The organism is Pseudonocardia sp. ICBG601, assembly GCF_020496245.1.
On record NZ_JAHLJA010000023.1, the window covers coordinates 1 to 56,990 of the forward strand.

The window sequence follows — 56,990 nt, forward strand, 5'->3', positions numbered from 1 at the left end:
GTCCGCTGGGGGCGTCGGTCGCCGGGGGCCCCGTCGCGGCGGGGGCCGCCGGAGGTGTCACCGGAGCCGCTGTCGCGGGCGCCGCTGCCCCGAGTGCCGCCGGCCGGACTGCTGCCGGCCGGACTGCTGCCGGCCAGACTGCTGCCGGTCAGGGTGCAGCCGCACAGGGTGGTGTCGCCGGCCAGGGCGCCGGGGAGTCGGCGGGGGCTCCGGCCGGGCCGGGCGCGATCGCCACCACCACCCGACCCACCGAGGACCGCCGCGAGCCCATCCGCGGCGTCCGCAAGGCCACCGCCGCGGCGATGGTCGCGAGCGCGTTCACGGCGCCGCACGTCACCGAGTTCCTCGACGTCGACGTCACCGAGACGATGGCCCTGCGCGACCGGCTGCGGGCCTCGCGCGAGTTCGCCGGGGTCAAGCTGACCCCGCTGGCGTTCGTCGCGAAGGCCGCCTGCCTGGCCGCCGCGCGGACCCCGGCGATCAACGCCAGCTGGGACGAGCGCGCCGGCGAGATCGTCTACTACGCCCGCGTCCAGCTCGGCATCGCCGCCGCGACGCCGCGCGGGCTCGTCGTCCCCAAGATCCGCGACGCGGGCACCCTCACCCTGCGCGGCATGGCCGACGCGCTCACGACGCTCACCGACACCGCACGGGCGGGCCGGACCGCCCCGGCCGACCTGGTCGGAGGCACGTTCACCATCACCAACGTCGGCGTGCTCGGCGTCGACATCGGGACGCCGATCATCAACCCCGGCGAGGCCGCGATCCTCGCCGTCGGGTCGATCAAGCCCGCCCCGTGGGTCGTCGACGGCGAGCTGGTCGTGCGGACCGTGTGCCGGCTGGCGTTGTCGTTCGACCACCGCCTCGTCGACGGGGCCGAGGGCTCGCGGTTCCTCGCCGACGTCGGCGCGCTGCTGCACGACCCCGGGGTCGCCCTCACCTGGTGACCTGGGGAGATCATCCGAGTGCCCCCGGAGATCGATCCGGGGAATTCGGGCGATCCGGGAGCAGAACGGCGTGCCCGTGCGTTGTACGGGCATGCCGTTCGTGCTGCTCTACGTCGTGCTCGAGATCGTCGCGCTCGCCGGGCTGATCGCGTGGATCGGGCTGGGCTGGACCCTGCTGGTCCTGCTCGCCGGGTCCGTGCTCGGGCTCCTGCTCGCCCGTCGGGAGGGCGTCCGCGCCGCCCGCGCGCTCGCCACCGCGGTGCAGCGCGGGAAGCTGGCGCACGAGGAGGCGACCGACGGGCTGCTCGTCGCCGTCGGCGGCATCCTCATCTTCCTGCCGGGCCTGATCACCGACGTGCTCGGCTTCGCCCTGGTGTTCCCCCCGACCCGGGCCCTGGTCCGGCGTCGCATGGTGAGCGCCGCCGAGCGGGCCGCACCGGGTCTGCGCACCGCGCGGATCCGCTACGGCGCCACCGTGGTGGAGGGGGAGACCGTCACCGAGCCGCGCACGGCGACCGTGTACCCGCGCATCGCCGGTCCCGCCGCGGGCACCGGCCCGGTCGTCGAGGGCGAGGTCGTGGACGGTCCCGACCGCGCCTGACCCGTCACCGGGCCCGTGGTCGTCCGGCGCACCCCGCACGTGGTCTCCGCACCCCGTGCGGCGGGTGCGACGGCGGCACCAGGGGGTGCGACGGCCGGGCGCAGCACGCCTCGGGCCGGGGTGGTGGACGGCGGGGACGTTCGGGGGCGTCCCCGCCGTCCCTCTCACCAGCCGGGGCGCGCTCCTGCGAGCAGAGTGCGCAGGCTCTCCAGCCTCCGGCGACGCAGCGTGATCGGCTTCATCCGCAGCGTGGAGTGATGCATCCGGTCGGCGCGGTGCCGTCCTCGGTGTCGACCCACGGCGCTCTCCTCCCGGGCGTAGTCACGTGCGACAGGGTGGTGCACACAGCAGAGTGTTGCTGGTCAGCAGCGGTCGCGGAAGGTCGCGGGGTATGGGCCACCGGATCGTGACGACGACGCGGGCATTCACCGGCCGCACTCGCACGGTGCGTTCGCGTCGGACCCCACGGGCGATGCCGGAACCGGCCCGGACGGGCAGTGTGACCACGCTGAGTGATTATCGGCGTCGCTGGGCCGCCCGGGTGGCGGGGAGGCGACACGCCGCCGTCGTCTACGGAATTCCGAAGATCGGCGGATACCGTCGTCGCATGGATCCGGTGCGCAACCCGTTCGCCCCCGGCGCGGGTCAGCGCCCGCCCGAGCTGGCCGGCCGGGACCGCGAGGTGGACGCCTTCGAGATCGTCCTGGAGCGGGTCGCCCGCGGCCGCCCGGAGCGGAGCCTGGTGCTCACCGGGCTGCGCGGCGTCGGCAAGACGGTCCTGCTCGGCGAGCTGCGCTCGATGGCGATGCACGCCGGCTGGGGCGCCGGGAAGATCGAGGCCCGGCCCGACGCCGACCTGCGCCGTCCGCTGTCCGCGGCGCTGCACCGCGCGATCCGCGACCTCGCCGTCCGGCACCGTGCCCCCGAGCGCATCGACGAGGTGCTGGGGGTGCTCAAGGCGTTCGCGCTCCGGTCGTCGCCGGAGGGTACGAAGCTGCGGGAGCGCTGGCAGCCCGGCATCGACGTCCCGGTGAAGAACGGGCGCGCGGACTCGGGCGACATCGAGATCGACCTGGTCGAGCTGTTCACCGAGGTCGCCGAGCTCGCCCAGGACGTCGGCTCCGGCATCGCCCTGCTGATCGACGAGATGCAGGACCTGCGGCCCGAGGACGTCTCCGCGCTCTGCGCCGCCTGCCACGAGCTGTCCCAGGCCCGGGTGCCCCTCGTCGTCGTCGGGGCGGGGCTGCCGCACCTGCCCGCGGTGCTGTCGGCGTCGAAGTCCTACTCGGAACGGCTGTTCAAGTACTCGCGGATCGACCGGCTGGACCGTAAGGACGCCGACTTCGCGCTGATCGCCCCCGCCGAGCGGGAGGACGCGACCTTCGACCAGGAGGCCCTCGACGACCTCTACGTCCGCTCGGGCGGCTACCCGTACTTCGTGCAGGCCTACGGCAAGGCCGCCTGGGACGCCGCGCCGACCAGCCCGATCGGTGCGAAGGACGTCGAGATGGCCGCCCCCGAGGCCGATGCCGAGCTCGCGGTCGGCTTCTTCGGCTCCCGCTTCGAGCGGGCGACGCCCGCCGAGCGGGAGTACCTACGGGCGATGGCCGAGCTGACCGACGGGGAGGACCACCCGTCGAGACGTCGCTGGTCGCCAAGCACCTGGACCGGCGGGCGTCGTCGCTGTCCCCCGCGCGCGACAGCCTGCTCAAGAAGGGCCTCGTGTTCTCGGCCCAGCGCGGGCAGATCGCCTTCACCGTGCCGCACTTCGGGCGGTACCTGCTCGCCAACACCTGAGCCCCGCTGCTCCGGACGAGTTGAAAACTGTTTGCGGTGTAACGGGTCGTCGTGGCAGTGCGAAACCCCTGCTGAGCCCCGCGGCGCCACCCGACCCCCGACTCGGTAGCGCCGCGGGGCGTTCCACGTTCGGGGCAGGCTGTCGCCCGCCCCGGGCGCTGCCGGGGGCGTCAGGGGTCACCCGTAGCATCGGCCCGGTGGCCGAGCCCAAACTCGAGATCCAGATGCTCCATGACCGAGTCATGATCAAGAGGGTCGAGGGTTCCGGCGAGCGACGGAGCTCGGCCGGAATCGTGATCCCGGCAACCGCACAGGTCGCCAAGCGTCTGGTCTGGGGAGAGGTGGTCGGGGTGGGACAGCACGTGCGCACGGTGAAGGCCGGCGACCGCGTCCTGCTCGCCCCGGAGGACCAGTACGAGGTCGAGATCGCCGGCGTCGGGCACCTGGTCATGCGCGAGCGGGATCTGCACGCGGTGGCCTCCGAGGCCACCCAGCACGGGACCGGTCTCTACCTCTGATCCCCCCGGGTCGCGCCGGTCCGCACGGACCCGCGGCCCACCCGGTTCGACGGCGGTGTCGACGCAGGCGGCGACGTCGGCCTCGATGACAGAGTCGATGGCAGTGCGGAAAGGAAGTCCCACGTCATGCCCGAGCGCCCTCCCTCGTCCGACGACGCGGACGAGCAGCCGGCGACGGCCGCGCCGGAGCCGGGAGACCAGCCGAACGGCGACGCCGCCGGTGCCGGTCGCCCCGTGATGCCCGCCCGCCGTCCCTCGCCCGGTCCCGCGGCAGCCGCTCCCACCACAGCCGCCCCCGCCGCCGCGCAGGGGACCAACGCGCCGCAGGGCGCGGCAGAGGCCCCGGCCGCCGACACCCGGGCCACCGAGACCCGGAGCGCCGAGACCCGGCCGCCGAGACTCCGGCCGCCGACGCGTCCGGGCCCGCCGATCCGGCCGAGGCCGCCGAGCAGGCGCCGCCGGAGTCCCCCGCGGCCCGCACCGTCGTCGGACAGGCCACCACCGCGGACGACCCGGCCGCGCCGTCGCCCGCCGGGCACCAACCGTCCCCGCAGCGCCCGGGCACCGGTGCCCCGCAGCCCGGCCGGGCGCCGCGGCAGGATCCCGGCACGACCGCACCGCAGGCCGGTGGTGCCCCGGCGCCCGCCGCGTCGGAGCCCGGCCCCCGGACCTCCGGCGGACAGGACCCGACCCGCCCGGTCCCCGCCGCCCCCGAGGGCCGGGACCAGGACACCGTCCGTGTCCCCCCGCTCAGCGAGCAGCGCACTCAGGTCCTGCCCCGGGTCACCCCCGCCGCGTCCGCGACGCCGCCCACGGGCGGCGCTGGCGAGCAGACCGCCCGCATCCACACCGGCGGCCCTGGCGCGGGCACCGCGGTCCTCGGCGCCGGCGCGTTCGGTGCCGCGGGCCCCGCGGCCGCGACCGGTCCGGGTGGGCCGGGCGGCCCCGGTGGTCCCGGCGGCGGCGACGGGGGTGGCGGCGACGAGGGTGGCGACGGCGAGAGCGGTGACGGCCCGCAGCGCAAGCGCCCGGTCGGCCTGATCGTCGCGGCCGCCGCGCTCGGTGTGCTCGCTCTCGGTTACGTCGGCGACCTCGTGCTCAGCTCCGGCAGCGTGCCGCGCGGCGTCGTCGTCGCCGGTCAGCACATCGGTGGCATGTCGCGGGCCCAGGCCACCGAGACGCTGCAGGCGGCGATCGAGCCGCGCGCCGGCGCGCCGGTGCCGGTCCAGGCCGGTGAGGTCCGCTCCGAGATCGACCCGAAGGCCGCGGGCCTGCAGGTCGACTACGCGCGCACCCTCGACGAGGCGGGCGAGCAGCGGCTGAACCCGATCACCCGGATCTCCTCGTTCTTCACCACCCGCGAGGTCGGGGTGGTCAACTCCGCCGACGACCGCGCCGTGCGCACCGCGCTCGAACAGATGGCCCCGCTGGTCATGAAGGAGCCCAAGGAGGGCTCGGTCCAGTGGCAGGGCGTCACCCCGATGCCGGTCGCGCCGGAGCCGGGCCAGCAGCTCGACGTCGACGCGGCCGTCGGCGTCGTCGAGGAGCAGTGGGCCTCCGGCGAGCCGGTGCAGCTGCCGCTGATCGTCGAGCAGGCGGTCACCACCCCGGCCGACGTGCAGAAGGCCATCGACGAGGTCGCCAAGCCCGCCGTCGCCGGTCCACTGACGATCACCGGCGAGGGCGCGAACGCGACCATCACCCCCGAGGACATCACCACCGCGCTCAGCTTCACCGCGGACCCGCAGGGCCCGGTGAAGCTGAAGCCGGTGATCGCGAACAAGACCCTCGAGGACATCGCGGCGCCGCAGCTGGCGAGCACCGAGAAGCCCGGCGTCGACGCCCAGCTCGACTTCGCCGCGACCCCGCCGCGGGTCGTCCCGTCGCAGGACGGGCGCGGCATCGACTACGACGCGACCTTCGCGAACGTGCTGCCGATCCTCACCGGCCAGGGCGAGCGCACCGTCGCCGCGGTCTACGCGAACAAGCCGGCCGAGATCACCACGGCCGACCTGCAGTCGCTGGGCAACGCGACCGAGATCTCGACGTTCACCACCGGCGGGTTCGCCGCCGACTCGGGGCAGAACATCAAGCGCGCCGCCGAGGCCATCAACGGCCAGATCGTGCAGCCCGGCGAGACGTTCAGCCTCAACGCCGTCAGCAACCCCCGCAACGCCGCCAACGGCTACGTCGAGGCCGGCATCATCGAGGACGGCCACCCGGCGCGCGGCGTCGGCGGCGGTGTCTCCCAGCTCGCGACGACGCTGTACAACGCCTCGTACTTCGCCGGCATGACCGACATCGAGCACAAGGAACACAGCTACTACATCAGCCGCTACCCGGTGGCCCGTGAGGCGACGGTCTTCGACGACCTCATCGACGTCAAGTTCCGCAACGACGGCCCCACTCCGGTGCTGATCCGCACGGCGTGGACGCCCAGCAACGTCACCGTCTCGTTCGTCGGCCAGAAGATGTACGACGTCACCTCGACGACCGGACCGCGGACCAACCCGACCCAGCCGCAGGTCGTCAACATCCCGGCCGGTCAGCCGTGCAGCCCCAGCAAGGGCTCGCCCGGCTTCACCGCGACCGACACCCGGACCATGCGCAACGTCCAGACCGGGGAGACGACGAGCAAGACCCGCACGGTCAAGTACAACCCGCAGCCGATCGTGCAGTGCGGCGGCTGATCCGGTGATCGTCGCGTCCAGGGGGTGACGTAACCCACGTCACATTCGTACCCTGATCCCTCCAGCCGTCGGACAGCGAGGGATCGGGGTACCCCCAATGCGCATCGCGGACGTTCTGAGGAGCAAGGGCAGCGCGGTGAGCACCGTGGCGCCGGACGACCCGGTGGTCGAGGTGCTCCGGGCGATCGCCGAGCGGAACCTCGGCGCACTGCCGGTCGTCGACGGCGACCGGCTGGTCGGCATCGTCTCGGAGCGGGACGTGGTGCGCCGGTTGCACAGCCACGGCGCCGCGCTGCTCGACGCGCGGGTGGCCGAGGTGATGACCACCGAGGTGGTCACCTGCTCGCCCGGCGACGGCGTCGGTGACCTCGCCCGGGTCATGACCGACCGCCGGGTGCGGCACCTGCCGGTCGTCGTCGACGGGGCGCTGGCCGGGATCGTGTCCATCGGCGACCTGGTCAAGGCCCGGATGGACATGCTCGAGCAGGAGCGTGAGCAGCTGGAGAGCTACATCGCGCAGTAGCGGCGCGACGAGGAAGGGCCCCGGGCGGGGAGTCCGCACCCGGGGCCCTTCGTCATGGGAACCAGATCAGAACGAGGCCTCGTCGAGCTCCATGAGCGCGTTGTCGGCGTTCGCGATGATCGCCTTCTCCGAGGTCAGACGGGGCAGCACGGACTTCGCGAAGAACGTCGCGACGCCGACCTTGCCCTCGTAGAAGGCCCGGTCCTTCGCCGGGACGCCGTCGGTGCCCAGTGCGGCGAGCGCGACGGTCGCCTGACGCAGCAGCAGCCAGCCGACGAGCAGGTCGCCGACCGCCATGAGCAGCCGCACGGTGTGCTGGCCGACCTTGTACAGCTCGGTGGCGTCCTTGGTGGAGGCGTAGAGGTAGCCGGTCAGCGTGCCGAGCATCCCCTGCACGTCGGTGAGCGCGGTGCGCAGGAGCTCACGCTCCTCCTTGAGCCGGCCGTTGCCCGCCTCGGAGTCGATGAACGCCTGGATCTCGCCCGCGACGTGCGCGAGCGCCTGACCGTTGTCCCGGACGATCTTGCGGAACAGGAAGTCCTGGGACTGGATCGCGGTGGTGCCCTCGTAGAGGGAGTCGATCTTGGCGTCCCGGATGTACTGCTCGATCGGGTAGTCCTGGAGGAAGCCGGACCCGCCGAGGGTCTGCAGCGACTGCACGAGCTGCTCGGTGGCGCGCTCGGAGCCGACACCCTTGACGATCGGCAGCAGCAGGTCGTTGACCTTCTCCGCCAGCTCGGTGCTGATCCCGCTGCCCTCGTCGCCGAGGCGCACCCTGTCCTGGAAGGTCGAGGTGTAGATGTACACCGCGCGTAGGCCCTCGGCGTACGCCTTCTGCAGCATCAGGCTGCGGCGGACGTCCGGGTGGTGGGTGATCGTGACGCGCGGCGCCGTCTTGTCCGTCATCTTCGTCAGGTCGGCGCCCTGCACGCGCTCCTTGGCGAACTCGAGCGCGTTGAGGTAGCCGGTCGACAGGGTGCCGATGGCCTTGGTGCCGACCATCATCCGGGCGTACTCGATGACCTGGAACATCTGGGCGATGCCGTCGTGCACGTCACCGAGCAGCCAGCCGACGGCCGGGGTGCCGTGCGCCCCGAAGGTCAGCTCACAGGTCGTGGAGGCCTTGAGGCCCATCTTGTGCTCGACGTTGGTCACGAAGGCGCCGTTGCGCTCGCCCGGCTCACCGGTCTCGGTGTCGAAGTGGAACTTCGGCACGAGGAACAGCGACAGGCCCTTGGTGCCCGGCCTCGCGCCCTCGGGGCGGGCCAGCACCAGGTGCATGATGTTCTCGGTGAAGTCCTGCTCGGCCGAGGTGATGAAGCGCTTCACACCCTCGATGTGCCAGGCGCCGTCGTCCTGCTGGATCGCCTTGGTCCGGCCGGCCCCGACGTCCGAGCCCGCGTCCGGCTCGGTCAGCACCATCGTGGCGCCCCAGCCCCGGTCGATCATCAGCTGGGCCCAGCGCTTCTGCTCCTCGTTCCCGTTCTTGTGGAGGATCGAGGCGAAGTTCGGGCCGGCCATGTACATGAAGATGGCCGGGTTGGAGCCGCACATCAGCTCGGCGGCGGCCCACTGCACCGACGGCGGGATGCCCATGCCACCCAGCTCGTTCGGCAGGCCGAGGCGCCACCACTCGCCGTCCCAGAGGACCTTGTAGGCGTCCTTGAGCTCCTGCGGGGTGGTGACCGTGTGGTCCTCGGGGTGGAAGACCGGCGGGTTGCGGTCGATCGTGGCGTAGTGCTCCGCGAGCGGTCCGGTGCAGACGGTCGACAGCTCCGACAGCACGCCCTTGGCGGTGTCGACGTCGACGTCGGCGAACGGCCCCGTCCCGAGGTGGTTCTGTACCTCGAACACCTCGAAGAGGTTGAACTCGAGGTCGCGCACGTTGCTCTTGTAGTGGCCCATCCGTCCTTCACCGCCGTTCGTGCCAGGGCCGATCGACTTACCGGCCGGTAACTGACTCCAGAGTATTACCGACGGGTAACCCAGGCAAGGGCGCAGGTGCGGGTCGGGACCGCTCACCTGTGTGACGCGCTCGACCGGCGCGCCCGCGCCGTACTTCTCCCGTGAACCGAGAGAATGCGGAGTCGCACGGGACGGATGTGGCGTGTGTGACGAAGGCGGTACCGGCTCGGTGCGGCCGATGGGGGGCAGCAGCGATGGGCGAGCCGGGGCAGAGCTGGAGTCGCCGCGGGCTGCTGGTCGGTGGCGCGGTCGTCGGCGCGGGCCTGGTCCTGCCCGGCCGGGCGTTCGCCGGGCCGCCGCCGGCCACCGACCCCGCCCCGCCCCGCCCGCCACCGACCCGGTGCCCGGTCCGTCGGCGGTCCCGGGGCCGGACGGCATGCCCGGACCGGCCGGTGCCGGCCCCCTCGCGGAGGGCGTGCCGATCCCGTTCATCGCGCGCTGCTTCGAGTGGGGTGCGCGCAAGCCGAAGTCCGCGCCGAAGATCTGGGACCGGCGTCCGATCCGGATCCTGGTCCACCACACGGCCGGGGCGAACACGACCGACTACAGCGTCGGCGCCGCGCACCGGATGGCGAGGGCGATCCAGAACTACCACATGGACCGCAACGGCTGGCTCGACTCCGGGCAGCACTTCACCATCTCGCGCGGCGGGCACGTGCTGGAGGGCAGGCTCTGGAGCCTCGGTGAGCTCAACGGGGGCCGCCGCGTCGTCGAGGGGGCGCACTCGCCGGGCCAGAACGTCATCGCGATCGGCATCGAGAACGAGGGCACCTACATGGGCGTCGACCCGACGCCGGCACTGTGGAACTCGCTGCGCATCACCTGCGCCTACATCTGCCTGCGCTACGGCATCGCCCCGACCGAGCTCTACGGCCACCGCGACTACCGCAACACCCTCTGCCTCGGCGACCGTCTCTACGCCGCGCTGCCCCGACTGCGTCGTGAGGTGGCGGGGCTGCTGGGCAGGCGGCTCTCCCGCACCGAGGCGACCAAGGCGAGCTGGCCGCTGCTGCGCACCGGCGACCGCGGACCGATCGTCGAGGCAGCCCAGTACCTGCTGCGCGACGCCGGGTCGCTGACCGGGAAGCCCGACGGCCGGTTCGACGACCGCACCGCGGCCGCGGTGAGCGAGTTCCAGCGCGCGCACCGCGCCGACGACGTCAACGGCCTGCTCGGCGGGGAGACCTGGCCGGAGCTGGCCCGCACGGTGCGCGCGGGCGCCGAGGGCGACGCCGCCCGTGCGGTCGAGGTGCTCGCGGCGGCGCGACGGGTGGAGAGCGTGCCCGACGTCGTCGACCACCCGCAGTGGCAGAAGCTGCTCGGGACCTCCGGCAGTCCCGTCCCGGACGCGCACGACCCGCAGGGCGTGCTGAACCGCTGAAGGCCACGCGCGGGCCCCGTGCGGGCGGAGAGCGCCCGCACGGACGGGTGACGGACTGCCGCTAGTCTCGCCCGGTGCTGAACCGCTGCCCCGCGTGCGACGCGCCCGCGAGCGATCCGTTCTTCTCGGTGACCGGGCTGCCGGTGCACGGCACCGCGGTGCTGCCCGACCCGGTCTCGGCGCGGTCGGTGGCCACCGGTGACCAGGTGCTCGTGCTCTGCGAGCGCTGCGGGCTGGTGTTCAACCGCGACTTCGACCCGGGGCTGCTCGACTACACCGGCGACCACGAGGAGTCCCAGCACCACTCCCCCCGCTTCGCCGCCTACGCCGCGGAGATCACCGCGGACTGGGTGGCGCGGTTCGGCCTGGCCGGACGGCACGTCGTCGAGGTGGGCTGCGGGTCCGGTGACTTCGCCGCCGAGCTGCTCGGCGCCGGCGTCGGCCGGGTCACCGGGATCGACCCGCACTTCGTGCCGCAGCGGGTCCGGCCCGAGCTCGCGGACCGGCTCACCGCCGTCCCCGCGGAGTTCGCCCGTGACCAGGTCGAGCCGGACACCGCGGCCCTGGTCTGCCGGCACACCCTGGAGCACATCCCCGACCTCGCCGTCTTCGGCGCGGAGCTGTACGCCGGGCTGCGTCGCGGCGGTGGCCGGGCGCTGCTCGCCGAGGTGCCCGACCTGGGCCGGATCCTCGACGAGGGCGCCTTCTGGGACCTGCAGTACGAGCACTGCTCCTACTTCACGCCGGCGACCATGCGGACCTTCCTGGCCGGGGTCGGCTTCTCCGACCCGCAGGTGCGGCTGACCTACGCCGACCAGTACGTCGTCGCCGAGGCGGGGCCGGACGGGACCCCGAGTGCGCCCGTGCTGGAGCCGCACCTGCGCGACGCGCTGCGCGGCGCCTGCCTGGACTTCGCGACCCGGGTGTCGGACCAGGTCGGACGCTGGCGGGAGTGGCTGGGCGGGCGGGCCGCGACCGGCGACGAGGTGGTCGTCTGGGGCGGCGGGGCGAAGGGGCTGACCTTCCTCAACGTCGTCGAGGGCGGGGCGGAGGGGACCGGCGCGGTCGGCGCGGTCGTCGACATCAACCCCGGCCTGCAGGGCCGCTTCATGGGCGGGCTCGGGCTGCCGATCCGCGCGCCGAAGGACCTGCTGGACTCCCCGCCGCGGTCGGTGCTGCTGATGAACCCGGTCTACACCGGCGAGGTGCGGGCCACGCTCGACGAGCTGGGGCTCGGGTCGACGGAGCTGCTCGCGGTCTGAGTCCCGCTCACCGGTCCGCGTCGCGCAGCTCGCGCACCGCGCGGGCGAGTTCGGCGCGGGCGTCGGCGGGGTCGTCGAGGCCGATCCCGGTGAGCACCAACGCCCCGGCGAGCAGCAGCCGCGCGGTGCGCCGGGCCGGGCCGGAGAGGTCGTCACCGCAGACGCGGTCGAACCGGTCCTGGAAGTCGTCGATCACCGAGTCCCGGATCCGGCGGGCTGCCGGGTCGTGCCCGAAGAACACCACGCGCAGTGCGCTGTCCAGTGCGCTGTTCCCGGCCAGGGCGGCGACTAGACCGTCGACGTAGCCGGCGACGCGCTCCTCCACCGGCAGCCGGTCGTCCGGCTCCTCACCGGGCGCGGCGCGCAGGTGGGTCACGAACACCGCGGCGAGCAGGTGCTCCTTCGAACCGAACACCTTGTACGCGGTCGCCGGGGAGACCCCGGCCCGGCGGGCCACCCGGCGCACGGTGAGCACGTCGGCGCCGTGTTCGGCGAGCTCCGCGCCACCCGCGTCGAGCAGCCGGGTGCGCGTCGCCGGTGCGACCTCGCTGGGCCGGAGGATCGCCTCGTCCACCGGGTCCAGGGTAGTGCGCGACCCGACGTACCGAACCCGGTACCGAGGGTCGCGGGAACTGCGCTACGGTCACCGCACCCGATGGACAGGTGTCCATCCGGCCCACGGGAGGCTCACGTGCGCACGATCAGCCGCAGGACCGTCCTCGCCGGCGCGGCAGGCGCCGCCGGACTCGGGCTGCTGGGCAGCGGGGTCGCCGCCGCGGCGCCCGGCCGGATCGCGGTCACCCGCGAGGAGCACCGGGTGGTCGTCGTCGGGTCCGGCTTCGGCGGCGGGGTCACCGCGCTGCGCCTGGCGCAGGCCGGGGCGCCGGTGCTCGTGCTGGAGCGCGGTCGGCGCTGGGTCACCGGCCCGAACGCGGAGACCTTCCCGCGGGTCCTGACCAATCCCGACCGCAGGCTGTTCTGGCTCGACACCGTCGCCGACCCGCTGGACGGGCCGCCGAACCCGCTGTCGGTGCTGCTCGGGCGGCCGACCCGGAGCACCCGGGCGCGGTCCCGCTGTCCCCCGGCCGCTACACCGGTCTGCTGGAGCGGGTCGGCGGCAACGGCATGGACGTGTTCTGCGCGGCGGGCGTCGGCGGCGGGTCACTGATCTACCAGGGCATGACGCTGCAGCCGTCCGCGGAGCTCTTCGCGGCCACGATGCCCCGCGAGCTCGACTACGACGTGCTCGCCCGCGAGCACTACCCGCGGGTCGCGCGGATGCTGCGCCTGGAAACCGCACCCGACGAGCTGATCAACTCCCCCACCTACCGCTCGTCGCGGGTGTTCCGGGACCGCGCCGAGGCCGCCGGCTACGAGGTCGAGAAGATCCCGATGCCGATCGACTGGGACTACGCGCTGGCCGAGCTGCGCGGGGAGATGAAGGCCACCTACACCAACGGCGACGGCGCGCTCGGTGTGAACAACGGCGGCAAGCACAGCGTCGACGTCACCTACCTCGCCGAGGCCGAGGCGACCGGCCGGGTCACCGTCGCGACGCTGCACCAGGTCACCGACGTCATCCGGGCCGCCGACGGGCGCTGGGAGGTGCACGTCGACCGGATCGACGAGACCGGCACCATCCAGGAGAAGAAGATCATCACGACTCCGGCGCTGGTGCTCGCCGCGGGGACGCAGAACACCAACCGGCTGCTGCTGCGCGCCCGCGCGCACGACACGATCCCGGACCTGCCCGACGCCCTCGGCGAGAACTGGGGCACCAACGGCGACCGGATCTGCACCTGGGTCTCCCCCGTCGAGGACTTCGGCCCGGTGCAGGGCGGGCCGGTGGTGTTCGGGACGAAGGACTGGGCGGACCCGGCATCGGCGAACACGATCATCCAGGCGTCGCTGCCGCCGCTGCCGCTCGGGCTCGGCCGCACCGTCACGATGATCGTCGGCTACGGCGTCAGCGCCGGCCGCGGCCGCGTCACCTGGGACCCGGTGCGCCAGGAGGGCGTCGTGCAGTGGCCGCTCGACGGCGACGCGCCGCTCACCTCGCGCATCCACGAGCGGATGGCCCGCATCACCGGCGTGCGCGGCACCTTCGTCGACACCACCTACGTCGTGCCGACGACCTGGCACCCGCTCGGCGGTGCGTGCATCGGCACGGTCTGCGACGTCGCGGGCCGGGTGCAGGGCCAGCGCGGGCTCTACGTGCTCGACGGGTCGCTGATGCCGGGCACCACGGCGGCCTGCAACCCGTCGATGACGATCGCGGCCGTCGTCGAGCGCGCCACCGACGACCTGATCGCCCAGGACGTCGGCACGCTCATCTGACCAGCCGCCGGACGACGGCCAGGTCCTCCGGGCTCGCCACGTGCAGGTTCGCCGGGTCCCCCGGCACCGTCACCACGCGGTGGCCCAGCGCGGCGAGCATCCCGGAGTTCTCCACCGGCCGGGGTGCGTCGGCGTGCGCGGCCCGCAGCACGTCCGCCCGGAACGCCTGCGGTGACTGGGTGATGACCGCGTCCTGCTTGGGAAGGGTCTCGACGACGACGCCGTCGACCACCCGCTGCACCACCTCCAGCAGCGGGACGACCGGCACCGCCCCGTCCGCTCCGGCACGCACGGCGTCGACGACGTCGGTGAAGATCCGGTCCGCGGCGAGCGGGTGTGCGGGGTCGGCGAGCACCAGGATCCCGGCGTCGCCGGGCACCACGGCGAGCCCGGCACGCAGTGACTCGGACTGGTGGTCGCCGCCGACGGCGAGCGCGTCGACCGGCTCGCCGTCCCAGTCCACACCGGACGGCAGCACCAGCGCGACCCGGTCGCAGGTGCGTCGGGCGGCGGCGACGGTGTGGTCGACCAGCCGGAGCCCCGCCAGCTCGTCGAGCTGTTTCAACCGGCCGTAGCGCAGCCCCCGGCCGCCCGCCAGCACGATCGCCCACACGTGGTCCCGCACTCCGGTGATCCTGCCGGGACCGCCGGAAGAACCGGACACCGCACCCGATAGCCTCGGTCGTCCCCGCTCGGGCGACCCGATCGGGTGACCCGGAGGGCGGACGAGGATGGCGGCACCGACGACGTCTCCCACCCCTGCCGCGCCGTCGACCGGCCCGCTCGCCGGGTCCCCCGCGTCGATCGCGCTGGTCCGGGAGGTCGCCGAGGACCCGGCCGCGCCGCGCCTGGTGGCCGTCACCGGCCCGGCCGGTGCGGGCAAGTCGACCCTGCTGCGCGAGCTCGTCCGGGTGTGGACCGAGGCCGGCGCCGAGCAGGACGTGACGGTCGTCGACGACGCCCACGAGCTCGGCGACGACGCGCTCGCCGACCTGCGCGGGTACGCGGGCCGCCTGGACGCCCGCCTGGTCGTCGCGTTCCGACCGTGGCCGCGCAGCCGTGCGCTGGCCCGGCTCGGCGCGACGCTGGCCGCCGCCGCGCCGCCGCTGGTCCTGGGCTCCCTGGCCGCGGCCGGGATCGCCGCGCGGGCCGCCCGCGTCGCCGGGGTCCGCATCTCCGACGAGGCCGTCCGGGTCGTCGCCGAGCGCACCGCCGGGGCCCCGATGCTGGTCGACCGGCTGCTCGCCCACGGGCGGGTCGGCGGGCCGGTGCCGCCGCAGCTCGCCGAGCAGATCGGCTACGCCGTCGACGCCGAGGACCCACGGGTGGTCGAGCTGGTCACCGCGCTCGCGCTCGGTGCCCCCGTCGACGGCGAGGTGCTCGTCCCGCTGCTCGGGATCTCCGACGCGGCCGGCATCGGCGTCGGCGCCGAGATCGCCGAGCTCGACGAGCTGTCCGGACGGGCCGTCGCCGCGGGGCTCTGCACCCCCGACGGGCGGGTCGTCCCGCTGGTCGCCGAGTCGATCCGAGCCAGGGTCGCGCCCGCCCGGCGGGCCGAGCTGCGCCGCCACCTCGCCGAGATCGAGCTCGACCGCGGCGGGAGCGTGCTCGCCGTCGCCCGCACCCTGCGCGGGTCCGGGGCCTCCGGGGAGCGTGCCGCCGCGGTGTTCCGGGCCGCCGCGGCCGAGGCGGCCCGCGCGGAGAGCCCGGACGCGGTCCGGTTCTACGCCGAGGCCGTCGCCGCGGGGACACCCCCGCTGACCGTCGCCGCGCACCGCGCGCAGGCCCACCTCGTCGCGGGGGACCTCGACGGTGCGCTCGGGCACGCCGACTCGGTGCTGTCGGCGACCGACGCCGTCGAGGCCACCGACGCCGTCCGGGCCGGGTCGGTCGCGGCCGCCGTCCTCGCCCGGCGGGGTCTGCTGGCGCGCAGTGCCGAGCTGTACCGGTGGACCGCCGCGGTGTCCGGGGAGCGCCCGCCCGCGGCGGCCGTGCCCGTCCTGATCGGGACCGGGGCGCTGGAGGAGGCCCGCGCCGTCGTCGGGGGCGACGGCGGTGGTTCCGGGTTCGTCGCCGGCCGTGCGCCCACCCTGGTCGACGGCGCCGACGACCTGACCGCCCGCGGCATGCTCGACTCGGTCGAGGGCTCCCCGACGGCAGCACTGTCCGGCCTGGCCCGCGCCGCCGGGCTCCTGGAGGCCGCGCACGGCGCCGCGCTGCTGCCCGACACCCCGGCCGCGCTGGCCGCGCTGGTGGCCGTGCACACCGGGGAGTTCGACGTCGCCGCGTCCGTACTGGACCGTGCCCTGCGGACCGGGCTCGGCGGGGCACCCGCCCGGGCCCGGCACCGGCTGCTGCTCGGCTGGATCGCGCTGCTGCGCGGCGCGACCGGCCCGGCGTCGGAGCGGCTCGCCGCCGTCGACGAGGGCGACGACCCCCTCGAACCGCGCGACGAGTTCCTCGCCGCGGCACTACAGGTGGCGATCGCCCGCCGCCAGTCCGACCTCGGCGCCCTGATGCGGTCCTGGACGCGGGCCCGGCAGGCGATCGTCCGCCACCCGGTCGACCTCTACGTGCTGCAGCCGCTCGGGGAGCTGGTGACCGCGGCGTCGCGGCTGCGGGAGGAGAGCTGGGTGGCCCCGCACCTCGCCGAGGCCGACGCGCTGCTCGACCGGCTCGGCCGGCCCGCGCTGTGGGCCGCCCCGCTGCACTGGGCACGGCTGCAGGCCGCGGTCCTCACCGACGACGTCGAGGCCGCCCGCGCCCGCTCCGACGAGCTCCAGCGCGCGGCCTGCGGCAGCCGCTTCGCCCACGCCATGGCGACGGCGGCCCCGCACTGGGTGGGTGTGCTGGAGGACCGGGTCGACGCGGCCGAGGTCGAGGCCGCCGCCCGTGGGCTGCACGCCGTCGGCCTGTCCTTCGACGGCGGCCGCCTCGCCGGGCAGGCGGCGTTGCGGACCGGGGACCGGCGCGCGGTGTCGGCGTTGCTGGCCTGCGCGCGGGCCCTGCAGGCCGCGGGCACGGACCTGCGTCAGGGGACCGTCCAAACGCCGGCGGAGGAGCCCCGCCCGGTGGCGGAGGAGCCCACCGTCGCGGCTCCGGCGCCCGTCGAGGCCGCCCCGGAGCCGGCCGCGTCGGGACTGCTGTCCGAGCGTGAGCTGGAGGTCGCCGAGCTCGTCGTGCAGGGGCGCACCCAGCGTGAGATCGGTGAGGCGCTGTTCATCTCGGCGAAGACCGTCGAGCACCACGTGGCCCGGATGCGCCAGCGCCTCGGGGTGGGCAGCCGCAGCGAGCTGCTCGACGAGCTCCGCCGGATCCTGGGCGACCGCGGCTGACCCCGCCCGGTCAGGGCAGGATCGAGTCGACGTAACCGCCGTCCACCCGGACCGCGGCCCCGGTCGTGGCCGAGGCCTGCGGGGAGGCCAGGTAGGTCACCATGTGGGCGATCTCCTCGGGCTCGATCAGCCGCTGGATCAGCGACTGCGGCCGGTGGGTGCGCATGAACTCGCGCTGGGCCTCGTCCCAGGGCAGGGCCGGATCGACCAGCTGGTACACGAAGTCCTCGACGCCCGCGGTGTGCGTCGGCCCGGCGATCACCGAGTTGACGGTGACCCCACTGCCGGCCGCCTCCTTGGCGAACCCCCGGGACAGCGCCAGCAGCGCCGTCTTGGACACGCCGTAGTGGATCATCTCGGCCGGGATGACGATCGCGGAGTCGCTGGCGATGTTCTGGACGCGGCCCCAGCCGCGATCCCGCATGCCGGGCAGGTAGGTCCGGATCAGCCGGGCGGCGGTCAGGACGTTGACCTCGAAGTAGCGACGCCAGTCGTCATCGGTGATGGTGAGGGCCTCCTGGGCGCCGAAGACGCCCAGGTTGTTGACCAGGACGTCGACGTCGGGCAGCGCCGCCACCAGGGGCGCGGTGCCCTCCTCGGTGGTGACGTCGGCCGCCACACCGACGACCTCTCCGTCGGACTCGTCCCGGACCCGGGCGACGGCCGCGTCGACCCGGTCCGCGGTACGGCCGTTGACCGCGACCCGGGCGCCCGCGCGGGCCAGGCCGACGGCGATGGCGAGTCCGATGCCCTGGGTGGAGCCCGTCACGAGGGCGGTCCGGCCGGTCAGGTCGAGGTGCATGGCTGTCTCTCCAGGAGTCGGGGCGGCCGTCTCGTATCGTGGTGACGGCACGTGCAACAGTCGGCGTACGCCGATAGTTGCACACGCTGGTTATTGCTGACGCCGCCAACGTAGCACCGACGCCCGAAGGGGAGGCACGCCATGTCGCTCGACGACGACGCGGTCGAGACGCGGGCGCGGGGGTGGCGCACCCTGGCCGCCCTGCACGCCCGGCTGGAGGACGACCTGGAGCGGGCGTTGCAGCGCTCGTACGGGCTGTCGGTGGTGGAGTACACCGTGCTCGACGCGCTGGCCCGCCAGGACGGGTACCACCTGCGTATGGCCCAGCTGTCGTCGGTGGTGGCGCTGAGCCAGTCGGCGACGACCCGGCTGGTCGGCAGGCTGGAGGACCGGGGGCTGCTGCAGCGGTACCTGTGCCCCACCGACCGGCGCGGCATCTACACCGAGCTCACCGAACAGGGGCGTCTGCTCCTGGAGAGCGCCCGCCCGGGCCACGACCGGGCGCTGGAACGGGCACTGGCCGACGCGGCGACGCGACCCGAGCTGGCCCCGCTGGTCGCGGCGTTGCACGCCCTGGACGCGACGCCCTGACCCCCGCCTAGTGGTGCGCGTGCGGGCGGGACGCCTCGGCGAGCAGCCCCTCGCAGGAGCGCACCACGATCCGCGCGGCCTCCGCAGAGGCCCGCCCGGTCAGCGGGCTCTCCGCGCGTCGCCGCCAGCGGCGCAGCGCCTCGGAGGCGGCGTCGTGGACCTCGCGCGGGCCCGCGGCGCCGTCGAGCCCCAGCCGGGCCGACGCCGAGCCGCCCTCGCCGCCGAGCAGCCGTTCGGCGTCGGCGAGCGCCTCCGGCGGGAACACGATCTTCCCGGCGCGCAGGTCGGCCAGGGCCCGCAGCTCCACGAACTCGTGCGCCCCGGCCAGGATCCGCTCCACCTCGGCACGCAGCGCGGCCGTCGCCGGGCGGGGCTCGCGGGTCAGCACGAGGTCGACGGCGAGCAGCGCGGAGCGGGCCTTGAGCAGGTCGCGGCGCTCGGAGAACTGGGTGTCGAGCACCGAGCGCAGCTCGTCGAGTCCGGAGCGGCGCACCAGGTCGTCGGCCAGCGCGGTCGGGTCCTTCACGCCCTGGCGGATCAGCGTGGTCCCGAGCCGGACGCCGAACAGGCCGAACCGCTCCAGCAGCGCGATCCGGGTGGCGGCGTCGGGCCGGTCGAGGTCGGTGCGTCCGAACCGGTCGGCCGACAGCAGCAGCGCCTCCACGTCGCCACGCGGGAGCGCGGCGAGCTCGGTGAGCGCGACGTACTCGTCCTGCCGCATGGTGCGGGCGGTCTCGGCGAGCAGCCCGGCGACGGCGACGACGGTCTGGCACAGCCCCCGCAGCTTGTCGTCGCCGCGGTAGCGCCGCGCGATCCGGCGCGCCGAGATCAGCGCGTCGAGCCGGCCGACGCCGATCTCGTCGGCGCGCGAGAGCACCGCGATGGTGTTCACCGGGGTCGCGCGGGCGACGCCGCGGTCGTGGAAGGCCTCCAGGAACCGCACGTCACCGGCGTGCAGGTGACGCATCAGGTAGACGACGGCGGCGGCGGGCGACGGGGTGTCCTCCGGCGTGAGGAACTCCCCGGCCCGGCCGGCCGCGTCGGCGGTCAGCGACCCGATGCCGGGGGTGTCGATCAGGTTGGTGCGGCGCAGGTGCTGCGACGGCCAGTCGACGTGCAGCCGGTCGACGTCCTCCACCCGGGCACCCTGAAGGTCGATCTGCAGCGCGCCGTCGCGGCGGGCCAGGGTGAGCGGACGGTCCGCGCCGGAGCGCAGGTGCATCCGCACACCCGGGGCGGGGGCGTCGGCGTACCAGGTGACGATACGGGTGCACTCGCCCGCGTCGGTGGGCGCGATCCGCTCGCCGACCAGGGCGTTGAGCAGGGTGGACTTGCCGGCCTTGACCTTCCCGGCGATCGCGACGCGCAGCGGCTCGTCGAACCGGTCGAGGTGGTGGCGCAGCCAGCCCGCGGCCTGCGGGGAGTCGCCGTAGGCGTCCAGGGTCCGGCGCAGCAGCGCGCGGGTCTGCTCGGTCAGCGCGCTCACGCCGGACCACCGGAGCCCACGGCCGCGGCCAGCGCCCTGGCCCGCTCGGCGAGGCCGGTCACCCGCTCCAGCTCGGCCTCCAGGTCCGCGACGCGCTGCTGACGCTCGGCGTCGTCCTTCAGGGCGGTCTGCGCGGCCGCGACGGACTCCTTCAGCGCCTCGGACAGCTCGTCGGCGACGGTGGTGAAGTGGTCGCGCAGGTCGCGCTGGATCCGGCGCAGGTTGTCCCGGGAGTCCTTGCCGACCTGGAAGGTGACCTCGTCGATGTGCCGGCGCACGGCGTTCTTCGACTCGGCCTGGCGGCGCTGCTTCAAGCGCTTCTTCTCGTCGCGCACGGTCTTGGCGCCGAACAGCAGACCCGCACCGACCGAGAGCGGGTTGAGCAGGGCGATCCCGGCGAAGGTGGAGGCGAGACCGAACATCAGCATGCCGCCGTAACCGCCGCGGGCGCCGACGAACAGCTTCTGCCCGATTCCGAACTTCTCGTCCGCGGGCATCTCCAGCGGGTCGACGAGCCCGGCCACCGAGCCGCCCGCGACCCGCAGCTCGGGCAGGGTCACGTCGACGGCCTCGGCGAAGTGCTCGGCCACCTGCTCGGCCAGCCAGCGTGCCCGCTCGGTCGTCCACACGAAGTTCTGTGCGACGGCGTGGGCCACCTGCTTGTGGAACCACTCGGCGAACTGGTCCCAGATGTCGGCCGGGTCGGCGTCCTCCAGGAGCTGCTCGGCGTCGCGGGAGACCGCGCGCAGCCGGTCGCGCAGGTCGTACTCGATGTCGGCGATGAGGTCGGCGACGCCGTCGGTCAACGTGGTCTGCCAGCGCGCGGAGCGCTGGCGCAGCCCGTCGACGCGCGACCGCGCGGCCTCCAGCTCGCGGGCGAGCTGACCGGCCTTCTCCGGGTCGTTCTGCGACATCAGCTCGGCCCGCATCGTGGCTTCCAGGGCCTGGCAGGTGACGAGGACGTCCTGGCTGGTGGAGCGGCGGTCCAGGTCGTCCGCGGCACCGACGACCTTGCGCAGCAGGAAGCTGGTGAGCGCCTGGAAGCCGGACTCGGCGATGAGGTCGAGGTCCTGGGTGCGGGCCGCGTGCAGCCGCAGTGCGGAGGACACCGGCAGCAGCTCGGCGTCGATCCGGGCGGTGCGCAGGTGACGCTCGTCGAGCTCGACGATCCGCCGCCAGTGCGGGTACAGGTCGGTCTTGGTGACGATGCAGGCGACGTTCGGGCACAGCTTGCGCGCGGCCTGCAGGAACTCCAGCTCGGGGGCGGTGTACTCCTGGCTGGCGTCGGAGACCAGCAGCACCGCGTCCGCGGTGGGCAGCGCCGACATCGTCGCGGCGCCGTGCGCGGACCCGAGCCCGCCGACGCCGGGGGTGTCGACCAGGGCCAGCCCGCTCTGCAGGAGCTTGCGGGGCAGCGTGACCTCGGCGCGGGTGAGGCGGGCCCGGTTGCCGGGGTTGCCGGCCTCGGAGACGTGCTCGGCGAGCTGGTCGAGCCCGACGACGGTCCGCTCGGCCTTCTCGGTCGTCACGCCGTCGGGCCCGGGGGCCTCGCGGACGAGGGTCACCGACGTCTCCTCGCCGAAGCGCACGAGCGTCGGCACGGCGGTGGCGATGTCGTCGTCGACGGGGCACACGGTGGCGTTGACCAGCGCGTTCACCAGCTGACTCTTGCCCTGCTTGAACTCGCCGACGACCAGCACCCGCACGACCGGGTCGGTCAGCCGCGCCTTCGTCTGCCGCAGCCGTGGCGCCAGGTCGGGGCGGTCGTAGGCAGTGACCGCCTTGAGGGCGAGGTCGACGAGCGCGACCGCCTCCGGCACTGCCACGACCGCTCCCCCCAGATACGTCGCGGACGGTGCCCGGCGGCATCCGTCACGTCCTCGTCATGGATACACGAACGGTGACGGCCCCGGTCACCCACGGGGTGGGTGGCCGGGGCCGTCGGTCCGGGCGGTCGAACCTGCTCCTCCGCCCGGAGCAGTGCGGTGGGTCAGCGGTGGGTCAGAGGCCCACGTGGACGTCGGTGGAGACGTCGTTGTGCGACAGCACGTCGGTGTGGCTGTGGTTGTCCACATCGGTGTCGGTGTGCTGGCTCGCGTCGGTGTTGAACGAGTCGTCGATGTCGGTCGAGGTGTGCGTCTCGGTGTGGGTCTTGTTGAACGAGTCGGTCGCGTCGTTCGAGCCCGTGGCGGTGCCACCGACGGCCGCGGCGCCACCGTGGTCGGCGGAGATGTCGCCGGTCTTGGTGGCCGAGCCGGAACCGAAGGCGGTGGTGTTGCCGTCGCCCTTCACCACGTTGTTGTCGTCGCCCACGATGTTGTCGTGGCCGGTGGTGACGGTCGAGTCGCGGATGTCGTCGCCGGCGGCCACCGAGCCGTCGCCGGACGCGACGACCGACTTGGTGTCGATCGACTGCTCGAAGTCGCCGCCGCCGGTGTCGATGTTCTGGTTCACCGAGTTGTCGACGATGGTGTCGCGGTCGTCGACGTTGTAGGTGTAGTGGTTGTTGGTCACGTACTTGTCGATGTACTTGACCGGGTCCTCGCCGTGGTGCACGGGCGGCGGCGGCGGGGTGTGGTGGTGGCCGCCGTGGCCGCCGCCGGTGTTGTAGTCGCGGTCGAAGGACACGTCGTCGTTGTCCTGGGCCAGGACCAGCGCGTCGCGGACGTCGTCGGCGGAGACCTCGGACAGGCCGCACTGGGCGAGGACACCGTGCGGGTCCTCCTTGAACTCGGCCAGGGCCTTGGGGTCCTTCAGCAGGTCCAGGATGAACTGGATCAGCGACTTCTCGACGGACATGGCGATCTCCTCTGCGGGTGCCGCCGGGCTCGCGCGCTCGGCGGAGGGTTCGGGTGGTGCGGGAGGTGGTGACCGGGCCGGGGTCGGGGGCGTCCCGGCCCGGTCACCGGGCGGTGCGGTGGGTCAGCCGACGGCGAGGTCGATGCCGTTGTGCGACGCGATGTCGGTGTGGCTGTGGTCGTCGATCGACGTGTGGGTCTCGGTGCTGGCGTCGAGGTTCCCGGAGTCGTGGATCTCGGTGTTCTCGTGGGTCTCGGTCCAGGTCTTGTTGAACGAGTCGGTCGCGTCGTGCGAGCCGGTCGCGTTGCCGCCGATGGAGACCGCGCCGCCCTTGTCGGCGGAGATGTCGCCGGTCTTGGTGGCCGAGCCGGAACCGAAGGCGGAGGTGTTGCCGTCGCCCTTGACCACGTTGTTGCCGTCGCCCACGACGTTGCCGTTGCCGGTCGTGATGGTGGAGCCGTCGATGTCACCGCCGGCGGCCACCGCGCCGTCACCGGAGGCGGTGGTCGACCGGATGTCGATGTCCTGGTCGAAGTCGCCGCCGTGGGTGTTGATGTGCTGGTTCACGGAGTTGTCGACGATGGTGTCGCGGTCGTCGATGTTCTCGGTGTGCCAGACGTCCTTGACGTGCACGTTCTCGTGGGAGGCGGCGGCCTTGTGGCCGTGGTCGCCCTTGCCCTCGCTCCAGCCGCCCTTGTCGCCGCCCCAGTTGAAGCCGGTGTCGTAGTGGCGGTCGAAGGACACGGTGTCGTTGTCCTGCGCGATGACCAGCGCGTCGCGGACGTCCTCCGGGGACAGGTCGGCGAGGCCGTAGTGCTGCAGGACCGCGTTCGGGTTGTCGTTGAACCAGTCGCGGACCTGGATGCTCTCGGAGCCGCTGCCGAGCAGGAGCTTGATGAAGTCGATCAGCGAGATGTCGTGTGCAGCCATGTCGGCCTCCGGAGTCGCTCGGGGGGTGACCGGTCCGTCGGCGACGACCGGTGTTGACGACGAAAGCTAGGGGCGCCGGGCCGCCCGGCCATCGGGGATCGCTCCGGGTCCGTCGGGGGGCCGTTAGGGGATCGGTCCCCCACTTCGTTCCGCTGCGCGGCACCGGCTAACGCCGGAGCGGCCCCCGCCGATGGGTCGGGGAGAGGACCACGCCGGCGTGCCGGTTCGACGAGGGGGGAGCAGTGGTGTCGTACCTGCTCGGGATCGATCTGGGGGCCACCTCGGTGACCGCGGCCGTGCTGCGCACGGGTGGTGCCGCGGAGTCCGTCCGGCTGGGCGGCCGCGACGGGAGCGACGTGCTCCCCGCGGTGCTCGTCGCGACGCCCGGGGGCGACCTGCTCTGTGGTGAGCCCGCCCGTCGCCGGGCCCCGGCCGAGCCGGACCGTGTCGCACGCGGCTTCCTCGACCGGGTCGGGGACCCGACACCGCTGTCGCTGGCCGGCTTCGCCTACGCGGCCGAGGACCTGTGCGCCCGGCTGGTGCGCGTCCTGGTCGACGAGGTGTCCACCCGGCACGGTGGCCCGCCGTCCCGGATCGGCATCACCTGCCCGGTGGGCTGGGGCCGGCACAAGCGGGACCTGCTGGCCGCCGCCCTGCGTCGCCGCGGGCTGACCGTCTCGCTGGTGACCGCGCCGCAGGCCGTCGCGCTCGCCCACCGCGCCGTCGTGCCGGCCGGGGGGCCGCTCGCCGTCGTCGACCTGGGGGGGCAACGGGACCACCGCGACCGTGCTGGCCGCGGCCGCACCCGGGGTGCTGCCCGACGCCGTCGGCCGCACGCTGACCTGCCGGACCGGTGGCGCCGACGTCGACGACGCGGTGTTCGCCTTCGTCCGGTCCTCCTCCCCGGCCACGGCCGCCGCGTTCGACGCGCTCGACCCCGACGACCCGCGGACCGTGGCCGCTCTGACCTCCCTGCGCGACGAGTGCCGCGCCGCCAAGCAGCTGCTGTCCCGGGACACGGTCGCGACCGTCCCGGTGGAGCTGCCCGGCCTGCGGACCGCGGTCCGGATCCACCGCTCCGACCTCGACGAGCTCACCCGCCCGCTGCTCGAGCCGGTCACCGACCTGGTGCAGGACGTCGTGGCCGCCGCCCCGGACGCCGAGGTGCTGCTCGCCGGCGGCGCCGCACGGATGCCGGTCGTGGTGCAGGCGGTCTCGGCGGCACTGGGCCGCCCGGTCGCCGTCGTCGCGGACCCGGTGGCCGACGCCGCCCGGGGCGCCGCGCTGGCTGTCGCGCCGGGGGCCGGGACCTCCTGGCCTGGTGTGCGGATGGCGCCGCTGGCCGGTGTCCCCACGCCTCGCGAGCCCGTCGACCCGGCCGGGCGCAGCCCGTGGGACCGGCCCGGGCCGGACACCGCCGACCGCGCCGGCAGCACCGACCGCGCCGGCAGCACCGACCGCGCCGACCGGACCACCCCGGCGTGGCCGACCCGCGGTGAGCGGGAGCGGACCGCACGGACCGAGGCGCCCGCCGCGGACCGCACGGCCGTCGCCCTGCTCGACCCGGAGCCGCCGACCGGCCCGCTGACCGCGGTCCCCCGCACCCGTACGGCCCAGCCCCCCGCCCCCGCACGGACGTCGGTCCTCGGGGCCGGACGGGTGACCGCCCCGGCTGTCGCCCGCCCGGAGCGTCCCGCGCCGGACACCCTGGTCACCCGGGACGCCCCCGCCGGCGCGGCCCGCCGCGGCGTGGTCACCCGGCAGCGCCTGATGGTCGGTGCCGGTGGCCTCGCCGGTGCCGCCGCCATCGCGGGTGCGCTGCTGTTCTGGCCCACGACGAGCCCGGGGATCGGTGAGCTGAGCGCGGCCCCCGTGCTGAGCTCACCGGCCGTCGCACCGGCTCCGGTCGCTCCGGGCGCCGCCCCGGCGCCCGGCGCCGCCTCCGGCCCGGTCGCGGGCGCCCCCGTGGGTGGGACGCGCGCCGGCGCCTCGGGTGGCGCGGCCACCGGGGGCGTCGCGGCCCGCCCCGCCGCGGGTGCCGCTGCGCCGGCCGCGCCCGGCGCCCCGGCTCCGGCCGCGCCGGCTCCGGCCGCGCCTGCCCCGGCTGCTCCGGGACCGGCCGTGCCGTCCGCCCCGGTGGTGTCGCCCCCGCCGGCCACCACACCGCCGGCGACCAGCACGGGCCCGAACACGCCGGCGGAGGGCACGTCCGATCCGACCACCCCGCCGGTCACCACCCCGCCCGCCACCGACCCGACCACCCCGGCCCCGGGCCCGACGACCACGGCTCCCGCGCCGTCGTCGAGCGTCGCTCCGGCAGCCGCGTGATCATCCTGGGGGACAAGGAAATCGATCACCGATCACGCTGTGCGCTGCGACGACAGCGCGGAGTGACCCCCACCCCGTCCCGCCAGGACCCCGGGGCGGGATGATTCGGACCGCCGGGCCGGCGTGGACACGGGAGCCCCCACGCCGGCTCGGCCCCATGCGGGAATGCGATACGGCCGCGCCCGAAGGTGTGAGCGCGACCGCGTCGCGCCGCCGGTCTCCACCCCCTCCGACGTGGTAAAACCGTGGTCGTCACGGTTCGGGGGCACGGGTGAGAGGGGCGCGTGGTGACGCGGTTGGCGGGGGCGGTCATCGGCATGGCAGCGGGTGCGTTGGTGCTCGCCTATGTCGTGGTGGGCTGGCCGATCCTGGTGGTCGGCGGGCCGCTGCTGGTGGGGGTGGCCCTGACGGTCGGCGTCCTGGTCCTCACCGAGCGCCCGCGGGCCGTGCTGGCCCAGCGCCGGGCCGTCCAGGCAGGCACCTCTCCCTGGCAGGCCGCCGCCGACACGCGTGACGAGCAGCCCGGCCGCGGGCTGATGAGCGGCTTCTTCGAGATGCCCGCGGCGCTGCCCGAGCAGCGGCCCGCCCCGTCGGACGCCCGCCCGGCCGGCACCCGCTAGCAGTACGTCACAATCGGCCGGTGCCGATCTTCCCGCGTGCCGCCCGTGACCTGACCCGGGCCCGCCCGTGCTGATCGGGATGTTCTTCGCGGTGCTCGCGATGCTCTGCAGCACCGTCGCCGCCATCCTCCAGGCCGACGCGGCCAACCAGGGCGGGCGCACCAGCGCGGTCCTGGCCCGGCCCCGGTTCGTCGGCGGGATCGGGATGGACCTCGTGACCTGGCTCTGCATGGTCGTGGCGCTCCAGTACATCCCCATCTTCGCGGTGCAGGCCACGCTCGCCGGGGCCATCGCGATGACGGCCCTGTACGCCCGCTACTTCCGCGGCGAGTGGCTGCGGCCGGTGCACCGGCTGGCGATCGGCGCCAGCATCCTCGGGCTCGCGTTCGTCGCCGGCAGCGCGGGGACCGAGCGCAAGCAGGCCCTGACCGGCCACGGCACGACCGTGGCCGTCCTGATCGCGGCGCTCGTGGTGTTCATGGGGGCGACGCTGGCGGTCACCAACTCGACCAAGCCGTGGCCGTCGGCGGTGCTCGCCGGGCTCGGGCTGGGCGGCGGCTCGGTCTGCATCCGCGCGATGCACGTGTCCGAGGGGGTCGACCTGGCCGGTCTGCTGCGCGAGCCGCTGGTCTACATCCTGGTCGGCATGGCGCTGACCGGCCTGTACAACTACGCCCGCGCACTGCAGCTCGGCGACGTCTCCACGGTGACCGCGCTCTACATGGTCACCCAGGTCGTCGTGCCCGGTCTGGTCGGCATCACGCTGCTCGACGACACCGTCCGCCCCGGTCTGTGGTGGCTGCTGCTGCTCGGGCTGGCGCTCGTCGTCTACGGCACCTCGATCCTGGCGCGACGCCGTCCGGAGAAGCGGACTCCCCCGCGGGTGGCCTAGTTTCGGCTCATGCCCTCCTTCGAGCGCCCCGGCGTGACGCTGCACTACGAGGAGCACGGCACGGGGTTCCCGGTCCTGCTGCTCGCCCCGGGCGGCATGAACTCGACGATCGCGGCCTGGGACAACGCTCCCTGGAACCCGGTCACCCACCTCGCGCAGCGGTACCGCGTCATCGCGATGGACCAGCGCAACGCCGGGTCCTCGGTCGCCGAGGTCCACGGCGACGACGGCTGGGACACCTACACCGCCGACCAGCTGGCCCTGCTCGACCACCTCGGCGTCTCCGAGTGCGCGGTGCTCGGCATGTGCATCGGCGGCGCCTACATCGCGAACCTGCTGGTGACCGAGCCGCAGCGGGTCCGGGCCGCGGTCGCGCTGCAGCCCATCGGCCGTGCCGACAACCAGCACCTGTTCGAGAAGAGCTTCGAGAGCTGGCGCGCCGGGATCGAGGCCGACCACCCCGGGGTCCCCGACGACGACTGGGCCGCGTTCCGCACGAACATGTGGGGCGTCGGCGGGATGCTGTACTCCGTTCCCGACGAGGCGCTCGCCCATGTCACGACGCCGTGGCTGGTGCTCATGGGGACCGACGCCTTCCACCCGGAGCCGGTGTCGCGCCGGCTCGCCGAGCTCGCGCCGGGTGCGGAGCTGGTGGAACAGTGGAAGGTCGAGCCGCACGTCGCCGACGGCCGCGCCGCCGTCGACCGGTTCCTCGCCACCCACCTGGTCTGATTCCTCCACGACGGCGGGCACCCACTGCCCCGCCGTCGGTGGTGCGCCGGCACGACGGTTGAGTCAGGATCGTCGTCGTGCGTTACGTGGTGATCGGGGCAGGGGCGGTCGGCGGGACGATCGCGGCGCGGCTGCACGCGGCGGGGCGGGAGGTCGTCGCCGTCGCCCGGGGCGCGCACCTCGACGCGATCCGCGAGCACGGGCTGCGCCTGGACACCCCGGACGGGTCGACCACCCATCCGGTGGAGGCCGTGAGCACGGTCGCCGAGGCCCGCCCCACCTCCGACGACGTCGCGATCCTCGCCGTGAAGTCGCAGGACACCCCGCCGCCGCTGGCCGCGCTGCTCAAGGCGGCCCCCGGGATCACCGTGGCGTGCGCGCAGAACGGCGTCGCCAACGAGCGCCTCGCCGCGCGTCGCACCGACCGGGTGCAGGCGATGCTGGTGATCCTGCCCGCCGAGCACTACGAACCGGGTGTCGTCGTCGCGTCGTCGTCGCCGGTCCCGGGTGTGCTCGACGTCGGCCGGTTCCCCTCCGGGGTCGACGCGGCCACCGAGGCGATCGTCGCCGACCTCACCGCGGCCGGGTTCTCCTCCCGCGCCGACCCGGATGTGATGGCCGCGAAGTACGGCAAGCTGCTCACGAACCTGGCCAACGCGGTCGACGCGATCTGCGGGCTCGACGACCCGGACGCCCCCCGCCTCGTCGAGGCCGCGACCGCGGAGGGCCACGCCGTGCTCGCCGCGGCCGGGATCACCGCCAGGACCGGCGACGACGACCGCGTCCGCCGGGAGGGCATCGTCACCGAGCGGCCGGTCGCGGGTGCGACGCGGCGGGGCTCGTCGTCGTGGCAGAGCCTCCGGCGCGGTTCCGGTTCCATCGAGGCCCGGTACCTCAACGGCGAGATCGTGGCCCTGGGCGCGGCGCACCGGATCGCGACGCCGGTCAACACCGAGCTGATGCGGGTGGCGGAGGAGATGGCCGCGGCCGGGGAGCAGCCGGCTTCGCGGTCCGGGGCCGATCTGCTGTGACGGCCTATCCGCTGGACGTGGCGCGGCCCGCGTTCCTCGACACGCTCGACGGGTTGTCCGCGCTGCTCGACCACGTCGACGACACCGACCTGCACGCTCGCAGCCGCTGTCACGGCTGGCTCGCCGCCGACGTCCTCGCGCACCTGCACCTGGGCCTGGTCGAGATGCTCGCCGGGTTCCCCGCCCGTACCGACCGTCCCGCCGACGCCGACCTCGCGACCTACTGGACCGCACCGCCGCCCGGGTCCGAGCAGCCGGGCTGGGCGCACGAGCGCTTCGCCCGCGCCGTCGCCGCGGCCTACGCCCGCCCGACCGGTCAGGTCGCCCACGTCGCGACGACCGTGCGCGGGCTGCGCCGGCTCGTCGCCGACCTCGAGCGGCCCTACCGGCTGGAGTTCCAGGGCGTCGTCCTCAACGTCGGCGACTTCGTCGCGACCTGGGTGGTGGAGGTCGTGGTGCACCACCTCGACATGACCGTCGTGCTGCCGGACGCGCCCGCGCCGCCGGCGTCCGGGCTCGCGGTGGTGCGGGAGACGGTGCTGCGCCTGGCCGGGGACGCCGCCGTCGCGGGGTGGGACCTGACTTCGGTCACTTGTCTTAGTGCTTCGCCGCGGGCTGACGGAGCGCGTCGAGGAGGGCCTGTTTGTCGGCGGGGACGGCGGGCGGGAAGGTCTGCTGGGTGCCGTTGATGGCGATGGTGGCCGAGCGCAGTGGTCGGAGCTGGCGGACGACGTTGCGGATGGTGAGCCCGGTGCGGTTCTGGATCTCGCGGGCGACTGCGAGGGCGGTGAACACGATGGTCAGGTGCGCTTCGATGGACTGGCGTTGGTGGTGGAACATCGGGCGGGCGCGTAGGTCGGTTTTGCTCATCCGGAAGGACTGCTCGACGTGCCAGAGGTCGTGGTAGTCGCCGATGATCTCCCCGGCCGCTGCGCCGCCGGCCGGGATGTTGGTCACGTAGCCCTTCAACCCGACCAACCGGTATGCCCGAGCCAAGGAGGCCTCGTCCAGGGCGCGGGAGCCGTTGGTGACCTTGACGAACCGCGGTGTGCGCGCGGGCTTCTCGCCGGCGATGACCTCGCGGGCCCGGTTCTCCTGCAGGGTCAACGTGCGCCGGTCCCGGACGGCCCGCTTCGTGGAGTAGGCCCAGACCGCCCGCCAGGATCCCGGATGCTGGTTGGGGTTCCAGACGGGCTCGGCCTTGACCTTCGGGCTGTTCTCGCTGCGCCCGGTGCGGCGGTCGCGTGGTGTGAGGGTGTCGATGATCTGCCCGTCGACGAAGGCGTCGCCGTGCCAGTGGAAGTGCGACTCCAGGTCAACCGGGGCCTTGGTGAGTCGGGAGCCGACGATGAACCGCAGGCCGGCCTCGTCGAGGTCGCGCAGGTTCGCGGCCGAGAGCATCCCTGCGTCGGCGACCACGACCATCCCGCCCGGCTCGACCGGCAGCTGGTGTCGGGCCCGGAAGGCCTCGATGATCGGCAGGATCGTCGCGGTCTCGGTCTTGTTGCCCTCGAAACAGCCGATCTCGAGGGGGAACCCTGCGCGATCGACCAGCAGCCCGACGACGACCTGCGGGTCGACCCGGCGTTCCTTGGAGAACCCGACCTTGCGCAGGTCGTCCTCCTTCTCCGCCTCGAAGTAGAGGGTGGTGACGTCGTAGAGACACAACGACACATCCCCACTGCCACGGGCGTGGGTGAAGCAGGCCCTCGCGATCTCGTCGCGGTAGCTGCGCCCGGTGCAGCGCAGCAGGGTGCGGCGCATCGTCTTTTCGCTCGCCGCGGTGACGCCCAGACCGGCCAGCACCCGACCGGTGTCCAGGATGGACGTGGGCTCGACGATCCGGGCGATCACCAGGTCGCGGAACGTGTCATCAGCGACCTCTGCGAACCCGAGGCCCGCGTAGACCTCGGCGAGGATGTCGAACAGCACCCGCGACCCGGTCGTGATCACCTGCGGCGCACCCACCCGCCGGGTTGTGGTGCTCGGGGCGCGCCGCGGCATCTGGCCGAACAGCCCCTCCTGCGTGGCACCGCCGGCCGCGGTGGGCGCGATCAGCTCGGCCCGCCGGGGTGACGGCGCGACGCCCAGATCCAGGGCCTGCTGTGCAGCGTCGTCGATCAGCCCACGGGCCTGCTCGACCAGCAGGCCCAGCTCGGCCTCGGTGTGCGCTGACCCGACATGGGCCACGATCCGTCGATGGCCCTGCACGGACTCGGCGATCTGGACCGCGGTCGCCCCGGAGGCCGTCCGTACCCGCCTCACCCACGCCACCTGACCGAGCGTAGAGCACCGAATTAGTGCCTCACACCGCTCCCGCGCAAACACATCACCGCAGCTCAGCGCAGTACAAGCTGCGAAACCAGGCTCGGGTGACCAAAGTCAGGTGGGAGGACGACACGGCGCTCGCGCTGGCCGCCACCGGGCGGGAGCCGGGCATGACGCCCGTCCTGGGCTAGCAGGTGATGCCGGTCGTCCCCCGGCCCGTGACCGGAATTCTCTCGGCCCCGCGCCCGTCCGCGCCTACCGTCGACCCATGACGTCCGACGCGCACGGAACCGAGATCCGCACCCTCGCCGAGCTGCAGCAGATCACCGGGCAGCCGATCGCACCCGCCCTGGCGAAGGAACGCGACCACCTCGTGGACGTGCACCGCGCCTGGCTGGCGGCGTCCCGGTTCCTGCTGCTGGCGACGTCGGGCCGGGACGGCACCTGCGACGTCTCGCCGAAGGGCGACCCGGCCGGGTTCGTGCACGTCGTCGACGACCGCACGGTCGCGATCCCCGAGCGTCCCGGCAACGGTCGCGTCGACGGCTGGCGCAACGTCCTGGAGAACCCGCACGTCGGCGTCATCCTGCTGGTGCCGGGGCGCAACGACACGCTGCGCATCAACGGCCGGGCCCGCCTCGTCCGCGACGCGCCCTACTTCGACGAGCTCGCCGTGAAGGGCCGCCGACCGCTGCTCGCCTGCGAGGTCGCGATCGAGCAGATCTACTTCCACTGCCCCAAGGCGTTCCTGCGCTCCGAGCTGTGGGCGACGGAGAGCTGGCCCGCGCCGGACGCGCTGCCCTCCACCGCGCAGCTCGCCAAACGGCTCGCCCGCCCCGACGAGCCGCTGGAGAAGATCGAGGAGTACTACGGCGCCGGCTACGCGGCCCGGCTCTACTGAGGGTCGCGCAGGTTACATCGAAACCCCAGGTCAACCCCTGCACAATGGGGAGACGTGACACCCCCCGTCCCGCCGCTGCGGCGGTCCCTGCGCGCCCTGCTGTTTGCCGTTCTCACCGCGCTCGCGATCCCGGTCGCGCTCGCGGCGGGTGCCGCGCTGCCACCGGCCGCGGTGGTCGCGGGGATCGTGCTGGCGGTGGTGGTCGCCGGGGTGGCCCGCACCCTGTCCTGGGTGGCCGGGGAGCCGATCGGCGAGCGGGCCACGGTGCTGGCGGTGGCCAGCGGCCTCGGCGCCGGGATCGCGGCGATCACCCTGGGCGTGGTCGCGGTGTTCGCGGGTCCCGCGGTGCTCGTGCTCGTCCCGCTGCTCACCGGCGCCGGGATGGTGACCTGGTGGGTCGCCCGCCGCGACGTGCCGCCCGTGCTCTGAGTCCATGATCACCGGGTGTGGAGTCCGGAGTGCACTCCACGACCCTCTGCGCTCCACAATTGGCGATCATGCTCCCGCGCGGCGACCGTCATCCGCCCCTGTCTACTGGCTGTGCTGGTCTCGGCGCACCGTGAGGAGACCGGCACTCCCCTGCCTCTGAGCGGTGTCGGATGAGCACTTCTCGGGGAGAGGTGGGTATGGCGAAGGGCGAGCGCCTTGCTCGACACGGCTGGATGTCGTCCGAGCTGGGTTCGTACAGCGATCGTCAGTTGGCGTCGATGGTGGACCGAGCGGCGCCCCGGGGCACTGGCATCGGCGGCACCTCCGCGGTACTGGAGGTCGACCGCACCCCGGTCTTCGTGAAGAGGATCCGCTTGACCGATATCGAGCGGAAGACGTCGAACGTCGAATCGACGGCGAACCTCTTCGGGCTGCCCGTGAAGTGCCAGTACGGCGTGGGAAGTCCGGGCTTCGGTGCCTGGCGCGAGTTGGCGGCGTGCATCACGACGACGGACTGGGTCCTCTCGGGGCTCTCGGACGCGTTCCCTCTGCTGTACCACTGGCGGGTGCTGCCCGGAGTGGGTCCGCGGGCGGGCGACGCAGCATCAATGGAGCGCGAGGTGGCGTTCTGGGGTGGCTCGTCCGCCTTACGCGGTCGACTCGCCGCGCTGGCCGATGCGACTGCCAGTCTGGTTCTCTTCCTGGAGTTCGTGCCGTACACCCTCGAGGCGTGGCTTTCTGCCCAGGTGGCGGAAGGTCGGGTGGCGTCCGAGGCTGCGGCTGTCCTGATGGAGGCGCAGCTGCTCTCGACGGTCGAGCTCATGAACGCGGCGGGGATCCATCACTTCGACGGCCACTTCGGAAACCTGCTCACCGACGGGCGTCAGCTCTTCTTCGCCGACTTCGGGCTGGCGACCTCGCCGAGTTTCGAGCTCTCCGAGGCCGAAGCGCGCTTCCTGCACGAGAACCGCACCCATGACTCCGGCTACGCCGCGATGCGTCTGGTGAACTGGTTGGTGGCCACCTTCGCCGGCGTGGGTCCGGCGTGCACGGTCGAGGAGCGCAACGGACTCGTCCGCGCTCTGGCCGACGGTGCCGGAGTGGCAGGGGCTCCGGAGGCGGTATCGCGGCTTGTCGACCGTCTCGCGCCCGTTGCGGCCGTCATGAACGGCTTCTACTACGAGTTGTTCACCGGGAGCCGTGCTGCCCGCTACCCCGCTGGTCGAGTAGCCGAGGCCCTCGCCGCGCGGCCGTGAGCGTCGATCTCGGGCGGAGAAGCATCCGTCGAGGTCAGGCTGGGCAGCGGTGGGGCCCGGAATCGTCTCAGGTGCGGGGCGAGTGCACGCTGTCGGCGGCGACGGTGAGGATGACCCGGTGCTGTGCGCCGGTGCCGCCGCCGAATCCTGGGTAGGGACGGCCGAGGTACTTGTGGGCCAGGTGGTCGATGTGCTCGGCCCCTCCGTCGGTGGTGGCCGAGGTGACGCGTCCGCGAACCGCCCACGAGCGTGCGGGGGAGGCCGGGTCGGCGATGCCGACCGCAACACGGGGGTCTCGGTCGATGTTGCGCATCTTCTGGTGCGTGGTGACGGTGTTGATCACGATGTTGACGCCGTCGGTGTCGACCCAGGTCTGGCTGATCTGCGGTGAGCCGTCGGGCATCAGGGTGGTGAGGAAGCAGATCGCCGGCGCACGCAGGACCTCGATCAGACTGGCCGGTAACGCGGCTGTCGGCAGAGCAGATGCCGAGTCGGGTGTGGTGCTCATGGGGTGTCCTTCGAAGAGGTCGGGGTGACGCCGTAGAGGCCGTCGATGAGGTGGGGGGCGGACGAGTCGTTCGGCAGTTCGGCGGTGCGCAGGCCGGCGAGAGCGATGGTGAGTGCGCGGCGCCACATCTGCGGATCGACCTCGCGGGCGGCGTCCATCACCGCACCGACCATCAGGTGCACCGCGACGAGATCGGTGGGAGTGACGCTCGGCGGTAGCTGCCCGGCATCGATCGCCCTGGTGAGCAGTCGGGCCGCCAGCGGGGTGATCTCGTCGCGACCCCGTGCCACCAGGTCCGGGGCCTGGTTACCGCTGCGCAGCAGTTCGCCCAGACCGCGGTTGTCGGCCTCGAGCTCCAGCTGGCGGGTCATGAACCAGCACAGACCTTCCCACGGGTCCTCGGTCAGAGCGGCTTGTCGGGCGAGGTCGACGACGGTGTCGATGTGCTCGGCGAACAGCGCATTCATCAGGTCTTCCCGCTCGGGGAACCGGCGGTACACCGTGCCCATGCCGGTGCCGGCCGTCCGGGCGATGTCCTCGTAGGACACGCCCAACCCGTTGCGGGCCATCAGGGCGTGTGCGGTGTCGAGCAGTAGCTGCCGGTTGCGTTGCGCGTCGCGTCGCAACGGGGGCGTGTCCATTCTGCCAAGCTACCAAGTGGAACCACGGCTACCAAGTTGAAGATGTCTTCCGTTTTGTGCCTATGATGGCTGCACCACTTCACGAGGAGCTCTCATGACGTCACCGATCACCACCTCATCGCTGCCCGAGGAGCTCGCACCCGTGCCGGCTACGGCCGCCCCGGCGCACGCTGTTGCGCTCGTGGCGGAGGTTCAGCCGTTCCCGATCGCGGTGGCCGGTGCCGAGCTCGAGCAGCTCGCGCACCGGCTGATCGCCACCCGCTGGCCCCACCGCGAGACCGCCGCCGACCAGGGCCCCGCACTGGACGAGATCCGTGCTCTGTGCGATCACTGGGCCACCGACTACGACTGGCGCCGTGCCGAGCGGTTCATCAACGAGACCGGCTCCTACCGCACCGAGATCGACGGCATGGGGGTGCGCTTCCTGCACGCGCGCTCGCCCGAACCGGACGCGATGCCGCTGCTGCTGTGCCACGGCTGGCCCGGCTCGATCCTGGAGTTCCGTCACCTCGTCGGACCGTTGACCGACCCGGTGGCCCACGGTGGCCGAGCGGAGGACGCCTTCGACGTCGTCGTTCCCTCGATGCCCGGATTCGGCTTCTCCGACCAGCCCGTGACCACGGGCTGGGGTGCCTCCCGCGTCGCTGACGCCTGGATCGAGCTCATGCGCCGGCTCGGCTACCACGACTGGGTCGCTCAGGGTGGGGACTGGGGATCGTCCGTCGTGGACGCCATCAGTCGCAGGAACCCGGCAGGCCTGCGTGGCATCCACACCAACCTGCCGCTGGTGTTCCCCACCGAGGCCGAGGTACGCGACGCGACCCCCGACGAACAACGCATGATCGCCGCTGCACAACGCTACCGGGCCACGCTCGACGGCTACGCCCGCGAGCAGGCCACTCGGCCCCAGACCATCGGATACTCCCTGGCCGACTCGCCCGCCGGGCTGGCGGCCTGGATCTACACCCTCTTCCAGGACGTCACCGACAGCGGCGGCCGGCCCGAGACGGTCATCGACCGCGACGAGATCCTCGACGACATCATGATGTACTGGTTGCCCAACACCGGCGCCTCGTCCGCCCGGCTCTACTGGGAGGCCGAGCGCGACGTGAGCGGCGCACAGGTGATCGGCGCCGTGCCGGCGGCCAACCCGGTCCCCGCCGGGTTCAGCATCTTCCCGGGCGAGGCCGTGCAGGCCTCCCGGCGCTGGGTCGAGCGGCGCTACACCACGGTGCTGCACTACCGCCAGCACGAACGCGGCGGCCACTTCGCCGCACTGGAACAGCCCGCCGCGCTCACCGACGACATCCGTACCACCTTCCGCGCGCTGCGGTGACGTGGGCGCCGCGGTGACCGCAGCGCTGTGGTGATCCGCGAACCACGGCGACACCGCCCGGTGTGCCGACATGGCCGGTATCGACATCGGCGGGCAGGCCGCCCCTCTCGTTCTGGGCCTGCCCGACCGCGCACGGCGATGCCCATGATCCGTCGACCGCTGGATGAGACAGCCGGATAGCACGGGATGGCACGCGGGACCGTTCCCGGGGAACGACGAAGGCCCAGGCTCGGCGAGAAACCTGCCGCTGACCTGGGCCTTCGTGTGTGGAGCGGATGACGGGAATCGAACCCGCGTATTCAGCTTGGGAAGACCACGATCGCGCCTGTCGCCCTGGTCAGCGGGCCCAGCTTCGTCAGTTGATGCACCGTGGTTGACCGCCGTTGCCCCCTGCTTGTTGCTGGCCTGTTGTTGCTCGTCGCCCTCGGTAGCAGGGTCGCAGTAGCGACCTCGTGCCCGTTCGGCAGCGCGTCGTAGCACAGGCGGTGCCCACCTCTTCCGAACGCTCCGCCACCCCCGCCCACACGAACTACGCTGCGGCCCGAGCGACGAGAGGACAGATGTGGGAACAGCTCCGAAGTACTCCGTGAGCGTCGCCGGTGTGGTCGTCGACGACTCCGACCGAATCCTGGCCGTTGAGCGAATGGACAACGGTCGGTGGGAGGCACCGGGCGGGATCCTGGAGTTGGGCGAGACCCTCGCCGAGGGCGTGCGACGGGAGGTCGCCGAGGAGACCGGCGTGCACGTTGAGGTCGGGCGGATGACTGGCGTCTACCAGAACCTCACGCTCGGGGTGGTCGCGCTCGTGTTCCGATGCCGACCCATCGGCGGCGTCCCGACACCGTCCGAAGAGTCTCGGCGGGTGGAGTGGCTGACGCTCGACGAGGTCCGCGAGCGCCGCGACGTGCCGCCCGTGCTCTGAGTCCATGATCACCGGGTGTGGAGTCCGGAGTGCACTCCACGACCCTCTGCGCTCCACAATTGGCGATCATGCTCCCGCGCGGCGACCGTCATCCGCCCCTGTCTACTGGCTGTGCTGGTCTCGGCGCACCGTGAGGAGACCGGCACTCCCCTGCCTCTGAGCGGTGTCGGATGAGCACTTCTCGGGGAGAGGTGGGTATGGCGAAGGGCGAGCGCCTTGCTCGACACGGCTGGATGTCGTCCGAGCTGGGTTCGTACAGCGATCGTCAGTTGGCGTCGATGGTGGACCGAGCGGCGCCCCGGGGCACTGGCATCGGCGGCACCTCCGCGGTACTGGAGGTCGACCGCACCCCGGTCTTCGTGAAGAGGATCCGCTTGACCGATATCGAGCGGAAGACGTCGAACGTCGAATCGACGGCGAACCTCTTCGGGCTGCCCGTGAAGTGCCAGTACGGCGTGGGAAGTCCGGGCTTCGGTGCCTGGCGCGAGTTGGCGGCGTGCATCACGACGACGGACTGGGTCCTCTCGGGGCTCTCGGACGCGTTCCCTCTGCTGTACCACTGGCGGGTGCTGCCCGGAGTGGGTCCGCGGGCGGGCGACGCAGCATCAATGGAGCGCGAGGTGGCGTTCTGGGGTGGCTCGTCCGCCTTACGCGGTCGACTCGCCGCGCTGGCCGATGCGACTGCCAGTCTGGTTCTCTTCCTGGAGTTCGTGCCGTACACCCTCGAGGCGTGGCTTTCTGCCCAGGTGGCGGAAGGTCGGGTGGCGTCCGAGGCTGCGGCTGTCCTGATGGAGGCGCAGCTGCTCTCGACGGTCGAGCTCATGAACGCGGCGGGGATCCATCACTTCGACGGCCACTTCGGAAACCTGCTCACCGACGGGCGTCAGCTCTTCTTCGCCGACTTCGGGCTGGCGACCTCGCCGAGTTTCGAGCTCTCCGAGGCCGAAGCGCGCTTCCTGCACGAGAACCGCACCCATGACTCCGGCTACGCCGCGATGCGTCTGGTGAACTGGTTGGTGGCCACCTTCGCCGGCGTGGGTCCGGCGTGCACGGTCGAGGAGCGCAACGGACTCGTCCGCGCTCTGGCCGACGGTGCCGGAGTGGCAGGGGCTCCGGAGGCGGTATCGCGGCTTGTCGACCGTCTCGCGCCCGTTGCGGCCGTCATGAACGGCTTCTACTACGAGTTGTTCACCGGGAGCCGTGCTGCCCGCTACCCCGCTGGTCGAGTAGCCGAGGCCCTCGCCGCGCGGCCGTGAGCGTCGATCTCGGGCGGAGAAGCATCCGTCGAGGTCAGGCTGGGCAGCGGTGGGGCCCGGAATCGTCTCAGGTGCGGGGCGAGTGCACGCTGTCGGCGGCGACGGTGAGGATGACCCGGTGCTGTGCGCCGGTGCCGCCGCCGAATCCTGGGTAGGGACGGCCGAGGTACTTGTGGGCCAGGTGGTCGATGTGCTCGGCCCCTCCGTCGGTGGTGGCCGAGGTGACGCGTCCGCGAACCGCCCACGAGCGTGCGGGGGAGGCCGGGTCGGCGATGCCGACCGCAACACGGGGGTCTCGGTCGATGTTGCGCATCTTCTGGTGCGTGGTGACGGTGTTGATCACGATGTTGACGCCGTCGGTGTCGACCCAGGTCTGGCTGATCTGCGGTGAGCCGTCGGGCATCAGGGTGGTGAGGAAGCAGATCGCCGGCGCACGCAGGACCTCGATCAGACTGGCCGGTAACGCGGCTGTCGGCAGAGCAGATGCCGAGTCGGGTGTGGTGCTCATGGGGTGTCCTTCGAAGAGGTCGGGGTGACGCCGTAGAGGCCGTCGATGAGGTGGGGGGCGGACGAGTCGTTCGGCAGTTCGGCGGTGCGCAGGCCGGCGAGAGCGATGGTGAGTGCGCGGCGCCACATCTGCGGATCGACCTCGCGGGCGGCGTCCATCACCGCACCGACCATCAGGTGCACCGCGACGAGATCGGTGGGAGTGACGCTCGGCGGTAGCTGCCCGGCATCGATCGCCCTGGTGAGCAGTCGGGCCGCCAGCGGGGTGATCTCGTCGCGACCCCGTGCCACCAGGTCCGGGGCCTGGTTACCGCTGCGCAGCAGTTCGCCCAGACCGCGGTTGTCGGCCTCGAGCTCCAGCTGGCGGGTCATGAACCAGCACAGACCTTCCCACGGGTCCTCGGTCAGAGCGGCTTGTCGGGCGAGGTCGACGACGGTGTCGATGTGCTCGGCGAACAGCGCATTCATCAGGTCTTCCCGCTCGGGGAACCGGCGGTACACCGTGCCCATGCCGGTGCCGGCCGTCCGGGCGATGTCCTCGTAGGACACGCCCAACCCGTTGCGGGCCATCAGGGCGTGTGCGGTGTCGAGCAGTAGCTGCCGGTTGCGTTGCGCGTCGCGTCGCAACGGGGGCGTGTCCATTCTGCCAAGCTACCAAGTGGAACCACGGCTACCAAGTTGAAGATGTCTTCCGTTTTGTGCCTATGATGGCTGCACCACTTCACGAGGAGCTCTCATGACGTCACCGATCACCACCTCATCGCTGCCCGAGGAGCTCGCACCCGTGCCGGCTACGGCCGCCCCGGCGCACGCTGTTGCGCTCGTGGCGGAGGTTCAGCCGTTCCCGATCGCGGTGGCCGGTGCCGAGCTCGAGCAGCTCGCGCACCGGCTGATCGCCACCCGCTGGCCCCACCGCGAGACCGCCGCCGACCAGGGCCCCGCACTGGACGAGATCCGTGCTCTGTGCGATCACTGGGCCACCGACTACGACTGGCGCCGTGCCGAGCGGTTCATCAACGAGACCGGCTCCTACCGCACCGAGATCGACGGCATGGGGGTGCGCTTCCTGCACGCGCGCTCGCCCGAACCGGACGCGATGCCGCTGCTGCTGTGCCACGGCTGGCCCGGCTCGATCCTGGAGTTCCGTCACCTCGTCGGACCGTTGACCGACCCGGTGGCCCACGGTGGCCGAGCGGAGGACGCCTTCGACGTCGTCGTTCCCTCGATGCCCGGATTCGGCTTCTCCGACCAGCCCGTGACCACGGGCTGGGGTGCCTCCCGCGTCGCTGACGCCTGGATCGAGCTCATGCGCCGGCTCGGCTACCACGACTGGGTCGCTCAGGGTGGGGACTGGGGATCGTCCGTCGTGGACGCCATCAGTCGCAGGAACCCGGCAGGCCTGCGTGGCATCCACACCAACCTGCCGCTGGTGTTCCCCACCGAGGCCGAGGTACGCGACGCGACCCCCGACGAACAACGCATGATCGCCGCTGCACAACGCTACCGGGCCACGCTCGACGGCTACGCCCGCGAGCAGGCCACTCGGCCCCAGACCATCGGATACTCCCTGGCCGACTCGCCCGCCGGGCTGGCGGCCTGGATCTACACCCTCTTCCAGGACGTCACCGACAGCGGCGGCCGGCCCGAGACGGTCATCGACCGCGACGAGATCCTCGACGACATCATGATGTACTGGTTGCCCAACACCGGCGCCTCGTCCGCCCGGCTCTACTGGGAGGCCGAGCGCGACGTGAGCGGCGCACAGGTGATCGGCGCCGTGCCGGCGGCCAACCCGGTCCCCGCCGGGTTCAGCATCTTCCCGGGCGAGGCCGTGCAGGCCTCCCGGCGCTGGGTCGAGCGGCGCTACACCACGGTGCTGCACTACCGCCAGCACGAACGCGGCGGCCACTTCGCCGCACTGGAACAGCCCGCCGCGCTCACCGACGACATCCGTACCACCTTCCGCGCGCTGCGGTGACGTGGGCGCCGCGGTGACCGCAGCGCTGTGGTGATCCGCGAACCACGGCGACACCGCCCGGTGTGCCGACATGGCCGGTATCGACATCGGCGGGCAGGCCGCCCCTCTCGTTCTGGGCCTGCCCGACCGCGCACGGCGATGCCCATGATCCGTCGACCGCTGGATGAGACAGCCGGATAGCACGGGATGGCACGCGGGACCGTTCCCGGGGAACGACGAAGGCCCAGGCTCGGCGAGAAACCTGCCGCTGACCTGGGCCTTCGTGTGTGGAGCGGATGACGGGAATCGAACCCGCGTATTCAGCTTGGGAAGACCACGATCGCGCCTGTCGCCCTGGTCAGCGGGCCCAGCTTCGTCAGTTGATGCACCGTGGTTGACCGCCGTTGCCCCCTGCTTGTTGCTGGCCTGTTGTTGCTCGTCGCCCTCGGTAGCAGGGTCGCAGTAGCGACCTCGTGCCCGTTCGGCAGCGCGTCGTAGCACAGGCGGTGCCCACCTCTTCCGAACGCTCCGCCACCCCCGCCCACACGAACTACGCTGCGGCCCGAGCGACGAGAGGACAGATGTGGGAACAGCTCCGAAGTACTCCGTGAGCGTCGCCGGTGTGGTCGTCGACGACTCCGACCGAATCCTGGCCGTTGAGCGAATGGACAACGGTCGGTGGGAGGCACCGGGCGGGATCCTGGAGTTGGGCGAGACCCTCGCCGAGGGCGTGCGACGGGAGGTCGCCGAGGAGACCGGCGTGCACGTTGAGGTCGGGCGGATGACTGGCGTCTACCAGAACCTCACGCTCGGGGTGGTCGCGCTCGTGTTCCGATGCCGACCCATCGGCGGCGTCCCGACACCGTCCGAAGAGTCTCGGCGGGTGGAGTGGCTGACGCTCGACGAGGTCCGCGAGCGCATGCCTGACGTCTTCGCCATCCGCGTTCTTGACGCCTTCGGAGACAGCGCCAGACATCGGGTCCACGATGGCGTTTCACTCATCGGCTAGGACAAGCCCTAGCGATTGAGATTCGACATAATCCCCTGAGTCGGCCTCGACCCTCTCACCACTCAAGTTGACGATGTCCCTGTGACGAGTAACGCCGTCGCGTCGTCGTGCACCTTTCCGCGCAGCTTCTTCCGTGCACGATCCTCATCAGTTTCACGCAATTCAGACTCTCGTATGCGACGAATTAGTTCAACGGGTCCGTAATCGTCCAAGACCTCGATTAGATCGCCCCAGGTGCCGAGTCCGAACCTCCCGACATAGCGGGATCCGCCGTCCGAGAGAACTGCGATCCGCCGTACATCACCTAGCGACATCGAACCGCTCGCAGCGTGGTGCGCCGCCTCGGGCGAGGTACTGGCGACCCAGAATCCCCCAGGCTTGTTCCGCAACCCCCGCAGCGCTTCCGGGGTGTAGCTGGGCAGCCGAGCCGTGTGGTCGTCGACGAAGCAGTCGACCTTTCCCGAGGCGTTCTCCACCACGATCAGGGCCCCGGCAAAGTCGCTAGATGATCTTGTAGGTGGTCAGTGGTCGATGGGGGTCGCGGGCGTGGTGGCGGAGTGCTGCGGCGATGTTGCTGACGCCGTGCAGGCGTAGCGCGGTGATCGCGAGGTTCCGCAACGCCGACATGACCTGCGGGGCGTGACCGGTGTGGGCGGTGGCGCGGTCTTCGTCGAAGCAGACATCACGGACCCAGTGCAGGCGATTCTCGATCGACCAGTGCCCACGGATCCAGCGGGCGAGCAGTCCTGGATCGGCGTCGGTGCTGGTCAGGCTGGTGATCGCGTAGGCGGTCTCGGTTCTCCACTTCCCGCCAGGCCGCAGTGGGCGACGCCGGCGCACCAGCTTGATCGCCTGGGATGCGTGGGGGAAGAACTCTGCGCCCAGGTCGGGACAGGGGTGCAGGCTGACCACGCTGATCGTGCGGGTCTCGACGCGGCCGTGCCCACGCCCGCGTTGACGATCAGCGACGCCGATCTGGGTCCAGGGCAGCGCCCGTACCCGTGCCAGCAGCGTGGGCTGGTTCGCTTTGATCGTCATCAGGTAGTGCCCGCCGCGGCGGTGTAGGTAGTCGGCGTGGGCTCGCTGGGTGTGCAGAGCGTCCGCGGTGACCAGTACATCGTCGAGGTCGAGGGGGTCGAGCAGCGCGGTGAACGCGGTGATCTCGCTGCCCTTCTCTGCGACCTGAACCTGGCCGAGCACGCCACCGCTGGTCTGGTCGAGCACCGACACCAGATGCGGGAGCCAGACCCTGCCGTCGGCGGCACGGACGCGGGCGCCGCGCAGGGTCTTGCCGTCCAAGGCCAGCACGCGACGCTGTTCTCGCCGGGGTGTGCCCTCCGCCGCCGGCTGGGCGCTGAGCTGGGGTGACACCTGAGGACACTGTCGACGAGCTTCTTCTCGCAGGTTCGCCGGAGAGACGCCCCGCCCGAGCCTGGCCGATTGCTCGCGGAAGACGTCGACTTTCTTCGTCGCCGGTTCCACAGCGTGGTGCCGTGGATCGGCCGGAAGACGGGCCGTGCCGGAGTCGCTGACTTCTAGTTGCTGCGCTGTTGCTGGCGGTCCGGCGACGGCGACCGAAACACGAACGGGCAGGTCAGGCAATATGCCGCTGACCTGCCCGTTCGTGTGTGGAGCGGATGACGGGAATCGAACCCGCGTATTCAGCTTGGCGAAGCTGATGTTCTAAGCTGATGTTCTACCATTGAACTACATCCGCATGTCGCGAGATCACCCTAGCACCACGATCCGCGGACCTGTCACGGACCTCCCGGCCCCGGCCACCGCACGAACCGACCACCGGCGCGCATGCTCGACCGGGCCACCCGCTCCGCGCACACTCGGCACCGTCGGTCAAGCCTCGGCCGGAAGGTGACTGCGATGACGGTGTTCGACCCGATGTCGGTCGATGCGTCCGGGTTCCCCCCGGACCACGAGCACGACGTCCTGCTCATCGCCGGCAGCCGTCCCGAGGTCGCACGGCTGGCCCCGGTCGCCGGGGCCGTCGCGGCGGCGGACCGCATCCGTGGGATCACGGTCGCCACCGGGCCGGACCCGATGGCCGTCCACGAGGCGTTCGAGGCGCTCGGCGTCCCCACCGACATCACGATCCTGCTGCCGCTGGGCACCGGGCCCGGCATGGCCGACGTCGCCGCGGCGCTGTTCACCCGGCTCGATCAGCTGCTCGTCGACCAGGACCCGTCCGCGGTGCTGGTGCACGGCGGCGGGCTGGCCGCCGAGGTCGCGGCGACGGTCGCGTTCTGGCGGCGGATCCCGATCGTGCACATGCAGGCCGGCATGGGCACCGACGACCTGCTGTGCCCGTTCCCGCAGGAGGCGCACCGGCGGGTCATCGGCCAGCTCGCGTCGCTGTTCCTCACCACCAGCGGTTCCGCGCTGGGCAGCCCCCTCGGCCCGAACGTGCTGACCATCGGCGACACGATCAACTCGCTGCCAGGGCCGCAGCACCAGGGCTGTGTCGACGCGCTGGAGCGGGTGCACGACGAGCACCGCAGGCTGATCGTCGTCGACCTGGCGCGGGCGTCGTCGTCGCCGGTGCTGCGCGGCGTCGCGGACCTGCTGGAGCGCTACCCGCGGATCGAGATCGTGCTCTTCGGTGCGCTCGCCGCCGGGGAGACGGCCCGATCGCTCGGCACCCACCCCCGGGTGACGGCCGTGCCCGAGCCCCCGCTGCCCGACCAGCTGGCCGTGCTCGCCGCGGCGACCGTGCTGGTCAGCGACGATCACGAGCTCGTCGTCGACGCGCCCGGCCTCGGCACCCTGGCGGTGCTGGTCGACGGGCCGAACGTGCCGCAGCCCGGCGACTCGATCCGCAGCATCGCCGCCCACGACACGGCCGCCGCCGTCGCGCAGGTGCTCGACGGTGACCACGGGCGTCGCACCGCCGCGTCGGACGGTTTCGAGGCCGCCCGGGCCGAGCAGGCCATCGCCTGGATGTTCGGGCTGACCCGCTCGCCGCAGCTGCCCGACGACCTCGTGGGCGGCCGCCGGCACGGTTCCGGCGAGGTGGAGTCCGACTCCGAGGAGTCCTCCGAGGCGTGACCGTCGGCCCTGGATAGGCTGTCGGCGTGCTGCTCTCCGACGGCGACCTGCGCAAGGACATCGAGTCCGGCCGGCTCGTGCTCGACCCGTGGGACGTCGAGATGCTCCAGCCGTCCAGCGTCGACGTCCGGCTGGACCGGTTCTTCCGCGTCTTCCAGAACTCGCGCTACACCCACATCGACCCCGCCCAGCAGCAGGACGAGCTGACGACCCCGTGGAGACGCCGGACGGCGAGTCGTTCGTGCTGCACCCCGGCGAGTTCGTGCTGGGGTCGACGTTCGAGCGGGTCGGTCTGCCCGATGACCTGGCCGGCCGGCTGGAGGGCAAGAGCTCGCTCGGGCGCCTGGGTCTGCTGACCCACTCCACCGCCGGGTTCATCGACCCGGGCTTCACCGGGCACATCACGCTGGAGCTGTCCAACGTCGCGAACCTGCCGATCACCCTGTGGCCGGGGATGAAGATCGGGCAGCTGTGCCTGTTCCGGCTGTCCAGCCCGGCCGAGCGGCCCTACGGCACCGAGGGTGTCGGGTCGCGCTACCAGGGGCAGCGGGGGCCGACCCCGTCGCGCGCGTTCCGCAGCTTCCACCGCACCGACACCCGGCGGAGCTGAGCTCACCCGTCGACGACGGCCGCCACCAGCCCGGGGAACCGCGCGTCGAGATCGACGCGCCGCAGCCGGGTCCGCAGCACCCTGCCGTCGCGCCGCTGCTCGATCACGCCCGACTCCCGCAGCGTCCGCCAGTGATGGCTCGCGCTGCTCTTGGTTATGTCGGGGAGGATCTCCTGGCAGGTGAGCGTCTCGTCCTCGCCGAGGGCGGCCAGGGTGCGGACGACCCGCATCCGCACCGGATGGTCGAGTGCCGCGATCACGGTCTCGATGCTCAGCTCATCGCGGCTCGGATCGTCCTGCATGCACCCATGGTACGACTGCGTTCGAACTGATGTGGCGGCGGTCATCTGGAAGACGGCCGGGTTCGAGGACTACGGTTCGAATAGATTTGAACAGTTGGAGGAGCCACGGACGTCCGTCACCACATCGCCACCGAGTTCCACTCCGTCCTCACCACCGGGGACAAGGACCGGCTGCGAGCGATTCTCGACCCGGCCGTCACCTGGACCCTGCCCGGGAACAACGCGGTCTCCGACCGGGTCGACGGTGCCGAGGCGGTACTCGACCGTGCGGCGCTGATCGCCTCCTACGGGGTGGACTTCGCGCTCGAACACGTCCTGGTGAGCGCCGACAACGTCGCGCTCGGTCTGCACAACACGGCCCGCCGCGGGGACCGGGTGCTCGACGAGCACCTCGCCACCGTCTGCCGGATCGGGGACGGCCGGATCGTCCAGATCGAGACCTTCCTGTCCGACGAGCCGGGCATGAACGCGTTCTTCGGCGCTTGAGCGGGCTCCCGCCTCGCTACGCTGGGAGGTGATGGACGCCGACCGCAGCTCCCCGGACCCGTGGGCCACCGGCCGTCGCCGCAGCGGACGACCCGACCGCGGCGTCCGCCCCGCCGCCCGCCGGCCGGACGCCCCCGATCCGCCCGCCCGCGCCGCCGCGGACCGTCCCACCGGGCCGGGCGACGCTGCGGACCGTCCCGCCGGACAGGGCGATGCTGCGGACCGCGGCACGGTGCACCCGCCGGTGCCCGGGACCGAGCTCGTCGTGCCGACCCCGGAGCACCCCCGGACGCCGCCGGAGGCCGACCCGCGTGCCCTCGTGCTCCCGGACGGGCCCGCGACGGGAGGCTCCCGACCCGGGCCGGGGGCCGACGACCCGCCCGGGTCGGGGTCCGACGACCCCTGGGCCCCGTGGCGGAAGCTGCGACCCCGCAGCCTCCGCGGTGCCACCGCGCTGGGCCTGGCCGGCGCGGCCCTGCTGCTCCTGCCCTTCCTCGACGACCCGGACCGCTGGTGGGTCCCGGTCGGACTCGGCTTCGGCACCCTGGTCCTGCTCGCCCTGCTGCGGCTGGACCGGCTGCTGCAGGGCTGGGCACCGCACGTCGCCGGGGTCGTGCTCGTCGCGGCCCTGGTCAACGGGACACGCGAGAACCCGTGGGCGTGGGCGCTGGCCCTGTCGGTCGGGGTGATCGTCGCCGGGGCGCTGCTGCTGCCCCGCTGGAAGGTGCTCGCCCTGGGCGTGGTCCTGCTGGTCGTGTCCGGGGTCGGCTACTCGTTCCGCTCCGCGGAGATCCGCCAGGACCAGGCCCGGATCGACGCCCAGGCCGGCACCCAGTTCCGCACCGATCTCGGCGTCGCCCGCCCACAGCTCGCGCTCGTCTCGCTGGACACCGGTGTCGCCTCACCGAACCCGGCCCGGGTCTGCCGGCTCGTGCAGCCCGCGGCGCTGGACCAGGTGCGGGCCGCCACCGGGGCGCCCACCTGCGAGGACGCCGTCGCCGTGCTGCACGGCCGGGTGCCGGCGGGAGCCGGGGTCACCGAGCCGGACCGCCGCCCCGACCCGGAGGTGGCGGTCGGCGCCACCACGACCGTCGACGCCTGCCGCTCGGCCTGGGGCGCCGCTGCTCCCCAGCTGGGCCGGGTCGTGCTCACCCGGACCACGCTGTCGACGTTCCAGGTCAGCTCCTTCGCCCCCTGCTGACCCCCGCACACACGACGACGGCCGGGCCCCCGTGCGGGGTGCCCGGCCGTCGTCGGTGGTGGGTCAGTTCTCGTTCGAGCGTTGCTGCTCGGCCTGCTCCGGCGACGAGCCGTTGGTCGAGCCGTTGCCGTTCCCGTTGCCCGACGACGCCGGGGTGCCGGTGCTCGACGCCCCGTCCGAGCCGGCCGGGGTGGCCGGGTCCTGCGTGGCGGCCTCCTCAGCGACCTCCGCCTCCGGGGTGGCGCCGGCGGGGGTCTCCGTCGTCGGCGCGTCCTCGGCAGTGGTCTCGGGGGTGGTCCCGGCCGCGACGGGCTCCGGCTCCGGAGCCGGGTCGCCCCGCTTGACCGCGGCGAGCAGCATCTGCGAGACGTCCTGGACCTGCACGGCCTCACCGGCGGTCTGGTTCACGCCGTCGGTCATCATCGTGCGGCAGAACGGGCAGCCGACCGCCAGCGTCCCGGACGGCTCCGAGCCGCCACCGGCCTTCGTCAGGGTCTCGGCGGCCTCCTCGGCGCGGGTGAAGTTGATGCGCTTGCCGATGCGCTCCTCCATCCACATCCGGGCGCCACCGGCACCGCAGCACATCGACCGGTCACCGTGCCGCGGCATCTCCGACAGGGTCGCTCCGGCCGCGCTGACCAGGGCGCGCGGGTCCTCGTAGACCTCGTTGTGCCGGCCCAGGTAGCAGGGGTCGTGGTAGGTCACCGGGGCGGCGTCGGCGGCGGGGGCCGAGACGGGGACCAGCTTCTTCTCCCGCACCAGCTTGTTGAGCAGCTGTGTGTGGTGCACGACCTCGTAGTGCCCGTCGAGCTGGGGGTACTCCCGGCCCAGGGTGTTGAGGCAGTGCGGGCAGGTCGTCACGATCTTGCGGGTCCCGGTCTCGCGGCCCTCGAAGACCGTGTTGAGGACCTCGACGTTCTGCTGCGCGAGCATCTGGAACACGAACTCGTTGCCCGAGCGGCGCGCCGGGTCGCCGGTGCAGGTCTCGCCCGACCCGAGGACGGCGAAGTTCACCCCGGCCCGGTGCAGCAGCTCCGCGGTCGCCCGGATGGTCTTCTTCTGGCCGTCGTCGAACGCGCCGGCGCAGCCGACCCAGAACAGGTACTCGGTGTCGGCGTCGAGCTCGCCCTCCACGACGGGGACCTCGAAGTCCAGGCCCTTCGTCCACTCCAGGCGGTCCTTGGCGTTCTGGCCCCAGGGGTTGCCCTTGTTCTCCAGGTTCTTGAACAGCGAGTTGAGCTCGGTGGGGAACTCGGTCTCGATCAGGACCTGGTAGCGGCGCATGTCGATGATGTGGTCGACGTGCTCGATGTCGACCGGGCACTGCTCGACGCAGGCGCCGCAGGTGGTGCAGGACCACAGGATGTCGGGGTCGATGACGCCGTTCACGTCCTCGCCGCCGATCAGCGGGCGGCCCGCGGCCTCCAGCGCGTCGACCGGGATGGCCTTGAGCCGCTCCTCGGCGCCCTCGCCGGTGATGCCGACCTCGTCGCCCGCCATGTCACGGCTGCCGCCGGCGAGCAGGTAGGGGGCCTTCTCGTAGGCGTGGTCGCGCAGGGCGTTGACCAGTAGCTTCGGCGACAGCGGCTTCTCGGTGTTCCAGGCCGGGCACTGGGACTGGCAGCGGCCGCACTCGGTGCAGGTGGTGAAGTCGAGCAGGCCCTTCCAGGTGAAGTCCTCGACCTTGCCGACGCCGAACGTGTCGGTGTCGGGGTCGGCCTCCTCCAGGTCCAGCGCCTTGCCCTGGCTCATCATCGGCCGGGTCGCGCCGAGGGCCTTGTAGCCGTCGTCGTTGCGCTTGAAGTAGATGTTCGGGAACGCGGTGAACCGGTGCCAGGCCACACCCATGGTGGGCTTGGCCGCGATCACGATCAGCCAGATCATCGCCGACAGGACCTTCACCGCGGCGAACACGCTGACCAGCGCGGTGGAGGCGGGCAGGATCGTCGACAGGGCGTAGGACACCGGAGCCGACCACACCGGCACGTCGAAGGCGTTCAGCGAGATCTTCGCGGCCCGCACCACCAGGATGCCCAGGCCCTCGAGGAACACGACGCCCTCGACGAAGTACGCCCGGCCCATGTTCGACCCGTAGAACCGCGACATCCGGCCCTGCGAGCGCGGGTTGTTCAGCTGCCGGATGACGATCAGCGCGGCGATGCCCACGACGGTGGCGACGCCGAGGAACTCGACGTAGATCGAGTACACCGACCACACGCCGATCAGCGGCAGGTGGAAGGTCGGGTTCCAGACCTCCACGAACGCCTCGACCAACGCCAGGATCAGGCCCAGGAAGCCGACCATGACCAGCCAGTGCAGGATGCCGATCTTGGTCCACTTGAGCATCCTGGTGTGGCCCAGGGTCTCCTTGAGCATGGTCACGAGCCGCGGCCCGAACGGGCCGTTGCGCGTCGGGTCGGACTGACCGAGCCGGATGATCCGGACCATCCGGGTCACGGTCATGGACACGAGCGCGACGGCGACCACTGCCGACAGCACCGTGATGATGCCGAGCGTGTACTGCACCCAGGTCATCTGGAGGAACCTCCCTGTAGAACACCCAGCGGTCCCTGCCGGAGCGTGGTGCTGCCGTGACGGATCGGGACGGGAAACGGTGAACCGGTCCTGGGGCGTGCGGAGGCGGGGGTGCGGTCGTGCGCGCACGGCGTACCGTGCCGCCGGGACCGGACGGGCCTCGTCATCGCAGTGCCTCCTCGGACCTCGTCGTCGCACTGGTGTGGTGGGGTGCGACGACGGTCGGGCGAAGGGTAGTGCGCCCGGCCGTGGGTCGCCCGACCCCGTCACGGTCGGGCCATACTTGTTACCGAACAGTAGACAAAGCCGACCATGACATCTCGGGCCGGGGGCGGGGCGCCGGGGAGATACGAGTCACGCCCGATCGACACTGCTCCGACCGTGTCGACCCGATCGCGCAGCGTGGCGCACGCGTGGGCCGGGTGGCTCAGCCCCTAGGATCACGTACGGGTCTCGTGGTCTACTCGCCTGCGGGAGCGACCGGGACAAATGGACTGCCGCAAGGAGGAGCTGTGAAGACCTCGTACGAGGCGATCCAGCTGGTACTCGCCCAGGGCGGACAGCTGACCACGGTCAACCTCCGCGACTGGATCACGAACAACATCGTGCCGCTGATCCTGCTCGCGATCGCCGTCATCCTGCTGTGGATCGGTGGTCGTGGTGACAACGCCGGCGTGGCCCGGCGGAGCATCGGACTGCTGGTGGGTCTGATCGCACTGGGCATCGCCGTGACCGGCAGCGGTCCGGCCATCGGACAGGCGCTGGCCAACCTGCTCGTGACCCCGGGCTGACCCGTGCTCGTTCGCACGGACGACGAGGTCTACCGCGTCGACGCCGTCTGGCTCGGGCCGCCGCGTGCCACGTTCCCCTGGCGCGCCCGCTACGTCAGCTACGGCGTGGGTCTCCTCGTCATGATGCTGATCATGTTCGTCCAGCGCCGGCTCGGCATCGGGCTGGACTTCTTCTCCGTGGCCTGGGCGCTCGTCGGCACGATCGCGATCACCCGCCTGCTCGGCAAGAAGATCGACTACGAGCGGCCGCTGGGCCGGGTGCTCGCCAGTTCTGGGCCGAGGTGACCGGTCCGCGGGCCGGGCGCAAGGCCGCGGGCGGCTCGGTGCGCGCGTCCCACGTGCGTGTCCACACCACCCGAGCCCACCCGGGCACCCCCTCCTCGGGCGGCCGGGCCCGCGCACTCGGTGCCCCCCGCCGCTCCTCGTTGACCGCGGCGGACGCCACGCCGCGCCCCGCGTTCGGCACCCTCGTGGAGTCGGTCCCCGACACCGCCGGCTCGGTGGTCCCGGGGTTCGAGGCCCCGGTCGCGGCACCCACGCGCGTGGTCCCGCCGTTGCCGGAGCCGGGGAGCGCGCCGCGGCGCAGCCGTTTCCGCCGGGCCCGCGGCAGCGGCAGCGGTCGTGGGGCGAGCCTCCCCGCGCGCACCGGCCGTCCCGACCCGTGGCGCCGGAGTGGCCACCGTGGCCGCACCTGAGCGGACCCCCCGCCGGAGGGCTCGGCGTGGCCGGGCCCGTGCCGGCGAGGGCGGTTCGGACTACACCCCGTCGATCGCGCTGCGCTCGATCGACGGCCACATCACGCGGACCAACGGCCAGGTCATGGCCTGGTACCGGCTCGCCGCGCAGGCGTGGAGCTTCCGCAGCGACAACCAGCGCGAGGTGCTGATCCGCCAGATCGCCGCGCAGCTCGGCGAGCTGCAGGGGCGCTGGCTGCACCTGCGCGTCACCACCCGGCCGTACCCGGTGCACATGTGGGCCGAGTCGTTCGACCAGAACGCGATCGGCCGGATGCCCGACGTGCCCGGCGCGGTCGGCTGGGACGGTTTCCTGGAGGGCGAACAGCGCCACCTCATGGGGCTGTCGATGGCCGACAAGGAGGTCTTCCTCGGCATCGAGGTCTCCGGCCGCGGGCTGATCGACCGCTGGGTGGAGCGCGCCGCGCCCGTCCTGGACCGGCTCGTGCCGTCCGCGGTCCGGGCCGAGCTCGCCGCGCTGGAGTCCGAGGTGAACCACCTCGACGTGCTCGTCGCCGGGTCCGGGCTCGACGCCGTCCCGGCCAGCGCCGAGGACATGGCCTGGCTGATGCACCGCTCCGTCGCGCTCGGTCTGCCCGCGCCGCGCGGGCTGTCCTCGGTGCCGCGTGGGGTGTCGACCTGGGAGCCGGAGGACCTGGCCGCGTTCACCGAGGGCGTCGACCTCCACCAGGAGCCGTACGCGCCGACCGTGCAGGTTGTCGGGCGGATGCGCAGCCAGACCGTCACCCGCAACGTCGCGGTGCTGAGCGTCGGGCTGATGGAGGGACTGCGCATCCCCGAGATCGACGACCCGTGGATGCAGCACTCCGACCGGCTGCCGTTCCCGGTCGAGTGGTCCGCGCGGATCTACGTGCGCCGCCCGGAGGACGTCACCGGTGAGCTGCAGCGCCAGATGGGCAAGGTGCGCAGCCAGATCCGGCACTACATCCACGACCACGACCTCGACCCGCCGATGTCGCTGGCGCGCCAGGCCGACCGGGTCCTGGAGGTCGAGGACGAGCTCACCACCGGGCTGACCCAGCTCAACACCCGGCTCTACGGCTGGTGGCGGATCGCGGTCTCCGGCCGCGACGAGGCCGAGGCCACCACCCGTGCCCAGCAGGTCGTCGACCTGTACCGGCCCAAGGTGCAGATCGAGCACCCCGAGGCCCAGTACCGCTACGCCCGCGAGTTCATCCCCGGCGAGCCGCTGGCCGCGACGGCCTACCGCCGACGCGGCTCGGTCACCTGGGCCGCGGCGGCGGTCCCGGCCGCGACGGCCAGCGTCGGCGACCGGCGCGGGATCATGCTCGGCGAGACCTGCACCGCGACCCGGCGCCCGGTCGCCTGGGACCCGTGGCTGGCCCAGGAGGTCCGACGCGCGTCCGGCCTGACCGCGATCGTCGGTGGCCTGGGCTCGGGCAAGTCGTTCCTCACCGGGCTGGTCGTCTACAAGACGCTGCGTGCCGGGGCCCGCTGGACGGTGCTCGACCCGTCCGGCCCGCTCGCGGAGCTGACCCGGCTGCCGGAGCTGGCGCCGTTCTCCCGGCACATCAACCTGCTCCGCGCCGACCCCGGCATCCTCAACCCGTACCGGGTGGTCGCCGAGCCGCGCCCTGACCACTTCCTCGACGACGAGGACCCCGAGCGCGCCTGGAAGCGGGAGCGCTCGCTGGCCGCGGCCACCCGTCGCCGCCTGGTGCTCGACGTGCTGTCGGGCCTGCTGCCCTACGAGATCGCCCGCCAGCCGCACACCCGGATCGTGCTGCTCCGGGCGGTGCGCGAGGTCGGCGGCTCGCCCGACCGGCACCCCGGCATGGTCATCGACGCGCTGCGCAGGCACGCCACCGAGGGCGAGGACCACGCCGGCGTCGTCGCGGACTTCCTCGACGAGCGGCGCGAGCTGCCGCAGGCCGCGCTGCTGTTCCCCGACGAGACCCGGGCGGACCCCTGGCAGGCCGACCGCGACTACCGGCTCACCGTGCTGACGATGCAGGGCCTGTCGCTGCCGCGCCCGGGCAGCCCGCGCGAGGAGTGGACCGACAACGAGTCGCTCGGCGTCGAGCTGCTGAACCTGGCCTCCTGGCTGACCCAGCGCACGATCTACGACGCCGACCGCAACCTCCGCAAGGGCGTCGCGCTCGACGAGACGCACTTCCTGTCCCAGGTGCCGACCGGCAAGGTCCTCATCGACCGGCTCGCCCGCGACTCCCGCAAGTTCAACGTCCGCGCCCTGTTCGCCTCCCAGCTGGCCGGCGACCTGCTGCGGGTGTCGGGCTTCGCGTCGCTGGTCAACGCGGTGTTCGTCGGCCGGACCGACGACGAGGAGGCCCAGTCCGAGGCGCTGCGGCTGCTGCGCGTGCCCACCGGTGTCGGCTACGAGGAGATGCTCGGGACGCTGTCCCCGCGCCCCCGCCACGACGACCGGCCCGACGACGCGCCCCGCCAGTTCGTATTCGCCGACGGTCACGGCGGTGTGGAGAAGGTGCGCATCGACCTGGAGGCGCCGCACCTGGAACATGTCCGCGAGGCGCTCGACACCAACCCCGACGCCGCCCGGGTCGTCGCCCCGCGCCCGCCCGGCGGACCGGCGCTCACCGGGCCGGGGAGCCCCGAGATGACCGCACCCGACGAGCCGAGCCCACTGCCCGCGCGCCGCGCCCCGGCCCCGGTGGCGGTGCCCGACCTCGACGGCGACGAGATCGACCTGACCACCGACACCCGGATCGGCCCCGGCGACGCCGACCCGGTCCTGGCCGGCGGGATCCGCGCCGGTGGTGTGCAGGTCGTGTCGGTCGCCGCGACCGACGCCGCCGTCGGACGTGCGGAGCTCTACGACGACGAGCAGCTCGACCTGCTCGACGAGCTCGACGACGACTGGATCGTCGACGAGCCCGCCGCGACGCCCCCGAACGCGGCGCCCTCGAACGGGACGCCCCCGAACGGTGGTGCCACGAACGGCGCGGCCCCGAACGGCGCGGCCCCGAACGGCGCGGCCCCGAACGGCGCGGCCCGAACGGCGCGCCCTCGGACGGGGCTGCTCCCACGAACGGCCACACCCCGCCCACGCCCCCCGACGGGGACGGACGGTGACGGCGGGGCTCGACCCGTCCGGCGGCGCAGGGATCTGGGTCGTCCTGGGTGTGCTGCTCGCGGCCGTCGTCGTGTCGGTGCGCAGGACGCGCCGCGCACGCCGGCCGGACCCCCCGGGAACCACCCGGCGTCGTCGCCGGCGGACGGCGATCCTGGTGGTCACCGCGATCGCCGGCGGCACACTGCTGCTCGGCTCGCCCGCGATGGCGCAGGCGCTGGACTGCAAGACCCCGCCGGAGCCGGACCGCCCCGGCACCGGGCTGGTCGGCTCGCTCGACCGACCCTCGGCGCTGCACGGGGAGGCAGGCAGCGTCTACGAGGAGGTCGGCTACGCCGGTCTCGTCTGGCACAACTACGACCTGGGCTGCGCCGCGTCGGGCGTGCTGAACCCCTCGGTCACCACCGACACCTGGCTGGGCAACCAGGTCTTCAACCTGGCGAAGCTGACCGTCGGCGGGGTGAACTGGGCGCACTACCTGATCGCCGACGGCGGGTCGCTGTTCGAACCGCTCGACCAGGTCATCACCACCGCGACCCGGGCGATGTACGAGACGGTGTTCACCACCTGGGTGGGCCTCGGCCTGCTCGGGTTCGCGATCATCGTGTTGCTGCTGGCGATGCGCGGCGAGCTCGCGCGCCAGGCCCAGCGCACCGGCATCGCGGTGCTGGCGCTGATGATCGGCTCCGCCGCCTATCTCGCACCGGTGGACTGGTCCCGCGCGGCGGACAACCTGCTGCTCGACGGCGTCACGCAGATGCAGGAGGGCTTCCTCGGGCAGGTCGGGCTCGGCACCCGCGACACCCTCCCCACGGTGCTCGTCGACCAGGTGGCCTACCAGAACTGGCTGCGCGGGACGTTCGGCGCACCGGACGTCCCGCAGGCCCAGGAGCTGGGCCGGGACCTGCTGCGGGCCCAGGCGTTCACCATCGACGAGATCGACCGCGGCGAGGACACCAGCGAGACGGCCGAGCGCAAGAAGAGCGAGTACGCCGCGATCGCCGACCGCATGGGCGACCGCTACCCGTACTTCACCGGGGCGTCCGGCAGCCGGATCGGAGCCGGGACGCTCGCGCTGATCCAGGCCGCGTGCATCGCGCTGTTCCAGCTGCTGTCCAAGGTCCTGGTGCTGGTCGCGTTGCTGATCATCCGGCTGATGGTGGTGACGGCGCCGGCGATCGCCGTCGTCGCGCTGCTGAAACCGGACGTCATCCCGGCGATCCTGCGCATCGGCGGCGCCGCGATCGTGAACACACTGGTCGTCGGGGCGCTGGCCGGGCTGCACGCGCTGCTGGTCGTGTCGCTGTTCGCACCCGGATCCGGGGTCGATCTGTGGCTCGCGCTGCTGGTCACCGGTGTGGTCACGCTCGTGCTGTGGGCCGTCGCGCGACCGTTCCGGCGGCTGGTGTCGATGGTGACGCTCACCCGCGAGCAGTTCGGCGGGATCGTCCCCGGCATCAACGGCGGCCCGGTGTCGCGCGTCTGGAACCGGATGCGTGGCCCGAACGACGCCGACGAGCGCCAGTCCCGCTGGTGGTCCGAGCGCGGCGGCCACGGCGGGTCCGGCGACCCGGGTGCGGTGCGCCCGGAGGCCGAGACCGCTGCCGGGCCGGGGGCCCGGGT

Annotated in this window: 50 protein-coding genes, 1 tRNA gene and 3 pseudogenes (1 of these 54 running past the window's edge); 35 read left to right on the forward strand and 19 right to left on the reverse strand. The window is 72.8% G+C overall.

Features of this window, described 5'->3' with window-relative positions:
• The 4 genes and pseudogenes from KPL57_RS08755 to KPL57_RS08770 form a co-directional block, all read left to right on the forward strand.
• On the forward strand, positions 1-947 hold a 947-nt coding region (locus KPL57_RS08755; RefSeq protein WP_226351191.1), incomplete at its 5' end, for a 2-oxo acid dehydrogenase subunit E2.
• A 91-nt stretch (positions 948-1,038) separates the two neighbouring features.
• The gene (locus KPL57_RS08760) at positions 1,039-1,548 is read left to right on the forward strand and encodes an FxsA family protein (protein ID WP_226351192.1); all 510 of its coding nucleotides are present in this window, start codon (positions 1,039-1,041) and stop codon (positions 1,546-1,548) included.
• A 607-nt stretch (positions 1,549-2,155) separates the two neighbouring features.
• Positions 2,156-3,345, forward strand: a pseudogene (locus KPL57_RS08765) (ATP-binding protein).
• Positions 3,346-3,542: 197 nt separating this feature from the next.
• Positions 3,543-3,863, forward strand: coding sequence for a co-chaperone GroES (locus KPL57_RS08770; protein WP_043276256.1), 321 nt, complete (start codon positions 3,543-3,545; stop codon positions 3,861-3,863).
• Here KPL57_RS08770 and KPL57_RS08775 read toward each other — a convergent pair.
• On the reverse strand, positions 3,854-5,008 hold the full coding sequence (locus KPL57_RS08775) for a hypothetical protein (RefSeq protein ID WP_226351231.1): 1,155 nt from the start codon (positions 5,006-5,008) through the stop codon (positions 3,854-3,856). The genes KPL57_RS08770 and KPL57_RS08775 overlap by 10 nt on opposite strands.
• On the opposite strand from KPL57_RS08775, the gene KPL57_RS08780 reads away from it, so the two are divergent.
• On the forward strand, positions 4,958-6,553 hold the full coding sequence (locus KPL57_RS08780; protein ID WP_226351229.1) for a VanW family protein: 1,596 nt from the start codon (positions 4,958-4,960) through the stop codon (positions 6,551-6,553). The two genes, KPL57_RS08775 and KPL57_RS08780, sit on opposite strands and share 51 nt — an antisense overlap.
• A 97-nt stretch (positions 6,554-6,650) precedes the next feature.
• Entirely contained in the window at positions 6,651-7,076 is a 426-nt protein-coding gene (locus tag KPL57_RS08785) for a CBS domain-containing protein (RefSeq protein WP_226351193.1), read from the forward strand.
• 66 nt (positions 7,077-7,142) lie between these two features.
• Here KPL57_RS08785 and KPL57_RS08790 read toward each other — a convergent pair whose 3' ends face one another.
• Complete coding sequence (locus KPL57_RS08790; protein WP_226351194.1) at positions 7,143-8,981, reverse strand: acyl-CoA dehydrogenase; 1,839 nt, start codon at positions 8,979-8,981, stop codon at positions 7,143-7,145.
• A 400-nt stretch (positions 8,982-9,381) separates the two neighbouring features.
• Here KPL57_RS08790 and KPL57_RS08795 point away from each other — a divergent pair, with 400 nt between their 5' ends.
• Both KPL57_RS08795 and KPL57_RS08800 read left to right on the forward strand, forming a co-directional pair.
• Positions 9,382-10,422, forward strand: a complete 1,041-nt coding sequence (locus tag KPL57_RS08795) for an N-acetylmuramoyl-L-alanine amidase (RefSeq protein ID WP_226351195.1) — start codon at positions 9,382-9,384, stop codon at positions 10,420-10,422.
• A gap of 74 nt (positions 10,423-10,496) precedes the next feature.
• Positions 10,497-11,684 (forward strand): class I SAM-dependent methyltransferase, encoded by a 1,188-nt coding sequence (locus KPL57_RS08800; RefSeq protein WP_226351196.1) that lies wholly within the window; start codon positions 10,497-10,499, stop codon positions 11,682-11,684.
• A 7-nt stretch (positions 11,685-11,691) separates the two neighbouring features.
• Here the strand turns inward: KPL57_RS08800 and KPL57_RS08805 are convergent, their stop codons facing one another.
• The gene (locus KPL57_RS08805; protein WP_226351197.1) at positions 11,692-12,258 is read right to left on the reverse strand and encodes a TetR/AcrR family transcriptional regulator; all 567 of its coding nucleotides are present in this window, start codon (positions 12,256-12,258) and stop codon (positions 11,692-11,694) included.
• 117 nt (positions 12,259-12,375) lie between these two features.
• Here KPL57_RS08805 and KPL57_RS08810 point away from each other — a divergent pair, with 117 nt between their 5' ends.
• Together KPL57_RS08810 and KPL57_RS08815 are read left to right on the forward strand one after the other, a co-directional pair.
• The gene (locus KPL57_RS08810) at positions 12,376-12,852 is read left to right on the forward strand and encodes an NAD(P)-binding protein (RefSeq protein ID WP_226351198.1); all 477 of its coding nucleotides are present in this window, start codon (positions 12,376-12,378) and stop codon (positions 12,850-12,852) included.
• Positions 12,810-14,021: a GMC oxidoreductase gene (locus tag KPL57_RS08815; protein ID WP_226351199.1), complete on the forward strand. Its 1,212-nt coding sequence runs from the start codon at positions 12,810-12,812 to the stop codon at positions 14,019-14,021. The genes KPL57_RS08810 and KPL57_RS08815 overlap by 43 nt, the downstream gene beginning before the upstream one ends.
• On the opposite strand, the gene KPL57_RS08820 is transcribed toward KPL57_RS08815, so the two are convergent.
• On the reverse strand, positions 14,014-14,646 hold the full coding sequence (locus tag KPL57_RS08820; RefSeq protein WP_226351200.1) for a 2-C-methyl-D-erythritol 4-phosphate cytidylyltransferase: 633 nt from the start codon (positions 14,644-14,646) through the stop codon (positions 14,014-14,016). The two genes, KPL57_RS08815 and KPL57_RS08820, sit on opposite strands and share 8 nt — an antisense overlap.
• A 106-nt stretch (positions 14,647-14,752) precedes the next feature.
• Here KPL57_RS08820 and KPL57_RS08825 point away from each other — a divergent pair, with 106 nt between their 5' ends.
• Complete coding sequence (locus KPL57_RS08825) at positions 14,753-17,356, forward strand: helix-turn-helix transcriptional regulator (protein WP_226351201.1); 2,604 nt, start codon at positions 14,753-14,755, stop codon at positions 17,354-17,356.
• Positions 17,357-17,366: 10 nt separating this feature from the next.
• On the opposite strand, the gene KPL57_RS08830 is transcribed toward KPL57_RS08825, so the two are convergent.
• Entirely contained in the window at positions 17,367-18,158 is a 792-nt protein-coding gene (locus tag KPL57_RS08830) for an SDR family NAD(P)-dependent oxidoreductase (RefSeq protein WP_226351202.1), read from the reverse strand.
• 141 nt (positions 18,159-18,299) lie between these two features.
• On the opposite strand from KPL57_RS08830, the gene KPL57_RS08835 reads away from it, so the two are divergent.
• The gene (locus KPL57_RS08835; RefSeq protein WP_075309379.1) at positions 18,300-18,749 is read left to right on the forward strand and encodes a MarR family winged helix-turn-helix transcriptional regulator; all 450 of its coding nucleotides are present in this window, start codon (positions 18,300-18,302) and stop codon (positions 18,747-18,749) included.
• A 7-nt stretch (positions 18,750-18,756) separates the two neighbouring features.
• Here KPL57_RS08835 and KPL57_RS08840 read toward each other — a convergent pair whose 3' ends face one another.
• The 4 genes from KPL57_RS08840 to KPL57_RS08855 form a co-directional block, all read right to left on the reverse strand.
• Positions 18,757-20,235 carry a dynamin family protein gene (locus KPL57_RS08840; RefSeq protein ID WP_226351203.1) on the reverse strand — a complete coding sequence of 493 codons (1,479 nt, stop codon included), beginning with the start codon at positions 20,233-20,235 and terminating at the stop codon, positions 18,757-18,759.
• Positions 20,232-22,061, reverse strand: a complete 1,830-nt coding sequence (locus KPL57_RS08845) for a dynamin family protein (RefSeq protein WP_226351204.1) — start codon at positions 22,059-22,061, stop codon at positions 20,232-20,234. Before KPL57_RS08845 ends, KPL57_RS08840 begins: the two co-directional genes overlap by 4 nt.
• A gap of 175 nt (positions 22,062-22,236) precedes the next feature.
• Positions 22,237-23,034 (reverse strand): IniB N-terminal domain-containing protein, encoded by a 798-nt coding sequence (locus KPL57_RS08850; protein WP_226351205.1) that lies wholly within the window; start codon positions 23,032-23,034, stop codon positions 22,237-22,239.
• Positions 23,035-23,157: 123 nt separating this feature from the next.
• On the reverse strand, positions 23,158-23,964 hold the full coding sequence (locus KPL57_RS08855) for a hypothetical protein (RefSeq protein WP_075309387.1): 807 nt from the start codon (positions 23,962-23,964) through the stop codon (positions 23,158-23,160).
• Positions 23,965-24,750: 786 nt separating this feature from the next.
• Between KPL57_RS08855 and KPL57_RS08860 the strand changes: the two genes are divergently transcribed.
• From KPL57_RS08860 to KPL57_RS08885, 6 genes are all read left to right on the forward strand, one after another.
• Positions 24,751-26,292, forward strand: coding sequence for an Hsp70 family protein (locus tag KPL57_RS08860; protein WP_226351206.1), 1,542 nt, complete (start codon positions 24,751-24,753; stop codon positions 26,290-26,292).
• 317 nt (positions 26,293-26,609) lie between these two features.
• A complete protein-coding gene (locus tag KPL57_RS08865; protein WP_226351207.1) occupies positions 26,610-26,912 on the forward strand; it encodes a hypothetical protein in 303 nt (100 codons plus the stop codon).
• Positions 26,913-26,979: 67 nt separating this feature from the next.
• Positions 26,980-27,804 carry a DMT family transporter gene (locus tag KPL57_RS08870; protein WP_020623642.1) on the forward strand — a complete coding sequence of 275 codons (825 nt, stop codon included), beginning with the start codon at positions 26,980-26,982 and terminating at the stop codon, positions 27,802-27,804.
• 9 nt (positions 27,805-27,813) lie between these two features.
• A complete protein-coding gene (locus tag KPL57_RS08875) occupies positions 27,814-28,536 on the forward strand; it encodes an alpha/beta fold hydrolase (protein ID WP_226351208.1) in 723 nt (240 codons plus the stop codon).
• 77 nt (positions 28,537-28,613) lie between these two features.
• Positions 28,614-29,567: a ketopantoate reductase family protein gene (locus KPL57_RS08880; RefSeq protein WP_226351209.1), complete on the forward strand. Its 954-nt coding sequence runs from the start codon at positions 28,614-28,616 to the stop codon at positions 29,565-29,567.
• A complete protein-coding gene (locus KPL57_RS08885; RefSeq protein WP_226351210.1) occupies positions 29,564-30,256 on the forward strand; it encodes a maleylpyruvate isomerase N-terminal domain-containing protein in 693 nt (230 codons plus the stop codon). The genes KPL57_RS08880 and KPL57_RS08885 overlap by 4 nt, the downstream gene beginning before the upstream one ends.
• Here KPL57_RS08885 and KPL57_RS08890 read toward each other — a convergent pair.
• The gene (locus KPL57_RS08890; RefSeq protein WP_226350710.1) at positions 30,165-31,841 is read right to left on the reverse strand and encodes an IS1634 family transposase; all 1,677 of its coding nucleotides are present in this window, start codon (positions 31,839-31,841) and stop codon (positions 30,165-30,167) included. The genes KPL57_RS08885 and KPL57_RS08890 overlap by 92 nt on opposite strands.
• A 262-nt stretch (positions 31,842-32,103) precedes the next feature.
• Here KPL57_RS08890 and KPL57_RS08895 point away from each other — a divergent pair, with 262 nt between their 5' ends.
• From KPL57_RS08895 to KPL57_RS08905, 3 genes are all read left to right on the forward strand, one after another.
• Complete coding sequence (locus tag KPL57_RS08895; RefSeq protein WP_075309397.1) at positions 32,104-32,736, forward strand: pyridoxamine 5'-phosphate oxidase family protein; 633 nt, start codon at positions 32,104-32,106, stop codon at positions 32,734-32,736.
• A gap of 54 nt (positions 32,737-32,790) precedes the next feature.
• A complete protein-coding gene (locus KPL57_RS08900) occupies positions 32,791-33,165 on the forward strand; it encodes a hypothetical protein (RefSeq protein WP_226351211.1) in 375 nt (124 codons plus the stop codon).
• 197 nt (positions 33,166-33,362) lie between these two features.
• Complete coding sequence (locus tag KPL57_RS08905; protein ID WP_226351212.1) at positions 33,363-34,421, forward strand: serine/threonine protein phosphatase; 1,059 nt, start codon at positions 33,363-33,365, stop codon at positions 34,419-34,421.
• 67 nt (positions 34,422-34,488) lie between these two features.
• Here the strand turns inward: KPL57_RS08905 and KPL57_RS08910 are convergent, their stop codons facing one another.
• Together KPL57_RS08910 and KPL57_RS08915 are read right to left on the reverse strand one after the other, a co-directional pair.
• Positions 34,489-34,929 (reverse strand): TIGR03618 family F420-dependent PPOX class oxidoreductase, encoded by a 441-nt coding sequence (locus tag KPL57_RS08910; RefSeq protein WP_226351213.1) that lies wholly within the window; start codon positions 34,927-34,929, stop codon positions 34,489-34,491.
• Positions 34,926-35,570 (reverse strand): TetR/AcrR family transcriptional regulator, encoded by a 645-nt coding sequence (locus KPL57_RS08915; RefSeq protein ID WP_226351214.1) that lies wholly within the window; start codon positions 35,568-35,570, stop codon positions 34,926-34,928. Before KPL57_RS08915 ends, KPL57_RS08910 begins: the two co-directional genes overlap by 4 nt.
• Positions 35,571-35,664: 94 nt before the next feature.
• On the opposite strand from KPL57_RS08915, the gene KPL57_RS08920 reads away from it, so the two are divergent.
• The 3 genes from KPL57_RS08920 to KPL57_RS08930 all read left to right on the forward strand — a co-directional run bounded on the left by KPL57_RS08920 (position 35,665) and on the right by KPL57_RS08930 (position 39,084).
• Positions 35,665-36,906, forward strand: a complete 1,242-nt coding sequence (locus tag KPL57_RS08920) for an epoxide hydrolase family protein (RefSeq protein ID WP_226351215.1) — start codon at positions 35,665-35,667, stop codon at positions 36,904-36,906.
• A 586-nt stretch (positions 36,907-37,492) separates the two neighbouring features.
• The gene (locus KPL57_RS08925; protein ID WP_226351216.1) at positions 37,493-37,828 is read left to right on the forward strand and encodes an NUDIX hydrolase; all 336 of its coding nucleotides are present in this window, start codon (positions 37,493-37,495) and stop codon (positions 37,826-37,828) included.
• A 197-nt stretch (positions 37,829-38,025) separates the two neighbouring features.
• The gene (locus KPL57_RS08930; protein ID WP_226351212.1) at positions 38,026-39,084 is read left to right on the forward strand and encodes a serine/threonine protein phosphatase; all 1,059 of its coding nucleotides are present in this window, start codon (positions 38,026-38,028) and stop codon (positions 39,082-39,084) included.
• A 67-nt stretch (positions 39,085-39,151) separates the two neighbouring features.
• On the opposite strand, the gene KPL57_RS08935 is transcribed toward KPL57_RS08930, so the two are convergent.
• Positions 39,152-39,592, reverse strand: a complete 441-nt coding sequence (locus KPL57_RS08935; RefSeq protein WP_226351213.1) for a TIGR03618 family F420-dependent PPOX class oxidoreductase — start codon at positions 39,590-39,592, stop codon at positions 39,152-39,154.
• The gene (locus KPL57_RS08940) at positions 39,589-40,233 is read right to left on the reverse strand and encodes a TetR/AcrR family transcriptional regulator (RefSeq protein WP_226351214.1); all 645 of its coding nucleotides are present in this window, start codon (positions 40,231-40,233) and stop codon (positions 39,589-39,591) included. The genes KPL57_RS08935 and KPL57_RS08940 overlap by 4 nt, the downstream gene beginning before the upstream one ends.
• Before the next feature lie 94 nt (positions 40,234-40,327).
• On the opposite strand from KPL57_RS08940, the gene KPL57_RS08945 reads away from it, so the two are divergent.
• Both KPL57_RS08945 and KPL57_RS08950 read left to right on the forward strand, forming a co-directional pair.
• Positions 40,328-41,569 (forward strand): epoxide hydrolase family protein, encoded by a 1,242-nt coding sequence (locus KPL57_RS08945; RefSeq protein ID WP_226351215.1) that lies wholly within the window; start codon positions 40,328-40,330, stop codon positions 41,567-41,569.
• Positions 41,570-42,155: 586 nt separating this feature from the next.
• On the forward strand, positions 42,156-42,557 hold the full coding sequence (locus KPL57_RS08950; RefSeq protein ID WP_226351217.1) for an NUDIX hydrolase: 402 nt from the start codon (positions 42,156-42,158) through the stop codon (positions 42,555-42,557).
• Between the two features lie 62 nt (positions 42,558-42,619).
• On the opposite strand, the gene KPL57_RS08955 is transcribed toward KPL57_RS08950, so the two are convergent.
• From KPL57_RS08955 to KPL57_RS08965, 3 genes are all read right to left on the reverse strand, one after another.
• Positions 42,620-43,036, reverse strand: coding sequence for a hypothetical protein (locus tag KPL57_RS08955; RefSeq protein ID WP_226351218.1), 417 nt, complete (start codon positions 43,034-43,036; stop codon positions 42,620-42,622).
• A gap of 22 nt (positions 43,037-43,058) precedes the next feature.
• Positions 43,059-43,928 (reverse strand): ISAs1 family transposase, encoded by an 870-nt coding sequence (locus tag KPL57_RS08960; protein ID WP_226351219.1) that lies wholly within the window; start codon positions 43,926-43,928, stop codon positions 43,059-43,061.
• Positions 43,929-44,186: 258 nt separating this feature from the next.
• A tRNA-OTHER gene (locus KPL57_RS08965) sits at positions 44,187-44,274 on the reverse strand.
• Between the two features lie 161 nt (positions 44,275-44,435).
• On the opposite strand from KPL57_RS08965, the gene KPL57_RS08970 reads away from it, so the two are divergent.
• Both KPL57_RS08970 and dcd read left to right on the forward strand, forming a co-directional pair.
• Positions 44,436-45,617, forward strand: a complete 1,182-nt coding sequence (locus tag KPL57_RS08970; RefSeq protein WP_226351220.1) for a UDP-N-acetylglucosamine 2-epimerase — start codon at positions 44,436-44,438, stop codon at positions 45,615-45,617.
• A gap of 26 nt (positions 45,618-45,643) precedes the next feature.
• Positions 45,644-46,227, forward strand: a pseudogene (gene dcd / locus KPL57_RS08975) (dCTP deaminase).
• Positions 46,228-46,229: 2 nt separating this feature from the next.
• On the opposite strand, the gene KPL57_RS08980 reads toward dcd, so the two are convergent.
• On the reverse strand, positions 46,230-46,529 hold the full coding sequence (locus KPL57_RS08980; protein WP_226351221.1) for a helix-turn-helix transcriptional regulator: 300 nt from the start codon (positions 46,527-46,529) through the stop codon (positions 46,230-46,232).
• Between the two features lie 123 nt (positions 46,530-46,652).
• Here KPL57_RS08980 and KPL57_RS08985 point away from each other — a divergent pair, with 123 nt between their 5' ends.
• Both KPL57_RS08985 and KPL57_RS08990 read left to right on the forward strand, forming a co-directional pair.
• Positions 46,653-47,015, forward strand: coding sequence for a nuclear transport factor 2 family protein (locus KPL57_RS08985; protein WP_226351230.1), 363 nt, complete (start codon positions 46,653-46,655; stop codon positions 47,013-47,015).
• 31 nt (positions 47,016-47,046) lie between these two features.
• Complete coding sequence (locus tag KPL57_RS08990; protein WP_226351222.1) at positions 47,047-48,216, forward strand: hypothetical protein; 1,170 nt, start codon at positions 47,047-47,049, stop codon at positions 48,214-48,216.
• A gap of 63 nt (positions 48,217-48,279) precedes the next feature.
• Here the strand turns inward: KPL57_RS08990 and KPL57_RS08995 are convergent, their stop codons facing one another.
• On the reverse strand, positions 48,280-50,751 hold the full coding sequence (locus tag KPL57_RS08995) for a (Fe-S)-binding protein (protein WP_226351223.1): 2,472 nt from the start codon (positions 50,749-50,751) through the stop codon (positions 48,280-48,282).
• Positions 50,752-51,263: 512 nt separating this feature from the next.
• Between KPL57_RS08995 and KPL57_RS09000 the strand changes: the two genes are divergently transcribed.
• The 5 genes and pseudogenes from KPL57_RS09000 to KPL57_RS09020 form a co-directional block, all read left to right on the forward strand.
• A complete protein-coding gene (locus tag KPL57_RS09000) occupies positions 51,264-51,542 on the forward strand; it encodes a hypothetical protein (protein ID WP_020622502.1) in 279 nt (92 codons plus the stop codon).
• 3 nt (positions 51,543-51,545) lie between these two features.
• Positions 51,546-51,827 (forward strand): hypothetical protein, encoded by a 282-nt coding sequence (locus tag KPL57_RS09005; protein WP_226351224.1) that lies wholly within the window; start codon positions 51,546-51,548, stop codon positions 51,825-51,827.
• Positions 51,824-52,237, forward strand: a complete 414-nt coding sequence (locus tag KPL57_RS09010) for a hypothetical protein (RefSeq protein WP_226351225.1) — start codon at positions 51,824-51,826, stop codon at positions 52,235-52,237. Before KPL57_RS09005 ends, KPL57_RS09010 begins: the two co-directional genes overlap by 4 nt.
• 124 nt (positions 52,238-52,361) lie before the next feature.
• A pseudogene (locus tag KPL57_RS09015) lies at positions 52,362-55,007 on the forward strand (ATP-binding protein); the annotation flags it as partial.
• A gap of 358 nt (positions 55,008-55,365) precedes the next feature.
• Positions 55,366-56,990: the 5' portion of a hypothetical protein gene (locus KPL57_RS09020; protein ID WP_226351226.1), read on the forward strand. The gene runs 286 nt beyond the window's last position; 1,625 of the gene's 1,911 nt are visible here — the first part of the coding sequence; the start codon lies at positions 55,366-55,368; the stop codon falls past the right edge of the window.

What these genes read in the sequence shown, in the direction of transcription:
- KPL57_RS08995 (WP_226351223.1), bottom strand. Translation starts at nt 50,751, where the DNA reads ATGACCTGGGTGCAGTACACGCTCGGCATCATCACGGTGCTGTCGGCA.
- KPL57_RS08905 (WP_226351212.1), top strand. Translation starts at nt 33,363, where the DNA reads ATGGCGAAGGGCGAGCGCCTTGCTCGACACGGCTGGATGTCGTCCGAG.
- KPL57_RS08865 (WP_226351207.1), top strand. Translation starts at nt 26,610, where the DNA reads ATGGCAGCGGGTGCGTTGGTGCTCGCCTATGTCGTGGTGGGCTGGCCG.
- KPL57_RS08830 (WP_226351202.1), bottom strand. Translation starts at nt 18,158, where the DNA reads ATGCACCTCGACCTGACCGGCCGGACCGCCCTCGTGACGGGCTCCACC.
- KPL57_RS08915 (WP_226351214.1), bottom strand. Translation starts at nt 35,570, where the DNA reads ATGGACACGCCCCCGTTGCGACGCGACGCGCAACGCAACCGGCAGCTA.
- KPL57_RS08850 (WP_226351205.1), bottom strand. Translation starts at nt 23,034, where the DNA reads ATGTCCGTCGAGAAGTCGCTGATCCAGTTCATCCTGGACCTGCTGAAG.
- KPL57_RS08815 (WP_226351199.1), top strand. Translation starts at nt 12,810, where the DNA reads ATGGACGTGTTCTGCGCGGCGGGCGTCGGCGGCGGGTCACTGATCTAC.
- KPL57_RS08945 (WP_226351215.1), top strand. Translation starts at nt 40,328, where the DNA reads ATGACGTCACCGATCACCACCTCATCGCTGCCCGAGGAGCTCGCACCC.
- KPL57_RS08825 (WP_226351201.1), top strand. Translation starts at nt 14,753, where the DNA reads ATGGCGGCACCGACGACGTCTCCCACCCCTGCCGCGCCGTCGACCGGC.
- KPL57_RS08980 (WP_226351221.1), bottom strand. Translation starts at nt 46,529, where the DNA reads ATGCAGGACGATCCGAGCCGCGATGAGCTGAGCATCGAGACCGTGATC.
- KPL57_RS08910 (WP_226351213.1), bottom strand. Translation starts at nt 34,929, where the DNA reads ATGAGCACCACACCCGACTCGGCATCTGCTCTGCCGACAGCCGCGTTA.
- KPL57_RS08785 (WP_226351193.1), top strand. Translation starts at nt 6,651, where the DNA reads ATGCGCATCGCGGACGTTCTGAGGAGCAAGGGCAGCGCGGTGAGCACC.
- KPL57_RS08835 (WP_075309379.1), top strand. Translation starts at nt 18,300, where the DNA reads ATGTCGCTCGACGACGACGCGGTCGAGACGCGGGCGCGGGGGTGGCGC.
- KPL57_RS08920 (WP_226351215.1), top strand. Translation starts at nt 35,665, where the DNA reads ATGACGTCACCGATCACCACCTCATCGCTGCCCGAGGAGCTCGCACCC.
- KPL57_RS08935 (WP_226351213.1), bottom strand. Translation starts at nt 39,592, where the DNA reads ATGAGCACCACACCCGACTCGGCATCTGCTCTGCCGACAGCCGCGTTA.
- KPL57_RS08970 (WP_226351220.1), top strand. Translation starts at nt 44,436, where the DNA reads ATGACGGTGTTCGACCCGATGTCGGTCGATGCGTCCGGGTTCCCCCCG.
- KPL57_RS08990 (WP_226351222.1), top strand. Translation starts at nt 47,047, where the DNA reads ATGGACGCCGACCGCAGCTCCCCGGACCCGTGGGCCACCGGCCGTCGC.
- KPL57_RS08930 (WP_226351212.1), top strand. Translation starts at nt 38,026, where the DNA reads ATGGCGAAGGGCGAGCGCCTTGCTCGACACGGCTGGATGTCGTCCGAG.
- KPL57_RS08760 (WP_226351192.1), top strand. Translation starts at nt 1,039, where the DNA reads ATGCCGTTCGTGCTGCTCTACGTCGTGCTCGAGATCGTCGCGCTCGCC.
- KPL57_RS08790 (WP_226351194.1), bottom strand. Translation starts at nt 8,981, where the DNA reads ATGGGCCACTACAAGAGCAACGTGCGCGACCTCGAGTTCAACCTCTTC.
- KPL57_RS08875 (WP_226351208.1), top strand. Translation starts at nt 27,814, where the DNA reads ATGCCCTCCTTCGAGCGCCCCGGCGTGACGCTGCACTACGAGGAGCAC.
- KPL57_RS08940 (WP_226351214.1), bottom strand. Translation starts at nt 40,233, where the DNA reads ATGGACACGCCCCCGTTGCGACGCGACGCGCAACGCAACCGGCAGCTA.
- KPL57_RS08855 (WP_075309387.1), bottom strand. Translation starts at nt 23,964, where the DNA reads ATGGCTGCACACGACATCTCGCTGATCGACTTCATCAAGCTCCTGCTC.
- KPL57_RS08895 (WP_075309397.1), top strand. Translation starts at nt 32,104, where the DNA reads ATGACGTCCGACGCGCACGGAACCGAGATCCGCACCCTCGCCGAGCTG.